This window comes from Streptomyces sp. AC550_RSS872, assembly GCF_019049285.1.
Lineage (GTDB): Bacteria > Actinomycetota > Actinomycetes > Streptomycetales > Streptomycetaceae > Streptomyces.
In genome coordinates, this window is the sequence record NZ_JAGMUL010000208.1 from 168,773 (window position 1) to 226,443 (window position 57,671).

At 74.3% G+C, this 57,671-nt stretch carries 10 protein-coding genes and 1 pseudogene (2 of these 11 running past the window's edge); 9 read left to right on the forward strand and 2 right to left on the reverse strand.

The annotated features are described in order from the left end of the window. Positions 1 to 274 carry the end of an MraY family glycosyltransferase gene (locus KUM44_RS44320; protein WP_217215480.1) on the forward strand. 1,094 nt of this gene lie to the left of the window's left edge, so 274 of the gene's 1,368 nt are visible here — the last part of the coding sequence; its start codon lies beyond the left edge, outside the window; its stop codon occupies positions 272 to 274. Positions 275 to 302: 28 nt separating this feature from the next. Here the strand turns inward: KUM44_RS44320 and KUM44_RS44325 are convergent, their stop codons facing one another. Both KUM44_RS44325 and KUM44_RS44330 read right to left on the reverse strand, forming a co-directional pair. Further along, positions 303 to 1,430, reverse strand: coding sequence for a methylmalonyl-CoA mutase family protein (locus KUM44_RS44325; RefSeq protein ID WP_217215482.1), 1,128 nt, complete (start codon positions 1,428 to 1,430; stop codon positions 303 to 305). 31 nt (positions 1,431 to 1,461) lie between these two features. After that, the gene (locus KUM44_RS44330; protein WP_254390987.1) at positions 1,462 to 2,343 is read right to left on the reverse strand and encodes a metallophosphoesterase; all 882 of its coding nucleotides are present in this window, start codon (positions 2,341 to 2,343) and stop codon (positions 1,462 to 1,464) included. Positions 2,344 to 2,727: 384 nt separating this feature from the next. Here KUM44_RS44330 and KUM44_RS44335 point away from each other — a divergent pair, with 384 nt between their 5' ends. The 8 genes and pseudogenes from KUM44_RS44335 to KUM44_RS44430 all read left to right on the forward strand — a co-directional run. Continuing rightward, positions 2,728 to 3,489, forward strand: a complete 762-nt coding sequence (locus KUM44_RS44335; protein ID WP_217215483.1) for a thioesterase II family protein — start codon at positions 2,728 to 2,730, stop codon at positions 3,487 to 3,489. A 344-nt stretch (positions 3,490 to 3,833) separates the two neighbouring features. Continuing rightward, entirely contained in the window at positions 3,834 to 6,614 is a 2,781-nt protein-coding gene (locus KUM44_RS44340) for a LuxR family transcriptional regulator (RefSeq protein WP_217215485.1), read from the forward strand. Between the two features lie 104 nt (positions 6,615 to 6,718). Beyond that, a complete protein-coding gene (locus KUM44_RS44345; protein ID WP_308402863.1) occupies positions 6,719 to 9,493 on the forward strand; it encodes an AAA family ATPase in 2,775 nt (924 codons plus the stop codon). 352 nt (positions 9,494 to 9,845) lie between these two features. Beyond that, positions 9,846 to 11,042, forward strand: coding sequence for a cytochrome P450 (locus KUM44_RS44350; RefSeq protein ID WP_217215488.1), 1,197 nt, complete (start codon positions 9,846 to 9,848; stop codon positions 11,040 to 11,042). 264 nt (positions 11,043 to 11,306) lie between these two features. Then, positions 11,307 to 29,576: a type I polyketide synthase gene (locus KUM44_RS46605; protein ID WP_302186133.1), complete on the forward strand. Its 18,270-nt coding sequence runs from the start codon at positions 11,307 to 11,309 to the stop codon at positions 29,574 to 29,576. Between the two features lie 19 nt (positions 29,577 to 29,595). After that, positions 29,596 to 43,968: pseudogene (locus KUM44_RS44420) on the forward strand (type I polyketide synthase); the annotation flags it as partial. A 5-nt stretch (positions 43,969 to 43,973) separates the two neighbouring features. Then, positions 43,974 to 55,760 (forward strand): type I polyketide synthase, encoded by an 11,787-nt coding sequence (locus tag KUM44_RS44425; protein ID WP_217215489.1) that lies wholly within the window; start codon positions 43,974 to 43,976, stop codon positions 55,758 to 55,760. Positions 55,761 to 55,904: 144 nt separating this feature from the next. After that, positions 55,905 to 57,671, forward strand: part of the annotated coding region (locus KUM44_RS44430; RefSeq protein WP_217215491.1) for a type I polyketide synthase (this coding region is incomplete at its 3' end). The annotated region continues 1,457 nt past the right edge of the window; 1,767 of its 3,224 annotated nt are in view.

Genomic DNA, 57,671 nt, shown 5'->3' on the forward strand with positions numbered 1-57,671 from the left:
GCTGCTCCCCCGCTTCACGCCCCGCGCCCCGCGCTGGGCCGAGCGCTTCGTACCGCCGCGCTACCGGCGAAGCCCGGCGGCGGCCACGGTCGGTTCCGGGCCCGCTCGTGACCGGCTCCCGATGGCCTCCGGGGAGCCCGTACTCTCCTCGGCCGAAGGGACCGCCGGGATGGTGGTACCCCGCGAGCCGGGCGTCCACCGCAAGCTGAATGGCGCCACCGCACTGTCCGACCGCTCGACGCGGGTGCGGACGCATGAGCGGGAGCGGGCTTAGCCGGTCGGGCGGGGGTCAGTGGAGGGCGTCAGTGGAGGGGGTCCTGGGGGTGTGGGCCCCAGGCTGTGCGGAGGACCGTGGTGACCTCGCCCACGGTGGCTCTGACGGACAGGGCGTCCTTCATGGGGTGGAGAACGTTGTCGTCGCTGTGTGCGGCCTTGCGGAGGCGTAGCAGGGCCTCAGTGACCGATGTCTCGACGCGCCAGGCGCGCAGCTTGGCCAGTTGTTCGGTCTGGCGGGCGCGCAGGGCGGCGGAGGCCAGGTGTGGCCGGGGTGGCGGGCGGTGCTCGAAGCGTCGGCCGAGCTGCGTGTCGCCCAGGCCGTGCTCGACGACCGGGAGTACGCCGCCCATGCCCCGCAGCCGCTCCAGCAGGGCGAGTGCCTCGGTCGAGATGTCCGCCGTGCGAGTACGCCGCCGATCCGGGGGAGCGGGCGTGCCGCCCCGCGGCTGCTGGACGTAGAGGCGGGGTACGGCCGCGTCTGCCGCCAGCGTCCACACCCGGCGTACCGCGCGCAGCTTCGCCCGGTTCTCGGCGCCGGTGGCGCCCTGGGCGAGGCAGAGGGTCAGCCGGGGCACGACCAGGCTCGGGTCCAGGCCGGGCACCGCGGCGGCAGCGCGCAGGTACTCCATGCCACAGGCGACGGCGAAGGCGACCTCCAGCGCCGGATCCGCGCCGGGCCCCGCCAACTGGTGGCCGCACACCGACAGACACTGCCAGCGGGGCAGCTCGGCCGTGCCGTACGCGACGACGTCCGTGGCCAGCCGCAGCAGGTGGCGCAGCGGGAGTCCGCCGAGTCCGCCCGCGAGGAAGCTGCGGAAGGCGTCGTTGCGGACCGCCCCGGCCAGCCGGCGGGGCGTCATCCCCTGCTCCTCCGCGACGAGCTGGTACAGCAGCAGAAGGGGAGCCGCCGCGGCGCCGGCCGCCAGCGTGGGACGTATCCGGTCCAGGGGGAGCCCGCTGAAGAGCACGCGCATGTCGTCAATGGAGTCGACGGAGACCCCGCAGCGGCCGACCAGCCCCCGTGCCTGGGGCGCGTCGGAGTCGAGGCCGGCCCGTGTGGGCAGGTCGAAGACGACCGGCACGATCCTGGTGCCGGCGGCGAACAGCTGCCGGAACGTGGCGTTGGCCTGGGTCGCGGTACCGGAGACGGTCATGCGGCGGGGCCGGACGGGAGTGTCCGCTCGGTCACTGGTCCGCACCGCCTATGCCCGCCGGTACCCGGCCCAGCACATCGACCGGCCAGTGCGGCCTTCGCCGGGGCCATCGTCGCCACTCCCGCGGATAGCCGAGGGACGCCTCGTGGTGGGGCACGCCCTGCCAGTGGATCAGCCGCGGGATGTGCAGATGGCCGTAGACCACCGCGGCCGCCCGGTAGCGCACGGGCCAGTCCGCCGTCGCCGTGGTGCCGCACCACAGGGCGAACTCGGGGTGGCGCAGGGCGCGGGTGGGTTCCCGGACGAGGGGGAAGTGGTTGACGAGGACGGTGGGTGTGTCGTCCTGCTCGACGAGCGCGTCGAGCCGGGCTCGGGTCTCGGTGACCCGCGCCCGGCACCAGGCCTCACGGCTCGGCCAGGGATCCGGGTCGAGCAGGAACTCGTCCGTGCAGATCACCCCGGCCTCGTCGGCGAGGTGCAGCGCGTGGCTCTTGGACCAGGCGGCCGGCGGCAGGAAGCTGTAGTCGTAGAGGAGGAAGAGCGGGACGACGGTCAGCGGGCCGCCCCGGCCGTGCCAGACGGGGTAGGGGTCCTCGGGTGTGACGACGCCCAGGGCGCGGCAGCGTTCCACCAGATACCGGTACTTGGCCTCACCGCGAAGGTCATCGGGGTCACCCGGCGCGGTCCACAGTTCATGGTTGCCGGGGGTCCACACGACCTTGGCGAACCGGTCGCGCAGCAGGGACAGCGCCCATGTGATGTCGGACACCGTCTCGCCCACGTCCCCGGCGACCAGCAGCCAGTCCTCGTCGGAGTCCGGGCGGAGCCGCTCGACGAGGTCCCTGTTCTCCTGGTGGCGGACATGGACGTCGCTGATGGCGAGAAGCCGGCCAGCGTGTCGATTCCGGCTCAACTCTGCCCTCCCCAGGCCCCCGGGCCGCCGGTCCGGGGCGGCATCGTGTCTCACAGCCTGATCCACCGCCCCGAGAGGTGGAACCCCTAATCCGCACCCCGACCGCCGGTGTGTGGAGCGGGCATCCCCCCGGGAGTGGGGAGGCTCACACTGTGCCTACGCCGCTGATCCCGGCGCTTGCCCGGCCACCCGCCGGGCCGGGGCGCGCCACACCCCCTCCTGTCGAAGAAGGCCAGCTCAGGCAGCATTTTCTGGTCGGCGCACTAGGGGGGTGTGCGCGGGATTAGGGGTTGTGGGGCGAGTAAGGGGTCGCCAAGCATGGTGGATGTGACGAAAGGGCCCAGGGGGCAGAGCCCGACGGCCCTCTGTAGCACGAAAGGTTCTATGGTGAGTGCCAACCGCGTGGACGAGACCTTGTGGATTCGCCGGTTCCATCCGGCGGACTCCGCGACCACCAGGCTCGTCTGCCTCCCACACGCTGGTGGATCCGCCCCGTACTTCTTTCCGGTCTCCAAGGCGCTCGCGCCGGAGGTCGACGTGGTGGCCGTGCAGTATCCGGGGCGGCAGGACCGCCGCCAGGAGAAGTGCATCGAGAGCATTCCCGAGCTGGCCGACGCCGTGACGGCCGAACTGCTGCCGTTGACGGACAAGCCGCTGGTGCTGTTCGGCCACAGCATGGGAGCGAGCCTCGCGTTCGAGGTGGGCATGCGGCTGGAGAAGGCGGGAACGGTGCCGCTGGCGCTGTTCGCCTCCGGCCGCCGGGCCCCCTCCCGCTACCGCGAGGAGAACGTCCATCTCCGCAACGACGACGAGATCATCGCCGAGCTGAAGGCGCTGAGCGGGACGCGGTCCGAGGTGCTGGCCGACGAGGAGATCCTGCGCATGGCGCTGCCGGCGATCCGCGGCGACTACAAGGCGGCGGAGACCTACCGCCACACCGACGGGGTGCGGCTCGCGGCGCCGATCCATGTCCACTACGGGGAGGACGACCCCCGGGTCAGCCTTGACGAGGCGCGGGCCTGGGCGGATCACACGACCGGCCACTTCGAGCTCAAGACCTACCCCGGCGGGCACTTCTACCTCAATGAGCAGGCGCCCCGGGTCATCGAGGCGATCGCCCGGGTGACGTCGACCGTCACGTCGTAGCACACGAGGGCCTGACCGGCCCTATGGGGAAATTCCGTACAGGGTCCGACGTTCGGGCCCTGAGCCCCGTTCCTTTTCATGCCGACAATTAATCCAACTTTTACGTGACCCTTATTTAACTTTCCCCTGCCGCGAGTTTGCGGCAGGCTGTCTGATCCGCCCCGACCTGCACGGACTTGGCGTTGGCTGATTCCTTTCCATGCCTGTCCGAAGCCCCTTCGAAGTTGACACGTCCGTTGTACGGATGTTTGGATTGTGTGGGTTTTTGGTGTCTGTGAAGTGGTTTTGCGGAACCACCTGGCCAGGTGCTCCTGACCGATTGATAACGGGGTGTTTCGGCTTTTATGGTCCTCATAGGGAGAGTTCGAGAAAAAGACCGACTCGAAGCTGCCTTTTCATTCGTCCGATCCGCCGGAATGGCGCGAACGGTGGTGGTCGAGGCGGCCGCAGGCTGTGGAAAGACCGAGCTTCTGGAAGGGCTCGTGCAGCATGTGGAGTCGCTCGGCCTGACGGTTTTGCATACCACTGCGATCGCGGAGGAGAGAGGTACCCCTCTCAGTGTGCTCCGCGGTCTCGTCAATAGTTCTTCCTTTCCCGACCAGCTGGTGCGGCGATTTCACACATGGGGTGATGCCGCGGTGCACGGGATTTCCACGGGGGAGGGGGGCGAGATACGGCGCGACGCCGCCTGGTACGAGTTGATGCGCACGTTCTGTGTCGAGGTGCGCGCACTGGCACGGCGGGAGCCCCTCGTGGTGGCGGTCGACGACATCCAGCACGGCGACGCCGACTCCTTGCGTCAGTTGCTCCATCTGGCCCGGCACTGCTGCAACGTGCCGTTACTGCTCGTCCTCACGCAGCCGCTGGTCGGGGGCCCGGTGGACGGGGCCTTCGGCGCGCAGCTGCTGAGGCAGCCCCACCTCGAACGGATCCGGCTGCCGACGCTCGGCCCGGACGACATAGCCGGCTTCCTCGCCGACCTGGGGTACGCGGGAGTCGGCACCGCCATGGCCGAGGAGTGTTTCGCGGTCAGCGGCGGCAACCCCTTGCTGCTGCGGGCGCTGCTGCACGACACCCCGCTGGAGCCGGGTGACTGCGTCGACGGCCAGGGCCGGGCGCTCCGGGTCGGCCAGGCGTACGGCAGGGCTGTCCTGACCTGCCTGGACCGCAGCGGTGAGAAGGTGCGCGACGTCGCCGCCGGACTGGCCGTGCTCGGCGGCGCGTGCACCGAGGAACGGCTCTCCCGGCTGCTGGACATCTCCGCCGCCGAACTCACCGAGAACCTCCAGGCCCTCCAAGGGGTCGGCATCGTGGCCGGCACGTCCTTCCAGCACCCCGCGGCGGAGGAAGCGGTCCTGGACTCGCTGGAGCCCTCGCACCGGCTGGGGCTGCACCAGGGTGCCGCGGAGCTGCTGCACGCCGACGGGGCTCCGGCCGAGCTGGTGGCCGAACACCTCCACAAGGCCGGGCGGACCAAGGCCCCCTGGGCGGCCGGTGTCCTTCAGCAGGCCGCCGAGCAGGCGCTCTCCGAGGACCAGGCGTGCCGTGCCGTGGCCTATCTCGAACTGGCGCACACCGCCTGCGAGGACCCGCTGCGGCGCACCGAGATCAAGATCAGGCTCGGCACGGTGACCCGTCGCTTCAGCGTCACCGACGCCGAACGCCATGTCGGCGACGTCCTCCAGGCGCTGCGGGCGGGCCGGCTCGACCCCGCGGACGCGGGCGGCCTCGGCGAGCTGCTGCTGGCCCACGGGCGGCTGGAGAGCGCGCGCGACCTGCTGGGCCAGCCGGAGCCCGACCCCGACGACGCGACCCGGGCCCGCCGACGCACCGCCGTGGTCCGTGAGGGCTTCATACGCCGCAGGTTCTGGGGAGCCGGGACCCGGGCGGCCCGGCCCGGCCGCCCGCCCGCCGGCCCTGGGGGGAACGCCCTCTTCGCCGGGTTCGGAGGCGAGCACACCGGTCGGCGGTCCCAGCACATCGCGGGGGCGGAAGGGGTCCTGGCGATCACCCAGCTGACCGACACCACCTTCGACCCCGTCGTCGAGGCGATCTGGACCCTGGTCGGCCTCGGCGCGGTGGAGCGTGCCCTGCACTGGTGCGACACGTTCCTGCGGGAGGCGGTGACACGGAACGCACCCGGCTGGGAAGCCGTCTTCGCCGCCGTCCGCGCCGAAGCCGCCCTGCACGCGGGCGACCTGGCCGAGGCCGAGCGCGCCGCCCGCCACTGTCTGGGGCTGCTGCCCGAGCGCCACCGGCCGGCCCTGGAGGCGGCGGTGATCGCACGCCTGGTGACGGTCCAGATCGCGCGGGGGAACCACGAGGAGGCGGCCCGCTCGCTGAGCCGCCCGGTGTCGGAGTCCCTGCCGGACTCCGTCCACTGGCTGTTCTATCTGCGGGCCCGCGGGCTGTACTACCTGGCCACCCGGCAGTACGACTCGGCACTGTGGGACTTCCAGGAGGTCGGCCGCGTCGCGGGGCAGTGGGGCACGGACTGGCCCTCGCTGCTGCCCTGGCGCACGGACAAGGCGGAGGTGCTGCTGCGGCTGGGGGAGCGCGAGCAGGCGCAGCGGCTGGCCGCCGAGCAGCTGGCCATGGCGCAGCACTCCGCACCGCGCATCCGCGGCATCTCCCTGCGCGTCGAGGGCCTGGCCTCGGAGCCCGGTGCCCGGCTCACCCTGCTCAAGCGGGCCGTGGTGGAGCTGAACCGGGCCGCCGACCCGCTGGAGCTCTCCCGCGCCCTGTTCGACCTGTCCGACGCCTACCGGGAGTCCGGGCAGACCCGGCAGGCGGTGTCGGCGCTGCGCCAGGCCCGGCAACTGGCCAAGGGCTGCGGGGTGCCGCCTCCCCGGGACCGGATCGGATCCCCCGACGCCGTCGGGACCGCGGTGGAACGGCCCGTCGCGAACGAACCCGAGCGGCGTGTCCGGTGGGAACGCCTCAGCGAGTCCGAGCGCCGGGTGGCGGCGCTGGCCGCCCGCGGACACACCAACCGGGAGATCTCCGGACGGCTGCACATCACCATGAGCACGGTGGAGCAGCATCTGACACGTGTATACAGAAAACTTAAAATAAATGGGCGTGACGAATTGATGTCGGAAGCGTGGGGCGGCGTCAAAGTCTGACGAACCGATAGGGGGGTGCTGAAATATAGGGGTTGGAGTACTGGGGTCCGCCGCATAAATTCGGAGAAGGTTCTGAACGAAGGCGGGGAGAAAACGTGGAACGGGTGGGCTCCGGCGGTCATTCGATACTTGTCGAGCGCGATGCGGAAATGGCGGCGCTCATGGATGCGCTGGCGCAGATGGGGCAGGGCAAAGGGAGTGTCCTCATCCTCAACGCGGGGCCCGGAGTCGGCAGAACCGCACTGCTCGACGCGTTCCTGCGCAAGGCCGCCGAATCCGGTGCCCGAGTGTGCGCCGCCACGGCCTCGTCCGCCGAGAAGGGCGTCGAGTACGGCATCGTCGGTCAGCTGTTCCCCCCTGACGGCGGCCTGAGCGCCGGACTGCGGCTCGCCCGCGCGATCGGGCGGCGCGACGCCGGCCACGACCCGGACGTGGAGGCGCTCTTCGACACCCTGTGCCGGGAGCTGCGGCAGCAGCCGGTGGTGATCGGCGTCGACGACGCCCAGTTCGCCGACGCGCCCTCACTGCGGTTCCTGCTCCACCTCGTACGGCGGCTGCGGACCGCCCCGGTGATGATCGTGCTCACCGAGCCCACCGGACCGGACTCCCTGCCCCCCTCCTTCCAGGCCGAACTCCTGCGCCAGCCCCAGTGCCGGCGGCTCGGTCTGCTGCCGCTCTCCCGGGCCGGGGTCGCCCACGTCGTCGCACCGCATGTGGACGAGACCGAGGCGACGCGGCTGGCCGCGGACTTCCACGCCGTCAGCGGCGGCAACCCCCTCCTCGTGCAGGCCCTGCTCACCGACCACCGGGACGCGCACCGGCGGGACCAGGAGGCCACGATCGGCCTGCCCGCCACGGGCGCGGCGTTCGCCAAGGCGTCCCTCGCCTGGGCCTACCGCGACGACCCCGTCCTGTTCGACGTCGCCTGCGGATTCGCCGTACTGGGGGAATCGGCCACTCCCGCCCTGGTCGCCTGTCTGGCCGACCGCGGCGCCGACGCCGTCGCCCGGGTCATGACCGCCCTCGACACGGCCGGACTTCTGGACGGCGGAATCCTGCGCAGTGCCGTCGTCGGCCGGGCCCTGCTGGAACACGTCGACGTCGAGAGCCGAGCCGAACTGCGGCGGCGCGCGGCCGGACTGCTGCGCGTCGACGGCGCGCCCGCGACCGCCGTGGCCCGCCAGCTGCTGGCCGCCCCCGTGGCCGAACCGTGGGCCGGGAGCATCCTGCTCGACGCCGCGGACAAGGCCATGCGGGACGGGGAGACGGAGTTCAGCCTCGACTGCCTCCGGCTGGCCGGACAGAACGCCACCACCGAACACGAACATGCCGCCGTCGTCATGGCCCGGGTGCGCATCGGCTGGGAGATCGACCCCCGCCTGGTCAGCCCGTGGCTCGACGAACTCGTCGGAGCCCTCGAACAGGGCAGCCTGCGCAGCGCCGACGCCGCCTGGATCGTCAAGCATCTCGCCTGGCAGGACCGGTTCCCGCAGGCCGCGGAGTGTCTGCGCGCGCTCACCGAGCGGGCACGACCGGACGCGCCCGGGGCGACGGCCGAACTCCTCGCCGTACGGCACTGGCTGCGGCACTCCTGCCCGCCGCTGGACGCGGACGCCCCGGACGTCGGGGCCCCGCGCGCCGCGCAGCCCCGCCAGGTGAGCCCCGCCTCGTACGCCGCCGAAGTGCTCGGCCAGGTCCTCGTCGAGGGGCCCGGCGAGTACACCAGCGGCATGGCGGAGGAGATCCTGCGCGGCTGCCGGTACGGCGAGGCCGCAGTCGAGGACCTGGAGGCGGCGCTCCTCGCCCTGCTCTACGCAGACCGTCCCGACCGGGCGGTGTTCTGGTGCGACACGCTGCTGAACCAGGCCGGTGACCGCTCGACGGGCACGTCGGTGGCGATTCTCTCCGGCGTCCGGGCCGAGATCGCCCTGCGGCAGGGCGCCCTGCACACCGCGGAACAGCATGCGCGCGGCGCCCTGTCGGCCATCTCGCGATCCGGCTGGGGCGTGGCGATCGGCTCCCCGCTGGCCGCGCTGGTGCGGGCCGCCACGGCGTCCGGCATGAGCGGGTCGGCCGGGGCCTGGCTGAACCAGGACGTGCCCGAAGGCATGTTCCAGACCCGGCACGGACTGCTCTACACCCACGCCCGCGGCCACTACCATCTCGCCGTCGACCGTCCGGCCGCCGCCCTGGACGACTTCCTGACCTGCGGAGACCTGGCGAAGCAGTGGAGCATGGACGTCCCCACGTTCCTCCCGTGGCGCACCTCGGCGGCGCAGGCGCACCTCGCCCTCGGCAACCCCGGCCAGGCCCGCACCCTGGTGCGGGAGCAGCTGGCACGGCCCGGGGGATCCACCCCGCGAGCCCGGGGCGTCTCCCTGCGGGTGCTCGCGGCCACCAGCGAACTCGGGCAACGGCCCGCCCTGTTGCGGGAGTCGGTCACCCTGCTGGAGAACGCCTCGGACCCGGTGGAGCTCCTCCGCTCCCTGGCCGACCGCTGCCAGGTTCTCCACGAGGTGGGCGCACCCGCGAAGGCACGGATGACCGCACGCCACGCCAGGAACGTCGCCGACTCCTGCGGCGGGCACCAGTTGTTCCGCAAGCTCTTCAAGGACGAAGGGCCCGAGAACACCGTCGAGCCCGACAGCCTCAGCGGCGAGGACCAGGGCTCGGAGAGCCTCACGGCCGCCGAACGGCGGGTCATCGCGCTGGCCGCCCTCGGCCACTCCAACCGCGAGATCGGCCGCAAGCTGTTCATCACCAAGAGCACCGTCGAGCAACACCTCACCCGCGCCTACCGCAAGCTCGGCGTACGCAACAGGACGGACCTGGGTGACCTGCTCGCCGGGACGAACCTTGCGGCCGGGGCGTCCGCCTGAGGTAGCCGTCCTCGGCGCCGGCAGTGAGGGGCCGGGTAGTGGTTGAGGCTAGGGGTGGGGCGACCGGACAGTCGTGAGGCGGCGCGGCCCCTGTGATCTCCAGGCGTGGCAGGCGGCAGTCGGCCCAGGAACGACCGCGGCCGCCCGCTCGGGGCGCGCTGCCGGCCACCGCAGCGGTCGCCCCGTCCCGGCTGTCGCGCAACCGCCCGGCCGCCGCCGGGGCCGGACACCGGAACGCTCGGGAACCCCCCGCCCGAGCGGCGCCGCGCCCCCCGATCTTCCTTCGATTCCCCGGTCCCTGACGCTCCTTCGCAGGCGACCCGCAGTAGACCGACAAGAGGAGACCCCCACCATGACCTCCACACCCACCGTGACCGTGCCGACCCCCCGTGAGACCGGTTGTCCCTTCGACGTGCCGAAGTCGTACCGGCAGGCAGCCGAGGAGGGCCCGGTCGTGAAGGCCGCGACCCTGACCGGCGGCGAGTGCTGGATGGTCACCCGGCACGCGGAGGTCCACGCGGTGCTGAGCGACCGGCGGTTCAGCGCGGACGCGATGCTGCCCAACTTTCCGCTCATGACCGAGGAACTGCGCAAGATGGTCGGAGAGTCCCGCAAGTCGGCCCCGGAGGTCGACGACCAGGAACACATCCGGCGCCGCCGCATGCTGACCGCGGAGTTCAAGGGAAAGCGGGTCGAGGCGCTGCGCCCGCAGATCCAGAGCATGGTCGACGGCATCCTGGACGGGATGATCGCCGACGGCGGCCCGGTGGACCTGGTGTCCCGGTTCACGTTGCCCGTGCCGGCCGCGGTCATCTGCCTCCTGCTCGGCGTTCCCTTCGAGGACCACGAGTTCTTCAAGGATCGCAGCGGCGTGATGCTGGACTTCCAGGCCGGCCCCGAGGCGATGATGAAGGCCCGCGTCGAGCTCACCGAGTACATGAACAAGCTCACGGCCGAGAAGCAGCGGCACCCGGACGAGGCGCTCATCAGCACCCTGCTGACCAAGGGCGAACTGGCCACCGAGGACGTGGCCGGCACCGCACTGCTGTTGCTGCTCGGCGGACTTGAGACGACGTCCAGCATGCTGGCCCTGTCCACCCTCTCCCTGCTGCAGCACCCCGAGCAACTGGCGCTGCTGCGTGCGGATTCGTCCCTGGTCAAGGGTGCCGTCGAGGAACTGCTGCGCTACCTCACGGTCGTGCAGAACGGCCTCGCACGCGTGGCCCTGGAGGACGTCGAGATCGGCGGACAGCTGATCAAGGCCGGCGAGGGCGTGCTGTGCATGCTCTCCATCGCCAACCGGGACGAGACGGTCTTCCCCGGCGGCCACGAACTCGACCTGCAACGCGGCGCCCGCACCCATCTGAGCTTCGGCTACGGCATCCACCAGTGCGTGGGGCAGACACTGGCCCGCGCCGAACTCCAGATCGCCCTGGAGACGCTGCTGCGCAGGCTGCCGGAGCTGCGGCTGACCGTCCCCATTGAGGAACTGCGCTTCCGCGACGCCCTGGGGTTCTACGGCGTGGAGGAACTGCCGGTCACCTGGTGAACGGGTAAAGCACGCCGCCGAGCGCCGGCGCACCCCGTAAGGGTGCGCCGCCGCTCGGCCGTTCCGGCCGCCCCGCCCGGACCCCCTGGGCAGCGGAAAGACACCGGTCGGCGCATCGACGGAGTCTCACGCCACACCCCGGCTAAGGGGTCGGATAGTGGTTGAGGCTAGGGGCGGGACGAGCCGATATTCGGAAATGAACTGCGGCTGCACGCACGCCGCGCTGAGCGCGCTTCGCGTATTCCTAGTGAGGTAAGGAAACACATGGCGGGTGGATCCGAGTCAGAGGGCGCTGAATTCCGGGCACGGTCCACCTCGCCGATAGCGGTAGTGGGAATGGCGTGCCGGCTCCCCGGCGCGGCCGGACCGGATGAGTTCCGCGGGCTGCTGCGTCAGGGCGCGGAAGCCGTCGGCACCCCGGCGACGGATCGGCCGTACGCACCCCGGCGAGGCGGATTCCTGGAGTCGGTCGACCGGTTCGACGCCGCCTTCTTCGGTATCTCGCCGCGCGAGGCGGCGGTGCTGGACCCGCAGCAGCGGCTGATGCTGGAACTGTGCTGGGAAGCACTCGAAGACGCCGGTATCGTGCCCGCCCGCCTCGCCGGCGGCGACGCCGGCGTCTTCGTCGGGGCTATCGCCGACGACTACGCCGCGCTGTCCCGGGCGGCCGGTGCGCAGGCCACCACCCCGGAGACCGCCACCGGCCTCAACCGGGGCATGATCGCCAACCGGGTCTCCTACACCCTGGGCCTGCACGGGCCGAGCTTCACGGTCGACTCGGGGCAGTCCTCGTCCCTCGTCGCCGTCCACCTCGCCGTCGAGAGCCTGCGCCGGGGCGAGTGCTCCGTGGCTCTCGCCGGCGGGGTGAACCTGATCCTGGCCGAGGACAGCACGCTCGCCGTGGAACGCTTCGGCGCGCTCTCCCCGGACGGACGCTGCTACACCTTCGACGCCCGGGCCAACGGCTACGTCCGTGGCGAGGGCGGCGGTGTCGTCGTACTCAAGCCGCTGGCGGACGCGGTCGCGGACGGCGACGACATCCTGTGCGTGCTCGCGGGCAGCGCCGTCAACAACGACGGCGGCGGCGACGGACTGACCGTGCCCGACCGCGAGGGCCAGCAGGAGGTGCTGACCGCCGCCTACGAGCAGGCCGGGATCTCCCCCGCCGCCGTGGGATACGTGGAACTGCACGGCACCGGAACCCCGGCCGGCGACCCCGTGGAGGCCGCGGCCGTCGGCGCCGTGCTGGGCGCGGGCCGCAGTGGGCAACAGCCCCTGCTGGTCGGTTCGGTGAAGACCAACATCGGCCATCTCGAAGGCGCCGCAGGCATCGCGGGACTGCTCAAGGCCGTGCTGGTCGTACGGCACCGGGAGGTCCCCGCCAGCCTCAACTTCGACACCCCCAGCCCCCGCATCCCCCTGACGGACCTCGGCCTGCGCGTCAACACCGCCCTGCACGCCTGGCCACAAGAGGCCGGCCCGCTGGTCGCGGGCGTCAGCTCCTTCGGCATGGGCGGCACCAACTGCCATGTCGTCCTCACCGAATGGGACGGCGTCGTACCGGAGGCGGCACCCGGCGTCCGGCCCACCGGCACACCGGCCCCTCTCCTCGTCTCGGGCCGGGACGAGGAGGCGCTGCGCGCCCAGGCGCGGAAGCTGAAGGAACACCTCGACACCCACCCCGGCCTGCGGCTCACGGACGTCGCCCACACCCTGGCCACCGCCCGGACCGCGTTCGGCCACCGCGCCGTGATCACCGCCGGCGAGCCCGACGAGGTGGCGGCCGCACTCGACCGGCTCGCCGAGGGCACCCCGAGCCCAGACGTCGTGCGCGGCACCGTCACCGAGGGCTCCCTCGCCTTCATGTTCACCGGGCAGGGCAGCCAGCGGCCCGGTATGACGGCCGAGTTGTACCGGACCTCGCCGGAGTACGCCGCCGCCCTCGACGAGGTGTGCGCGGCCATGGACCCGCACCTGCGACTGCCGCTGCGGGATGTGCTGTTCGCCCCGGAAGGGTCGCCCGAGGCCGCCCTGCTGGACCGCACCGAGTTCACCCAGCCCGCCCTGTTCGCGGTCGAGGTCGCCCTCTTCCGCCTCACCGAGGCCTACGGACCGACCCCGCGCATGCTGCTCGGCCACTCCGTCGGTGAACTGGCCGCCGCACACGTCGCCGGAGTGCTGTCCCTGACCGACGCGTGCACGCTCGTCACGGCCCGCGGCCGGCTGATGCAGGCCCAGCCGTCGGACGGCGCGATGGTGTCGATCCAGGCGAGCGAGGACGAACTCGCGCCCTTCGTCACCGAGTCGGTGACCCTGGCGGCGCTCAACGGCCCCGCCGCCACCGTGATCGCGGGCGACGAGGACGCCGTGCTCGCCGTGGCCGCGCACTGGGCGGCCCAGGGACGCAAGACCAAGCGGCTGCGGGTCAGCCATGCCTTCCACTCCCCGCACATGGACGGCATGCTCGCCGAATTCCGCCGTATCGCCGAGGGCCTGACCTTCGACGCGCCCCGCATCCCCATCGTCTCGAACGAGACGGGCACCCTCCTCACGGACGCCGAGGCCCGCTCGCCCGAGTACTGGGTCCGGCACGCCCGCGCCGCCGTCCGCTTCCTGGACGGGGTGCGCCTCCTTGAGGACCAGGGCGTGACCACCCTCCTCGAACTCGGCCCCGACGGAGTGCTGTCGGCCATGGCACGCGACTGCCTGCGCGGCGCCGAGACCGTGTCCGTGCCCCTGCTGCGCGGCGGCGATCGCACGGAACCGGGCGCGGTGGTCGCCGCGCTGGCCACGCTGTACGCCCGTGGCGTGCCGCTGGACTGGGAGCGACTGGCCACGGGGCCGGACGCGCGGCGGATACCGCTGCCCACCTACGCCTTCCAGCGCCGCCGGCACTGGCTGCCCGAGCCGGCCGGCACCCCCGCGGCCACCCCGCGCCACGGCCATCAGGCGTCGCGTGCACCCCGTGCGGTCGAGCCGGCCCCGCCGGTCCGGGACCGTACGACACTGGAACTGGTCCGGGACGCCACGGCTCTGGTGCTCGGCCACGGGTCCCCTGACGATGTCGCCCCGCACGCGCCCTTCAAGGACCTGGGCTTCAGCTCCCTGATGCTGGCCGACCTCGGCGAACGGCTCACCGAGGCAACCGGCCGCAGGGTGCCCACCACCCTGCTGTTCGACCACCCGACGCCGGACGCCCTGGCCCGCCGGCTCCAGGCCGACGGGACGCCGCACCCGGACGAGGCGCCGATGACCGCCGTGGCCGCGGACGACGACCCGGTCGTGATCGTGGGCATGGGCTGCCGCCTCCCCGGCGGGATACGGACACCGGAGGACCTCTGGCGGTTCGTGTCCGGCGGGGGCGACGCGATCACCGCGCTCCCCGTGGACCGGGGCTGGGAAATCGCCGCCGGCTTCCCCCGCGAGGGCGGATTCCTCCCGGACGTGGCGGAGTTCGACGCCGGGTTCTTCGGGATCTCGCCGCGTGAGGCGCTGGCGATGGACCCGCAGCAGCGGCTGCTCCTGGAGACCTCCTGGGAGGTCCTGGAACGGGCAGGCGTGGACGCCCTCTCCCTGCGGGGCAGCCGCACCGGCGTCTTCATCGGCGCGAGCCCCTCGGAGTACGGCCCCCGACTGCACGAACCCTCGGACGCCGACGGGCATGTTCTCACCGGCACGGCACCCAGCGTGCTGTCGGGCCGTATCGCCTACGCCCTGGGTCTTCAGGGCCCGGCCCTGACGGTGGACACGGCCTGTTCGTCGTCGTTGGTGGCCCTGCATCTGGCCGCGCAGGCGCTGCGGAACGGCGAGTGCGACCTCGCCCTCGTCGGCGGCGTCACCGTCATGGCGACCTCGGGCATGTTCGCCGAGTTCTTCCGCCAGGGCGGCCTGGCGGGGGACGGGCGGTGCAAGGCGTTCGCGGCCGGCGCCGATGGCACCGGCTGGAGTGAGGGCGTCGGCATGCTGGCCGTGGCGCGGCTCTCGGACGCGGTGCGCGACGGGCGGCAGGTGCTGGCCGTGGTGCGGGGCTCGGCGGTGAACTCCGACGGCGCGTCGAACGGCCTGACCGCGCCCAACGGTTCGTCCCAGCGGAGGGTGATCCGGCAGGCGCTGGCCTCGGCCGGACTGTCGGCGGCGGACGTCGACATGGTCGAGGCGCACGGGACGGGCACGGCCCTGGGCGACCCGATCGAGGCGCAGGCACTGCTGGCCACCTACGGCCAGGAGCGGCCCGAGGATGCGCCGCTGTGGCTGGGCTCGCTCAAGTCGAACATCGGTCATACGCAGGCGGCCGCGGGTGTGGCGGGCGTGATCAAGTCGGTACTGGCGATGCGGCACGGGGTGTTGCCGCGGACGTTGCATGTGGATGAGCCGACGCCTGAGGTGGACTGGTCGGCGGGTGCGGTGGAGCTGCTGACGGAGGCGCGGGAGTGGCCGAGTGCGGAGCGTCCGCGGCGGGCGGGTGTGTCCTCGTTCGGGATCAGTGGGACGAACGCGCACGTGATTCTGGAGCAGGCGCCGGAGGTTGATGAGCCTGCGCTTTCCGGTGATGTGGCAGGTCTCGTGCCGTGGGTGGTCTCCGCGCGGTCGGCGGAGGCGTTGGGGGAGCAGGCGCGGCGGCTGGCCGAGCATGTGCGTGCGGCTGGTCCGCGTCCCGTGGACGTGGGGTTCTCGCTGGCCACGGCGCGTGCGGGGCTGGAATACCGGGCGGTGCTGGTCGGGCGTGAACAGGCCGACTTCCTGGGCCAGTTGGAGTCGCTGAGCGCAGGCGGCGCGGTCAGTGAGGGCGGGACGGCGTTCCTGTTCTCGGGTCAGGGTTCTCAGCGTGCCGGTATGGGCCGCGAGTTGTACGAGACGTATCCGGTCTTCGCCGCTGCCTTCGACGAGGTGTGTGCCGGGTTCGACGGGGCGCTGCGCGATGTCGTGTTCGAGGGCGCGGGCCTGGACCGTACGGAGTGGGCTCAGCCCGGTCTGTTCGCGTTGGAGGTGGCGCTGTTCGAGCTGGTGGGTTCGTGGGGTGTGCGGGCGGATGTGCTGCTCGGGCATTCGATCGGCGAGCTGGCGGCGGCGTACGTGGCAGGGGTGTGGTCGCTGGAGGATGCCTGCCGGATCGTGGCGGCGCGGGGCCGGCTGATGCAGGCGTTGCCCGCCGGTGGCGCGATGCTCGCGGTCGAGGCGGCGGAAGAGGAGCTGCCCGAGCTGCCGGATGGTGTGTCGGTGGCGGCGGTGAACGGTCCCCGGTCCATCGTCCTGTCCGGTGATGAGGAACCGGTCGTCCGCCTTGCCGCCGTATTCGCGGAGGAGGGCCGGCGGACCAAGCGGCTGACGGTGAGTCACGCGTTCCACTCGGCGCGGATGGAGCCGATGCTGGCCGAGTTCGCCGGCGTGCTGGCCTCGGTCGAGTTCCGTACGCCCCGGATCCCGGTGATCTCCAACCTCACGGGCCGGATCGCGGGTGAGGAACTGACGACCCCGGAGTACTGGGTCCGGCATGTCCGCGAGGCGGTCCGGTTCGCCGACGGCGTCGGTGCCGCCCACGGCGCCGGCGTACGCCACTACCTCGAACTCGGCCCGAACGGCACCCTGACCTCGCTCGCCCACGACACCCTCGCCGAGCAGGGCCGAGAGCACGGAGTGACCGTCGTCCCCGTGCTCCGGGGGGACCAGCCGGAGGACCGGACCGCCGTCGGCGCTGTCGGCCGGCTGTACGCCGGCGGAGCGGCCGTGGACTGGCACGCCTTCTTCGCCGGGTACGGACCCCGCCGGGTCGAGCTGCCCACCTACGCCTTCCAGCGGCGCCGTTACTGGCTGGAGCCGACGGCGCCGCCGTCCTCGGACCCGTTGCGGTACCGCGTCGAATGGGCGTCCGTGCCGGACGGCTCCCGTCCTGTGCTGCACGGCGAGTGGGCCGTCGTCGTGCCCGCGGCCGATGAGCAGGACGATCTCGTACGAGAGGTGACCGCCGCGCTTGAGGCCCATGGCGCGCGGCCCGTGACGATCGGGGTCGACGCCGCCGCAGCCGACCGCGCCGAGTTCGCGGAGGTGCTGCGAGGCGCGCTCGGTGAGGACACCGGGGGAGTGGTGTCGCTGCTCGCGCTCGACGGCGGGCCGTCCGGGGGCGCCGCGGCCACCGCCGTACTGCTGCGGGCGCTGACCGACATCGGCGGGGCCGCACGGCTGTGGTGTCTGACGCGGGGCGCGGTGTCGGTGAGTCCTGCCGAGCCGTTGCCCGCGCCGGAGCAGGCGCAGGTCTGGGGCATGGGCAGGGTGGCGGCGCTCGAGCACCCGGAGCGGTGGGGCGGTCTCGTCGATCTGCCCGCCGTACTCGACGACATGGCGCGCAACCGTCTGTGTGCCGCGCTGACCGGCGGGGCGGGAGAGGACCAGGTGGCCGTGCGGGCCGCCGGACTGTTCGCCCGGCGGCTGTGCCGGGCCGGGGCGCGCCCGCGCACCGACGACACCGCGGTCCGTCTGCCCGCCGACGGCACCGTGCTGGTGACCGGCGGGACCGGGGCGCTGGCCGCGCACCTCGTGCGGTGGCTGGCCGGGGCCGGGGCCGGGCATGTGCTGCTCACCAGCCGGCGGGGTCCCGACGCCGAGGGGGTCGCGGAACTGACCTCGCGCCTGCGGGAATCGGGCACCGAGGTGTCCGTCGCCGCCTGTGACGTGACCGACCGGGAGGCGCTGGCGGAGCTGATCGCGGGGCTGCCCGCCGACCGGCCGCTGACCGGCGTCGTGCACGCCGCGGGCGTCCTGGACGACGGGGTGCTGGACGCGCTCACGCCCGACCGGTTCGCCGCGGTCGCCGGGCCCAAGGTGACCGGGGCGCGGCACCTGCACGAGCTCACCCGGGACCTGGACGTGTCGGTGTTCGTCCTGTTCTCGTCGTTCGTGGGCTCGGTCGGGCTGGCCGGGCAGGGCAACTACGCCTCCGCCAATGCCTATCTGGACGCCCTGGCCGTCCACCGGGCCCGGCTCGGTCTGGCCGCGACGGCGGTGGCCTGGGGCTCCTGGGCCGGTGCCGGCATGGCCGCCGACACCGAGGTGGCCCGGGAGCGGCTGGCGCGGACCGGACTCGTGCCCCTCGAACCGGCCGCCGCCCTGGCCACCCTCGGGCAGGTGGTCGCCGACGGCGAGGCCGAGACGATCGTGGCCGACGTCGACTGGGAGCGGTTCGCCGCGGGCTTCGGCCCGGGCCGGCCGAGCCCGCTGCTGACCGGTGTCCCCGAGGTGCGCCGGGCCCGGCAGCACGAGCCCCGGCAGGGCACGGCGCCCGCGTCGGACCGGCTGGGCGGGCTGGAGGGTGACGAACTCCGTGCGGCCCTGGGTGAGTTGGTGGCCGCCGAGGTGGCGGGCGTACTGGGCCTGCCGAGTGCGGACCGGGTGCCGCAGGACCGTACCTTCCGCGCGCTCGGCTTCGACTCGCTGATCGGCGTGGAGTTCCGCAACCGGCTCGCCGCGGCCACCGGGAGGCGGCTGCCGCCCGGCCTGATCTTCGACCACCCCACCCCTGGCAGGCTCGTCGAGCACCTGACGGCCCTGGTGGCAGGCACCCGCACCGGCAGCGTCGGGGAGCGGCGCCCGGCGGCCGCGCGCACCGAGGACGATCCGATCGTGATCGTGTCGGCCGCCTGCCGGTTCCCCGGCGGTGTCCGGACCCCGGAGGAGCTGTGGCGGTTCGTCCTCGACGGCGGGGACGCCATCGGCCCCTTCCCCGAGGACCGCGGCTGGGACCTCGACCACCTCTACCACCCGGACCCCGGCAACCCCGGCACCAGTTATGTGCGCGAGGGCGGATTCCTCACGGACGTGGCGGAGTTCGACGCCGGGTTCTTCGGGATCTCGCCGCGTGAGGCGCTGGCGATGGACCCGCAGCAGCGGCTCCTCCTGGAGACCTCCTGGGAAGTCCTGGAGCGGGCGGGCATCGTCCCGGCCTCCCTCGCCGGCAGCCGGACCGGCGTCTTCGTCGGCTCCAACGGCGAGACCTACTCCACGCTGCTGGGCTCCTCGGAGGTCGAGGGGCATGTGCTGACCGGTACGGCGTCCAGCGTGCTCTCCGGCCGCATCGCCTACGCCCTCGGGCTCGAAGGCCCCGCGATGACCGTGGACACCGCCTGCTCCTCCTCGCTGGTGGCCCTGCATCTCGCGGTGCAGGCACTGGGCGCCGGCGAGTGCGACCTGGCGCTCGCGGCCGGTGTGACCGTGATGTCCGGGCCGGAGATCTTCCTGGAGTTCTCCCGGCAGCGCGGCCTCGCCGTGGACGGCCGCTGCAAGGCGTTCGGCCCGGACGCGGACGGCACCGGCTGGGGCGAGGGCGTCGGTACGGTCCTGCTGGAGCGGCTCTCCGACGCCCGCCGCCTCGGGCACGACGTACTCGGCGTGATCCGCGGCACCGCGGTCAACCAGGACGGCGCCTCCAACGGTCTGAGCGCACCCAATGGCCCCTCGCAGCAGCGCGTCATCCGGCAGGCGCTGGCCGAGGCGGGCTGCGAGCCCTCCGACGTGGACGCGGTCGAGGCACACGGCACGGGCACCCGGCTCGGCGACCCGATCGAGGCGGAGGCGCTGCTCGCGACCTACGGCCAGGACCGGCCCGCCGACCGGCCGCTGTGGCTCGGGTCGGTGAAGTCGAACATCGGGCACACCCAGGCCGCGGCCGGCATGGCCGGCGTGCTGAAGATGCTGTTCGCGATGCGGCACGGCCAGCTGCCGCGGACGCTGCACGCCCCCGAGCCGACGCCCGAGGTCGACTGGTCCCAGGGAGCGGTGGAACTGCTCACCGGGACCAGGCCGTGGCCGGACGCCGGTCGGCCGCGCCGGGCCGGGGTGTCCGCCTTCGGCGTCAGCGGCACCAACGCGCATGTGATCCTGGAACAGGCCCCCGAGGCCGACGTGGTGGCGGCCGAGCAGCCCCCCGCCCTGAACACCCCCGCGCTGCCCTGGGTGTTGAGCGCCCGGTCGGCCCCGGCACTGGCCGCCCAGGCCGACCGGATGCTCGTACGGCTGCCCGAGGCGGACCCCGCCGACATCGGCAGGGCCCTCGTGACGACGCGGACGCTGTGGCCCGAGCGTGCCGTCCTGCTCGCCGAGGAGCCCGCCGACCGTGAGGCCGCGCTCACCGCGCTCACCGGCGGGGAGACGGACGCCCGCGTGGTGCGCGGCACCGCCGACACCCGAGGCCGGGTCGTCTTCGTCTTCCCGGGCCAGGGCGCCCAGTGGCCCGGCATGGCCGCCCGGCTGTGGGAATCCTCGCCGGTGTTCGCGCAGTGGATGGACCGCTGCGCCGAGGTGCTGGCCCCCCTGACCGACTGGTCCCTGACCGAGGTGATCCACCAGACGGACGGCGCGCCCGGACTGGACCGGGTGGACGTGCTCCAGCCGGCCTCCTGGGCGGTCAGTGTGTCGCTGGCCGGTCTGTGGCGGGCCTGCGGGGTCGAACCGGCTGCCGTGGTCGGGCACTCGCAGGGCGAGATCGCCGCCGCGTGCGTCGCGGGCGGCCTGTCCCTGGAGGACGGCGCCGCGCTGGTGACCCTGCGCAGCGGGCTGATCGCCGAGGAACTGTCCGGGCAGGGCGGCATGATGTCGGTGGGGCTGTCCCCGGCCGACACGCAGGAGCGCATCCGGCGCTGGGACGGCAGGATCTCCGTCGCGGCGAACAACAGCCGCCACTCCACCGTCGTCGCCGGTGAACCGGAGGCGCTCGCCGAACTGCTCGCCGAGTGCGAGGCGGCGGGCCTGCGCGCCCGTCGTATCCCGGTCGACTACGCCTCCCACTCCGCCCAGGTGGAGCGGATCGAGGCGAGGCTGACCGAGCTGGCCGCCGGGGTCGCGCCGCGCTCGGGCCGGATCCCGTTCCACTCCACGACGACCGGCGCCCGGCTCGACACCGCGGGCCTGGACGCCGCGTACTGGTACCGCAACCTCCGCCGGCCCGTGCTGTTCGGGCCGGTCACCGAGGAACTCCTCGCCCAGGGCCACGACGTGTTCCTGGAGATGAGCCCGCACCCTGTCCTCGTCCCCGCCGTGCAGGACGCCGTCGACGAGACCGGCACCGTCGCCGCGGCCGTGGGCAGCCTGCGCCGGGACGACGGCGGCCCCGAGCGGTTCCTGCTCTCGCTGGCCGAGGCGTTCGTACGGGGCGCGCCCGTGGACTGGCGGGCGGTGCTCGGCAGCACCGGCACCCGCCCGGTCGAGCTGCCGACCTACCCCTTCCAGCGCAGCCGCTTCTGGCCCGAGCCGGCCCAGGCGCCCGCCGGGACGGCTCCCGGCGGCGACGAGGACGCGCCGCTGTGGCAGGCCGTGGACCGCGGCGACCTGGACGCCGTCGCGGCCGAACTCGCCCTCCCGGACGGCCGGTCGCTCACCGAGCTCGTGCCCGCCCTGTCGGGCTGGCGCCGCAGGCAGCGGGACTCCGCGCTGGTCGACCACTGGCGCTACCGCGTCACCTGGACTCCGGTGACCCCGGCCGTCCCGGCCGCCCTGCCCGGCGACTGGCTGCTGGTGACCGACGACCCCGAGGGGCCCGTCGCCCGGTGGGCGCTCACGGCGCTCGGCGAGGACACCGCCACGGTCGTGACCCCGGCCGACGTCCGGACCCGGCCGCGTACCCCCGAGGACCACGCCTGGACCGGCGTGGTGTCCCTGCTCGGACTCGCCGACAGCCCGCATCCGCGGCACCCCGGCGTACCGGTCGGCGTCGCGGACACCCTCACTCTGCTGACCGTGCTGCGGGAGACCGGCATCGACGCGCCCCTGTGGTGCCTCACCCAGGGCGCCGTGGGCACCGGCCGCTCCGACCAGGTCTCCGCCCCGGACCAGGCCCAGCTCTGGGGACTGGCCCGGGTGTTGGGCCTGGAGTGCCCCGAGCGCCTCGGCGGCCTGGTCGACCTGCCCGCCGAACCCGACGACCGCGCCGCCGGCCTCCTGCGGGCCGCGCTCACCACGACCCCGGACGAGCAGGAGTACGCGCTGCGCCCCGCCGGCCTCCGGGTGCGCCGACTCGTCCGCGCTCCCCTGGACCGGTCGGCTGTACGGCGCCCCTGGCGCCCCCGGCCCGACGGCACGGTCGTCGTCACCGGCGGCACCGGCGCGCTCGGAGCCCGGGTCGCCCGCTGGCTCGCCCACGCCGGCGCCGGACATCTGCTGCTGACCAGCAGGCGCGGCCCGGCCGCCGACGGCGCCCCCGAACTGGTCGCGGAACTCGGCGCCCTGGGCACCGAGGTGACCATCGCCGCCTGCGACGTGGCCGACCGCGACCAGCTCGCCGCCGCCCTCGCCGAGGTGCCCGACCGGTTCCCGGTCACGGCCGTGGTGCACACCGCGGGCATCAGCCGCAACGCCCCGCTGGCCGAGACCACGCCGGCCGAGCTGGCGGAGCAGTGCGCGGCCAAGGCCCTCGGCGCCCGCAACCTCGACGAACTGCTCGCCGGACACGACCTCGACGCCTTCGTGCTGTTCTCCTCCGGCGCGGCCGTCTGGGGCAGCGCGGGCCAGGGCGCCTACGCCGCGGCCAACGCCTACGCCGACGCGCTCGCCGCCGACCGGCGCCGCCGAGGCCTCGCCGCCACGTCGGTGGCGTGGGGCAGCTGGGCCGGAGGCGGCATGGTCGACGACGACCTGGCGCGAGAGCTCGCCCGTGGCGGGGTGCGCTCGATGGACCCGGACCTGGCGATCGGCGCGCTCCAGCAGGCCCTCGACCACGACGAGGCCGCCCTGACGGTCACCGACATGGACTGGGAACGCTTCGCCGCGGCCTACACCGCGGCCCGCCCGCGCCCGCTGCTCGACGACATCCCCGAGGCAGCCCGCACCGACACGGCGGAACCGGACACCGAGCTGCCCGACCTGGCCGCACGGCTGTCCCGGCTGTCCGCCGCCGACCGCGACCGCGAACTGCTGGACCTGGTCAGGGCCGCGGCGGCAGCCGCGCTCGGCCACACCGGCGCCGAGGCCATCACACCGTCGAAGCCCTTCAAGGACCTGGGATTCGACTCGCTGACCGCCGTCGAACTGCGCAACCGGCTCACCGCCGCGACCGGCCTGCGCCTGCCCGCCACCCTCGTCTTCGACCACCCCACACCCGCCGCGGCCGCCGTACGCCTGCGCACCCTGCTGTTCGGGGAGGACACCCCGGCCGAGCCCGCCACCGCGGCGCCCGCGCCCGGCACCGACGACCCGGTCGTCGTGGTCGCCATGGCCTGCCGCTACCCCGGCGGGGCGACCACCCCCGAGAAGTTCTGGGACCTGATCGCCGCGGGCAAGGACGGCATCGGGGACTTCCCCACCGACCGCGGCTGGGACATCGCCCCCGACGCGGCGTTCTCCCAGACCGGCGGATTCCTCCCGGACGCGGCGGAGTTCGACGCCGCGTTCTTCGGGATCTCCCCGCGTGAGGCGCTGGCGATGGACCCGCAGCAGCGGCTGCTCCTGGAGACCTCCTGGGAGGCGCTGGAGCGTGCGGGCACGGATGCCCTGACCCTGCGCGGCAGCCGCACCGGCGTCTTCGTCGGCGCCGGCTCGCACGACTACGGCACCCTCCTGGCCTCCCTCGACGGAGGCCAGGACTACGCCCTCACCGGAGCCGTCGGCAGCGTGCTGTCGGGCCGTATCGCCTACGCCCTGGGCCTGGAGGGCCCGGCGCTGACGGTGGACACGGCCTGTTCGTCGTCCCTGGTGGCCCTGCATCTGGCCGCCCAGGCCCTGCGGGGCGGCGAGTGCGACCTCGCCCTCGCGGGCGGCGTCGCGGTGATGGCCACCCCCGACGCCTTCGACGCCTTCGCCCGCCAGGGCGGTCTGGCACCGGACGGGCGGTGCAAGGCGTTCGCGGCCGGCGCCGACGGCACCGGCTGGGGCGAGGGCGTCGGCATGCTCGTGCTGACCCGGCTCTCCGAGGCACGGCGGCGGGGCCATCGGGTGCTGGCGGTCGTGCGGGGGTCGGCGGTGAACTCCGACGGCGCCTCCAACGGGTTGAGCGCGCCGAACGGCCCGTCGCAGCAGCGCGTGATCCGTCAGGCCGTCGCCAACGCCGGCCTGACACTCGCGGACATCGACATGGTGGAGGCACACGGAACGGGCACGGTGCTCGGCGACCCGATCGAGGCCCAGGCACTGCTCGCCACCTACGGCCAGGAGCGTGCGGGGGACCGGCCGCTGTGGCTGGGCTCGGTGAAGTCGAACATCGGCCATACGCAGGCCGCCGCGGGTGCGGCAGGCGTGATCAAGTCGGTACTGGCCCTCGGGCACGGGGTGCTGCCGCCGACGCTGCACGTGGATGAGCCGACGACTGAAGTCGACTGGTCGGCGGGTGCGGTGGAGCTGCTGACCGAGGCGCGGGAATGGCCCGGAGCGGGTCGCCCGCGGCGCGTGGGCGTGTCGGCGTTCGGGATCAGCGGGACCAACGCGCATGTGATTCTGGAGCAGGCTCCGGAGGCTGTGGAGGAGCCTGAACCGGGTGAGGCCGGTTCGGGGCTGGTGCCGTGGGTGGTGTCGGCGCGGTCGGCGGAGGCATTGGGGGAGCAGGCGCGGCGGTTGGCCGAGCACCTCCGGGAGCGGGATCCGCGTCCGGTGGATGTGGGCTTCTCGCTGGCTGCCTCTCGTGCGGGGCTGGAGCACCGGGCGGTGCTCGTCGGGCGCGAGCAGGCCGACTTCCTGGGGCAGTTGGAGTCGCTGAGCGCAAGCGGTGCGGTCAGCGAGGGCGGGACGGCGTTCCTGTTCTCCGGCCAGGGTTCTCAACGCCTCGGCATGGGGCGGGAGTTGTACGAGACCTACCCGGTGTTCGCCGCTGCCTTCGACAAGGTGTGCGCGCAGCTGGATGTGCTGCTGGAGCGCCCGGTGAAGGAGGTGGTCTTCTCCGGCGGCGAGGCTTTGGACCGCACGGTGTTCACGCAGGCGGGCCTGTTCGCGTTGGAGGTGGCGCTGTTCGAGCTGGTGAGTTCGTGGGGTGTGCGGGCGGATGTGCTGCTCGGGCATTCGATCGGTGAGCTGGCGGCTGCGTATGTGGCCGGGGTGTGGTCACTGGAGGACGCGTGCCGGATCGTGGCGGCGCGTGGCCGGCTGATGCAGGCACTGCCGTCCGGCGGGGCGATGGTCGCCGTACAGATCGCCGAGGACGAGCTGCCGGAGCTGCCGGAGCTGCCGGACGGTGTGTCGGTGGCGGCGGTGAACGGTCCGCGGTCGCTGGTGCTCTCCGGTGATGAGGAGCCGGTCGTCCGCCTTGCCGCCGTATTCGCGAAGGAGGGCAGGCGGACCAAGCGGCTGACGGTCAGTCACGCGTTCCACTCGGCGCGGATGGAACCGATGCTGGCCGAATTCGCCGACGTGCTGGCCTCCGTCGAGTTCCGTGCGCCGCGCATCGCCGTGGTGTCCAACCTGAGCGGTGGGATCGCGGGAGAGGAGCTGACCACCCCGGAGTACTGGGTGCGGCACGTGCGCGAGGCGGTCCGGTTCGCCGACGGTGTCACGGCCGTACTGGGCCGGGGCGTGGACAAGCTCCTGGAACTGGGCCCCGGTGGCACCTTGACCGCGATGGCGCAGGACACCCTCGACCACCTGGGCGCCGGCGCCGTCTGCGTCCCCGTCCTGCGAGCCGAACACCCCGAGCAGGACTCGCTGCTGAAGGCACTGGGCAGCGTATGGGCGCAGGGTGCCACCGTCGACTGGGCGGCGCTGTTCGCCGGTACCGGCGCACGTCGCGTCGACCTGCCGACGTACGCATTCCAGCGGCGGCGTTTCTGGCCCCGGCGGGTCGCGGGTGCCGGGGACCTGGCGGCGGCCGGGCTGGCCGAGGCCGGTCACCCGCTGCTCACGGCATGGGTGCCCGCGCCCGAGGGCGACGAGGTGCTGTGCACCGGCCGGGTGTCCCTGGCGACCCATCCCTGGCTGGGCGACCACATGGTGCTCGGCACCGTGCTCGTACCGGGCACCGCGTTCGTCGACCTCGCCTGCTGGGCGGGCGACCGCGTCGGCTACGGCACCCTGCGCGAACTGACCCTGGCCACGCCGCTGGCGCTGGCCGAGAACGCCGCGGTGCGGCTGCGGCTGACGCTCGGCGCACCCGACGACACCGGGTGCCGTCCGATCGCCGTGTACGCGCAGCCGGACGACCCTGACGGCGTGGCCGCGCGCTGGACCCGGCACGCGGAGGGACTGCTGGCCCCGACCGAGGACTCCGGCGCAGCGACGGCGCCCATGGACTTCGGCACCTGGCCGGTCGAGGGAGCCGAACCGGTCGCCATGGAAGGCTTCTACGAGGGACTGGTCGACGCCGGCTTCGCCTACGGGCCGCTCTTCCAGGGGCTGCGGGCGGCATGGCGGCGCGGCGACGAGATCTTCGCCGAGGTGAGCCTGCCCGCCGAGCAGACCGGCGGATTCGGCATCCACCCGGGCCTGCTGGATGCCGCGCTGCACGCGATGGGGCCCGCCGCACGGGCCACCGACGAGCCCGGCTCGGCCCGGCTGCCGTTCTCCTGGGGAGAGGTGCGGGTGCACGCGGTCGGCGCGGATCTGCTGCGGGTCCGGCTGGTACGGGCCGAGGACGGCACCGTCACCCTGGACGCCGCCGACGCGGCCGGGCGGCCGGTGGTCTCCATCGGCTCCCTGGTCCTGCGCCCGCTCTCCCCGGAGCGGTTGCGCGAGGGTACGCCGGTCCTCGACGACGCGCTGTTCACCACCCGCTGGGTGCCGCTGGACGGCACCGGCGACATGGCACCGGATGCCGCCGACTGCGTTGTGGTCGGCGAACCGGTGCCGGGCGCCTGGCGGCATCACCCGGACCTGGAGGCGTACGCCGCCGCGCTGGCCGACGGCAAGGAGACGCCGGGCGGCACGGTGCTCGCCCGCTGCCCGCGGGACCCTGCCGCCGACCCCGCGGCAGCGGCCCACGCCAGTGCCGAGTGGGCCCTCGACCTGCTCCAGCGGTGGCTGGCCGACGACCGGCTCGCCGACAGCCACCTGGTGATCGGCACCCGATACGCGGCGGCCACCGGCGCCGGGGAGCACGTCGACCTCGCCCACTCCACGGTGGCCGGTCTGGTCCGCTCGGCGCAGACCGAGAACCCCGACCGGATCACCCTGGTCGACTTCGACGACACGGCACCGGACCCCGCGCACCTCGCCGGAGCCCTGCACCACGCCGAGCCCGAAGTGGCCGTACGCCAGGGCGTGTCGTACGCCCGGCGGCTCACCCGCCCCGACACCGGGCATGCCCTGGCCGTACCCACCGGCTCCGGCCCCTGGCGGCTGGACAGCACCGGCGCGGGCACGCTGGACAACCTCGCCCTGCTGCCCTGCCCCGCGGCCGCGGAACCACTGGCCGACGGCGCGGTGCGGATCGCCGTACGCGCCGCCGGAATGAACTTCCGGGACGTCCTGATCGCCCTGGCCATGTACCCCGGCGACGCGGACCTCGGCACCGAGTGCGCCGGAGTCGTCCTGGAGACCGGGCCCGGCGTCACCGACCTGGCCCCCGGGGACCGGGTGATGGGCATGGTCGCGGGCGCGTTCGGGCCGGTCGCGGTGGCCGACCGGCGGGTGCTGGCGCGGATACCCGACGGCTGGACGTACGAGACGGCCGCGGCCACCCCGGTCGCCTTCCTGACCGCCTACTACGGGCTGGTCGACCTGGCCGGGCTGGGCGCGGGCGAGTCGGTGCTGGTGCACGCCGCGGCTGGCGGCGTCGGCATGGCCGCCGTCCAACTGGCCCGGCACCTGGGCGCCGAGGTGTTCGGCACCGCCTCCGAACCCAAGTGGGACACCCTCCTCGCCGGCGGCCTCGACCGCGACCACATCGCCTCCTCGCGGACCCTGGACTTCGCGGACTCCGTCCGGGCGGCGACCGGCGGCGCCGGCGTGGACGTCGTACTGAACTCGCTCGCGGGCGAGTTCGTGGACGCCTCGCTGAGTGCGATGCCGCGCGGCGGCCGGTTCGTCGAGATGGGCAAGACCGACCCGCGGGACCCCGAGCGCATCGCCGCGGACCATCCCGGCGTGCGCTACCGGGCCTTCGACCTGGGCGACGCGGGGCTGGACCGCATCGCCGAGATCCTCGCTCTGCTCGTCCCGCTCTTCGAGTCGGGTGAGCTGGCCCCGCTGCCCGTCACCACCTGGGACATCAGGGACGCCACGGCAGCGTTCCGCGCGCTGAGCCAGGCGACGATCACCGGCAAGGCGGTGCTGACCCTGCCCGCCGTCTCCTTCGAGCCCGGCGAGACGGTACTCATCACCGGCGGCACCGGCACCCTGGGCACCCTGCTGGCCCAGCACCTCGTCACCGAGCACGGCCTGCGCCACGTCACCCTCACGGGGCGGCGCGGCACCGGCACCCCCGAGGTCGACCAACTGCGCGCCGAGGTCGGCCGGCTGGGCGCGACGATCCGGGTCGAGGCCTGTGACGCCGGGGACGAGGACGCCGTACGACGGCTGCTGGACTCCCTCGCCGCCGAGCACCGCCTCGCCGGCGTCGTGCACGCCGCGGGCGTCACCGACGACGGAGTCGTCCCGGCACTGGACCGGGGCCGGCTCACGGCCGTACTGCACCCGAAGGTGCGCGGCGCGTGGAACCTGCACCGGCTCACCGAGCACCTCGCGCCCCGGATGTTCGTCCTGTTCTCCTCCGCCTCGGCCACGCTCGGCGCGGCGGGACAGGGCAACTACGCCGCGGCCAACGCCTTCCTGGACGCCCTCGCCGAGCACCGGCACGCCCGGGGACTGCCTGCGACCAGCCTCGCCTGGGGGCTGTGGGGCGAGGCCAGCGGCATGACCGGCCGGCTCCAGGAACGCGACCGGCTGCGGATGAGCCGGTCCGGGGTGGCCCCGCTCAGCACGGCCACCGGCCTCGCCCTGTTCGACACCGGCCGGCTCACCGGGCTCCCGGCCCTCACCCCGGCCCGGCTCGACCTCGCCGCACTCCGCACCCGGTACGCCGACCAGCCGGTCCCGGCCGTACTGCGCGAACTCGTCAGGGTCCGGCGGACGGCGGCCACCGGCACACCGGGCGTGGCGTCCGGCTCCGGGGAGCGGGCCGCGCTCGCGGACCGGCTGGCCGGGCTGTCCCCGGCCGAGAGCCACCGGCTCGTCCTGGACCTGGTGCGCGAGCACACCGCGGCCGTACTGGGCCACGGCTCGGCCGACGACATCGAACCCGACCAGGCGTTCAAGGCGCTGGGCTTCGACTCGCTCACCGCGGTCGAACTCCGCAACCACCTGCGGACGGCCACCGCCCTGGCGGTCCCCGCGACCCTGGTCTTCGACCACCCCACCCCGGCGGCGCTCACCGAGCACCTGCTGGAACTCGCCGCCCCGCCGGAGCACGACCCGGTGCTCCAGGTCATCGGCGAACTCGAACGGCTGGAGGCCGGTGTCGAGGCGATCGGGTCCGACACCGAAGCACAGGGCGAAGTCGTCGCACGACTGCGCCGGATCCTGCGGCGGGTCGAGGCCGGTTCGCCCCGGGAAGGCGCCGAGGAGTCCTCCCTCGAAACGGCCTCCGCGGCGGAAGTGCTCGCGTTCATCGACAGCGAATTCGGCGATCTTGCCTAGTACACAGACGGAGTTGAGCGCAGTGGCGGATGACGACAAGCTCGTCGACTACCTCAAGCGGGTCACCGCGGACCTGAAGCGGACCCGGGAGCGGTTGCGGGAACTGGAGGCGGGTGCCGCCGAGCCGATCGCCGTGGTCGCCATGGGCTGCCGGTTCCCCGGGGGCATCGACTCCCCGGAGGACCTGTGGGAGTGCGTGCGCACCGGCACCGACACGATCTCCGGATTCCCCACCGACCGGGGCTGGCGCACCGACCATCTGCGCGGGGACTTCCGGCGGGCCGGCGGCTTCCTCGGCGACGCGGCCGCCTTCGACGCCGGACTGTTCGGGATCTCGCCCCGCGAGGCGCTGGCGATGGACCCGCAGCAGCGGCTGCTCCTGGAGACGTCCTGGGAGACCCTGGAACGGGCCGGCCTCGACCCCACGGCGGTCCGCGGCGCCGACGGCGGCGTGTTCATCGGCATGGCCGACCAGAAGTACGGCCCCCGCGACGCCGAACTCCTCGACGAGGTCAAGGGCCTGGTGCTGACCGGCACCACCAGCAGCGTCGCCTCCGGCCGGATCGCCTACTCGCTCGGCCTGCATGGGCCCGCGATCACCATCGACACCGCGTGCTCCTCCTCCCTGGTCGCCCTGCACCTCGCGGTGCGGGCGCTGCGCTCCGGCGAGTGCTCCTTCGCGCTCGTCGGCGGCGCCGCGGTGATGGCGGAGTCCCAGCTGTTCGCCGAGATGGCCGAGCAGGGCGGCATGGCCGGCGACGGCCGCTGCAAGGCCTTCGCCGCGGCGGCGGACGGCACCGGCTGGGGCGAGGGCGTCGGCGTACTCCTCCTGCAACCCCTGTCCACGGCCCGCGAACAGGGCCTGCCCGTCCTCGCCACGATCCGGGGCACCGCCGTCAACCAGGACGGCGCCTCCAACGGTCTGACCGCCCCCAACGGCCCCGCCCAGCGCCGGGTCATCCGCAAGGCGCTCGCCGACGCCCAGCTCAGCGTCGGCCAGGTCGACGCCGTCGAGGCCCACGGCACCGGCACCCGGCTCGGCGACCCCATCGAGGCGCAGGCGCTGCTGGCCACCTACGGACAGGACCGGGCCGGCGCGGAGCCGCTGTGGCTCGGCTCGGTCAAGTCCAACATCGGCCACACCCAGGCCGCCGCCGGCGTGGCCGGAGTGATCAAGATGGTGCTGGCGATGCGGCACGGACTGCTGCCGCGCACCCTGCACGTGGACGAGCCGACGCCCCAGGTCGACTGGTCGGCCGGCGCCGTACGGCTGCTGACCCAGGAGCACGACTGGCCGAGCACCGGCCGGCCGCGCCGCTCGGCCGTCTCCTCCTTCGGGATCAGCGGCACCAACGCCCATGTCGTCCTCGAACACACCCCGGCCGCCGACACCGCGGACCCCGCCCCCGAACCGGCGGCGGACCCCGCCCCGGCCGCCCCCGTCCCGTGGCTGGTGTCGGCCGCGAGCGAGCAGGCGCTGCGCGGCCAGGCCCGGCGACTGCACCGGTACGCCGACGACGCGGCCGCCGAGGCGCGTCCGCTGGACATTGCCTGGTCCCTCGCCGCGGGCCGGGCCCGGCTGACCCACCGGGCGGTCGTGCTCGGCGCGGACCGGGAGGAACTGCTCGCCGGTCTCGCGGCGATCGGGGCGGGGGAGGCGCATCCCCGTGTCGTACGGGGGCGGGTCGCGCCGACCGGTCCTGTCGCCTTTCTGTTCACGGGGCAGGGGTCGCAGCGGGCCGGTATCGGACGCGAACTGTACGAGACCTTCCCGGTGTTCGCCCGCGCCTTCGACGAAGTGCGCGAGCGGCTCGACCCGCAGCTCGCGCACCCGCTGGACGACATCCTCGACGGGCGCGTCGTGGACGGCCTGCCACTGATCGAGCAGACCGGGTACGCGCTCGCCGCGGTGTTCGCGCTGGAAGTGGCGCTGTTCCGGCTCGTCGAACACGCAGGCGTCACCCCCGACTACGTCCTCGGGCACTCCACCGGCGAACTCGCCGCCGCGCACTGTGCCGGAGTGCTCTCCCTGGACGACGCCTGCACCCTCGTCGCCGCCCGCGGCCGGCTCGTGCAGACCATGCGCACCGACGGCGCGATGGTCGCCGTCGAGACCTCCGAGGCCGAGCTGGCCGAACTCATGGCCCTGGCCGAGGTCGGCGAGCGGGCGACCATCGCCGTGGTCAACGGACCCCGGGCCGTGGTCGTCTCCGGCGACGCCGACGCCGTCGAACGGGTCCGCGAACTGTGCGAGGAACGCGGGCGCAAGACCCGCAAGCTTCCCATCAGCCACGCCGCTCACTCCGTCCACATGGAGCCGATGATCCAGGGGCTGCGCGAGGTCGCCGAGGGCCTCCAGCACCACCGGCCCCGCATCCCGATCGTGTCCAACCTGACCGGAGCCCCCGTCGACCCCGAGACGACGGACTGGCCGCAGTACTGGGTCCGGCAGCTCCGTGAGACCGTGCGCTTCCACGACGGCATCCGCTGGCTGGCCGCCCAGTCGGTCACCGCCTGCCTCGAACTGGGGCCCGGCGGGGCGCTCATCGCGATGGCCCGCGACGGCCTCGGCGACTCGGGCCGGGACGTGGCACTGGTGCCCACGCTGCAGCACGAAAGGCCCGAAGCGGCCACCTTCCTGACCGCGCTGGCCGAACTGCATGTGCACGGCGCCCACGTCGACTGGGCGGCGATGCTGTCCGCCCGCGGCGGTCAGCGCACCGAACTGCCCACCTACGCCTTCCAGCGCGAGCGCTACTGGCTCTCTCCCGCCCGCGTGGCGGCGGGCGGCGCCGGACCCGCCGACGAGACCGGACAGGTCCGCCTCCACGTCGGCTGGCACACCGCCACCGGCTTCGACACCGACGCCCGCCCGACCGGTCCCTGGCTGGTCGTCGCCCCCGACGGCCCCGACAACGGCGACGGCCCCGCGGTCGCCGAAGCCCTGGGGGAGCGGACCGTCCTGCTGACCGCCCCGCCCGCCGAGGACCCGACCGCCCTCGCCGAACGCATCCGGATGGTGCTGCCCGCCGACCGGCCCCTGGCGGGCGTCCTCGCGCTGCCCGCCGGATCCGGCGACCCGCTGGAAACCGCCCTGACCCTGCGCAAGGCCCTCAGCGGCGCCGGCGTGCGCGCCCCGCTGTGGTACGCGACCCGGGCAGCGGTCTCCGTCGGCGACGAGCCCGCCCCCGGCAGCGCCCAGTCCGCCCTCTGGGGTCTCGGCCGGCTCCGGCACTCCGCGGGCGTACTGGACCTGCCCGCCGACCTCGACGCCCGCTCCCTGCGGCTGCTCGCGGCCGTGCTCGCCGCACCCGGCGACAGCGACGAACTCGCCGTACGGCCCACCGGGGTGTACGCCCGGAAACTGCTGCCCGCACCGCGCCCCCGGCGCCGCCCCGACCGGCGCGCCGCGGGCACCGTCCTGATCACCGGCGACATCGACGGCGTCACCCCGGAACTGCTGCGGCACCTCCGCGCCGACGGCGCACGTGAGCTCGTCCTGGCACACCGCCCCGGCGCGCGCCTGCCCGACTCCGCCGTACTGGACGCCGCGGGCGGCGCGTACACCCTCACCGAGTGGGACCCGGACTCCGCGCCGGAGCCGGTCGACCCCGCGTCGGTGACCGCCGTCGTCCACCTCAGCGGGATCGACGCGGCCGGCCCGTCCACCGTGGACGCTCTCGACCCGGCCGACCTCGCCCGCGCCGTCCAGGACCGGCTGCGCACCGCCACCCGGCTCGAGGAACTGTTCCTGGACGCCGACCTGGACGCCTTCGTCCTGCTGTCCACCGTCGCCGGAACCTGGGGCGGCACCGAGGACGTCGTGCACACCCTCGCGCACGCGGCCCTGGAGTCCCTCGCCACCCGGCGCAGGCTCGCCGGCCGCACCGGCACCTGCATCGGCTGGGGCCCCTGGGCGAGCGCCACGGACCCCGGGACCCAGCCGGTCCCCGGCCTGCTCCCGCTGCCCGCCCCGCTCGCACTGGCCGCGCTCACCGACGCCCTCGACGCCGACGAGGCCGTCCACGCCGTCGCGGACATCGACTGGGCCCTGTTCCACCCGGTCCTCACCGGCCGCGGCCCCCGCCCGCTCGTCGCCGACCTGCCCGCTGTCCGGGCCCTGCCCGCGCCGGAGCCGGCCGAGGCGGTCCTCGCCCCGTCCGCCGACCGGGAACACCAGCTGCTGGACATGGTCCGGGCCCAGGCCGCCGCCGTGCTCGGCCACGCCTCCGGCGACGCCATCGATCCCGTACGCCCGTTCCGCGACCTCGGTTTCGAATCCCTCGCGGCCGTACGCTTCCGGGACCGCGTCGCCGCCGAGACCGGACTGCGGCTGCCCTCCACCCTCGTCTTCGACCACCCGACCGCGACCGCCGTCGCCGAGCACCTGCTGGCCGAACTCTCCGGGACCCAGGGGACCGAGGACGAGACCGCGCCGACGGCCCACCACGACGACCCGATCGCCATCGTCGGCATGGCCTGCCGCTACCCCGGCGGCGTCCGCGGCCCCGAGGACCTGTGGGACCTCGTCCACTCGGGGCGGGACGGCGTCGGCGACTTCCCCGCCGACCGCGGCTGGGACCTGTCCGCCCTGCGCCGGTCCGAGCCCGGCCTCGCCATGAAGGGCGGATTCCTGCCCGACGCCGCCGACTTCGACGCGGCCTTCTTCGGCATCTCGCCCCGCGAGGCGACCGCCATGGACCCCCAGCAGCGGCTGCTGCTCGAAGTGTCCTGGGAAGCCCTGGAAGGCGCCGGACTCGCTCCGGCCGCCCTGCGCGGCAGCCGCACCGGTGTCTTCGCCGGCGCCGCGGGTTCCGACTACGGCGTGGCCCTGGCCGGCGCGCCGGAGGCCGACGGATACCTGACGACCGGCACCGCCGCCAGCGTCATCTCCGGCCGGATCGCCTACACCCTCGGCCTGCACGGGCCCGCGGTCACCGTGGACACGGCGTGCTCCTCCTCGCTGGTGGCCCTGCACATGGCGGTGGGCGCACTGCACCGCGGCGAGTGCGACCTGGCGCTCGCCACCGGGGTCTCGGTCATCTCGACGCCGGGCGCGTTCATCGACTTCGGCCGGCAGAGCGGACTGGCCGGGGACGGCCGCTGCAAGGCCTTCGCCGCGACCGCCGACGGCACCAACTGGGCCGAGGGCGTGGGTGTCCTGGTGGTGGAGCGGCTCTCCGACGCGCAGCGCAACGGGCACCGTGTCCTGGCGACGATCCGGGGCAGCGCCATCAACTCCGACGGCGCCTCCAACGGGCTCTCCGCGCCCAACGGCGGAGCACAGCAGCGGGTGATCCGGCAGGCGCTGGCCACCGCCGGACTGTCCGCCGCGGACGTCGACGCCGTGGAGGCACACGGCACCGGCACCACGCTCGGCGACCCGATCGAGGCGCAGGCGCTGCTGGCCACCTACGGCCGGAACCGGCCCGAGGAGCAGCCGCTGTGGCTGGGCTCCCTGAAGTCGAACATCGGGCACAGCGGCGCGGCGGCCGGCGTGGGCGGTGTGATCAAGATGGTGCAGGCCCTGCGGCACGGTGTCCTGCCCCAGACACTCCACGTCGACGAGCCGACGCCCGAGGTGGACTGGACGGCGGGCGCGGTGGAGCTCCTCACCGAGAACCGCACCTGGCCCGAGACCGGCCGGCCCCGCCGCGCGGGCGTCTCCGCCTTCGGCGTCAGCGGCACCAACGCGCACATCGTGCTGGAACAGGGGCCACAGGCCGCGCCGGCCGCGCAGGAGCGCGCCGAGGCCGACCCGGGCGCCGTCGCACCGGCCGGCCGTGCCGCCCTGCCGTGGCTCCTGTCCGCCCGTACGCCCGAGGCGCTGCGCGCCCAGGCCGGGCGGCTCATCACGCATGTGGCCGAACGGGACCTGTCCGCCGCCCGGGTGGGGCACGCCCTGCTGACCTCCCGTTCCGACTTCGAGCACCGGGCCGTCGTGCTGGGCGCGGACCGCGGCGAGCTCGTCGAGGCGCTGCACGCGGTCGCGGCGGGGCGGCCCGCCGACGGCACGGTCACCGGCGTGGCCCGCCAGACCGGCCGGGGCCCCGTCCTCGTCTTCCCCGGGCAGGGCGGCCAGTGGCCCGGCATGGCCGCCGAACTCCTGGAGACCTCACCGGAGTTCGCGGCGCGCTGGGCCGAGTGCGACCGCGCCCTGGAGCCGTACACAGGTTTCTCCGTGACCGAACTCGTGCGCTCGGGCGCACCGCTGGAGCGAGTCGACGTCGTCCAGCCGGTGCTGTTCGCGGTCATGGTGTCGCTGGCGGAACTGTGGCGCTCCCACGGAGTGGAGCCCGCCGCGGTGGCCGGTCACTCCCAGGGCGAGATCGCCGCGGCCTGCGTGGCCGGGGCGCTGTCCCTGGACGACGCGGCCCGCGTGGTCGCGCTGCGCGCCAAGGCACTCCTCGCGCTCGTCGGCGAGGGCGGCATGGTCTCCGTCGGGATCCCGCGCGCCGAGGCCGAACAGTGGCTGCCCCGATGGCAGGGCCGCATCTCCGTGGCGGCGGTCAACGGCCCCTCCGCGGTGGTGTTCTCCGGCGAACCCGCCGCACTGGACGAGCTGATGGCGCACGCCCGTGCCCAGGACGTCCGGGTCCGGCGGATCGACGTGGACTACGCCTCGCACTCGGCGCAGGTGGAGCGGATCGAGGACGAGATCATGGCCGCGCTCGGCCCGGTCCGTCCAGGTCCCGCACGCATCCCCTTCTTCTCCACCGTGACCGCCGACTGGCAGGACACCACCGGCCTCGATGCCGCCTACTGGTACCGCAACCTGCGCGAGCCGGTGCTGCTCGAACCGTCCGTCGCCGGGCTGGTCGAGCAGGGATACGAGGTGTTCGTCGAGGTCAGCCCGCATCCGGTGCTCGGAGCCGCGCTCACCGAGACCGCCGAACGGGCCGGCGCGGACCCGGTGGTGACCGGCACCCTGCGCCGCGACGACGGCGGGCTGCGGCGCCTGCGCACGGCGCTCGCCGAACTCTGGGCGCACGGTGTGCCCGTCGACTTCACGCCCGCCTTCGCCGGGCACCAGGGCCCGCCGGCCGAGTTGCCCGCCTACCCCTTCCAGCGCGCCCGCTACTGGCCCGCGCCGCGGCCGGCCGCGGCGCACGACCCCCAGGACGAGCGCTTCTGGCAGGCCGTCGACCAGCAGGACCTGCCCGCCCTCGCGGGCACGCTCGGCCTGTCCGACGAACAACCGCTGCGCGCCGTGGTCCCGGCCCTGTCCGCCTGGCGGCGCGGCCGCAGGGAACAGGCGGTCGTCGACTCCTGGCGCTACCGCGTCGGATGGCACCGGCTGCCCGAGCCGGAGCCCCGCACCCTGTCCGGCACCTGGCTGCTGGTGGTACCGGCCGGCACGGCGGACGCCCCCGGGGCCACCGCCGCCACCGCGGCCCTGCGCGAACTCGCCGATGAACTGGTGGTGCTGTCCGTCGACTCCGCGGCGGACCACACCGCCCTGGCCACGGCGGTCCGCAGCGCACTCGGCGGCACGGATCCGGCCGGTGTGGTCTCCCTGACCGCCACCGACGGCTCGCCCCACCCGGACCACCCCGTCGTGCCCGCCGGGACGGCGCTCAGCCTCGCCCTGCTCAGGGCGCTCGCCGACGCGTCGGTCACCGCACCGCTGTGGTGCCTGACCCACGGCGCCGTCGCCACCGACGACGACGCCGGACCCGTCCACCCCGAGCAGGCGGCCGTATGGGCCCTCGGCCGGGTCGCCGCGCTCGAGTTCCCGCGCACCTGGGGCGGCCTCGTCGACCTGCCCGACACCCTCGACGACCGCGCGGCCGGCCGGCTCGCCGCGGTGCTCGCGGGCCTGGACGGTGAGGACCAGGTGGCGCTGCGCCCGTCGGGCGCGTTCGGCCGCCGACTGGTCCGCGCCACCCCGCGCCCCGTCGCGGGCGCGGCCTGGCGGCCCCGCGGCACCGTGCTGGTGACCGGCGGCACCGGGGCCCTCGGCCGACGCGTCGCCCGCTGGCTGGCCCGCGAGGGCGCCGAGCACATCGTGCTCACCAGCCGACGAGGCGCGCATGCCCCCGGCGCCGGCGAACTGGCCGCCGAACTGGGCGCGCTCGGTGCCCGGGTGAGTCTGCTCTCCTGCGACCTCGCCGACCCGGACCAGGTGACCGCGATGGTCGCCGACGCCGAGCGTGCGGGGGACCGGATCGGCGCCGTCGTGCACACGGCCGGCGGCGGCGGACTCGGCCCGCTCGCCGAGGCGGGCCCCGACGACCTCGCCGAGGCGATGGCCGCGAAGGTGACCGGCATCGCGAACCTGGAAGCGGCCCTGGACCCCGCACAACTCGACGCCGTCGTCTACTTCTCCTCCATCAGCGCCTCCTGGGGCGCCGGCGACCACGGCGTCTACGCCGCCGCCAACGGGGTGCTCGACGCCCGCGCCGAGGCCCGCAGCGCGGCCGGGGTACACACCGTGTCCGTCGCCTGGGCGCCCTGGGCGGGCGGCGGCATGGCGGACGACCCGGTCTTCGACACCCTCTCCCGCAAGGGCCTGCCGCTCATCGACCCCGACCTCGCCGTCTCCGCGCTCGCCGCGGTGCTGGCCGAGGGCGAGTCGTCGCTGCTCCTGGTCGACGTCGACTGGGCACGGTTCACCCCGCAGTTCACCTTCGAACGGCCCAGCCGGCTGCTGTCCGAGCTGCCCGAGGCACGGCCGGAACCGGACGCCGATCCCGCCCCGGACGCCGCCTCGCCGCTCGCCCGGCAGCTGGCGGGGCTGACCGGCCCGAAACGCGCGGCGGCGCTGCGCGAGCTGGTGCGCGAGCAGGCCGCTGCGGTACTCGGCCACGACGACGCGCAGGCCGTCGACCCGGCCCGTCCGCTCAAGGAACTCGGCTTCGACTCGCTCACCGCGGTCGAGCTGCGCAACCGGCTGAGCACCGCCACCGGCCTCAAACTGCCCGCCACCGTCGTCTTCGACCACCCCACCATCGCCGAACTGGCCGGCGTGCTGGCCCGCGGCCTTGACACCGACACCGGGGACCGGCCGGCCGCGACAGCCACCGTCGTACGGGTCGACCAGGACGATCCGATCGCGATCGTCGCGATGGCCTGCCACTACCCCGGCGACGTCGGCTCCCCCGAGGACCTGTGGCGTGCCGTCCGCGACGAGGCGGACCTGATCACGCCGTTCCCCGCCGACCGGGGCTGGCCCACCGGCCGGCTGGTGGACGCCGACCCCGACCGGCCGGGCACCAGCTATGTGGACCACGGCGGATTCCTGCGCCGTGCGGGCCACTTCGACCCCGGCTTCTTCGGCATCTCCCCCCGCGAGGCCCAGGCCATGGACCCCCAGCACCGGCTGCTCCTGGAATCGACCTGGGAGGCCCTGGAGCGCGCGGGCATCGCCCCGAAGTCGCTGCACGGCAGCCGCACCGGGGTGTACGTCGGCATGACCGACCAGGCGTACGGCACCCGGCTGCGCGGCTCCACGGACGGCATGGAGGGCTATCTGGTCAGCGCCTCCTCCAACGTCGCCTCCGGCCGGATCTCGTACTCCCTCGGATTCCAGGGCCCCGCGCTCACCGTGGACACGGCCTGCTCGTCCTCACTGGTGGCACTGCACCTGGCGGCGCAGGCGCTGCGCAACGGCGAGTGCGACCTGGCCGTCGCGGGCGGCGCCACCGTCATGCCGGATCCGACCTCCTTCGTGGCTTTCAGCCGGCAACGGGGACTGGCGGCCGACGGCCGCTGCAAGCCGTTCGCCGCCGCCGCGGACGGGTTCTCCCTCGGCGAGGGCGCCGGTGTCCTGCTGGTGGAGCGGCTGTCCGACGCGCGCCGCAACGGCCACCCGGTGCTGGCGCTGGTCCGCGGCTCCGCCGTCAACCAGGACGGCGCCTCCAACGGGCTCACCGCGCCCAACGGCCCCGCCCAGGAGCGCGTCATCCGGCAGGCACTGGTCAACGCCGGGCTGTCCACGGCCGACGTCGACGTCGTCGAGGCCCACGGCACCGGCACCACGCTCGGCGACCCGATCGAAGCCCAGGCCCTGCTGGCCACCTACGGCCAGGGACGCCCCGAAGGGCGCCCGCTGTGGCTCGGCTCCGTCAAGTCGAACATCGGGCACAGCCAGGCGGCCGCCGGTGCCGCCGGCATCATCAAGATGGTGCAGGCCATGCGGCACGGCCTGATGCCGCGCACCCTGCACGTGGACGCCCCCAGTCCGCACGTCGACTGGACCTCCGGGGCGGTGGAACTCCTCGCCGAGGCCCGGCCCTGGACGCGGGACGGCGAACCGCGCCGCGCGGCGGTCTCCGGCTTCGGCATCAGCGGCACCAACGCGCACATCATCCTGGAGGAGGCGCCGGCCGGGGCCCCCGAGGAGGCACCGGCCGAGCCGGACCCGACGCGTGCCGGGACCGGCGTACCGGTACCCCTGGTCCTCTCCGCCCGCACCCTGGAGGCCCTGCCCGACCAGGCGGCCCGCCTCGCCGCCCTCCTCGACGGCGGCACCGCGGACGTCGCCGACCTCGCCTACTCGGTCGCCACCACCCGCAGCGTCCTGGACCGCGCGGCGGTCGTCGTCGCCGCGGACGCGGACGAACTGCGGCAGAGCCTGGCCGGCCTGGACGCCTCGGGCGCCGTCGCCGAGGAACGCGCCGACGGGGGCCTCGCGTTCCTGTTCACCGGGCAGGGCGCCCAACGGGCCGGGATGGGACGGGAGCTGTACGCCGCGTTCCCGGCCTTCGCCGCCGCCTTCGACGAGCTGTGCGACGAGCTCGACCGGCATCTGCCGCGCCCCCTGCGCGAGGTCGTCTTCGCCGAACCCGGCACGCCCGAGGCCGAACTCATCGACCGGACCCTCTACACCCAGACCGCGCTGTTCGCCGTGGAAGTGGCCCTGTTCCGGCTGCTGGAGCACTGGGGCGTACGGCCCGACGCGGTGCTCGGGCACTCGATCGGCGAGCTCGCCGCCGCGCACGTGGCCGGCGTGTGGTCGGTCGGTGACGCGGCCCGGGTGGTGGCCGCCCGCGCCCGGCTGATGCAGGAACTCCCCGAGGGCGGCGCGATGCTGTCCGTCGCCGCGGCCGAGGAGGAAGTGGCCGCGCTGCTCGGCGACGCGTTCGCCGAGGTCGCCGTGGCCGCGGTCAACGGCCCGGCCGCCACGGTGCTCTCGGGCGCGGAGGAGGCCGTCCTGGCCGCGGGCGCCCGGCTCGCCGACGCGGGCCTGCGCACCAAGCGGCTCACCGTGAGCCACGCCTTCCACTCGCCCCTGATGGAACCGATGCTCGACGCCTACGAGCGTGAACTGGCCGCTGTCTCCTTCGCCGAGCCGGAACTGCCCGTCATCTCCAACGTCACCGGCGAGAGCGCCGCCCCCGGGCAGCTGTGCGACCCGGCGTACTGGACGGCGCAGGTACGGCAGCCGGTGCGGTTCGCGGACGGCGTGCGCGCCCTGCTCGACGAGGGCGTGACGACGTTCCTGGAACTGGGCCCCGACGGCGTACTCACCGCCATGGCCGGGGAGTCGGCCGCCGACCGCGCCACCGGCATCGCCACCCAGCGCCGGGACCGCGACCAGGTACGCACCCTGCTCACCGCACTCGGCAGGCTGCACGCCCGGACCGAACGCGTCGACTGGTCCGCGTACTTCCGCGGCACCGGGGCACGCCGGGTCCGCCTGCCCACGTACGCCTTCCAGCACCGGCACTACTGGCTCGACGCGCCCACCGGCGGCGCCGAGGCCCTGGCCGGCGCGGGGCTCGCGGCGGCCGGGCACCCGCTGCTCACCGCCTCCACACCCCTCCCGGAGACGGGCGGCGCGCTGTTCACCGGCAGCCTGCCCGCCACCCACGAGGACCGGCCGCTGTCCGGCGGCGACATCCTGGACCTGGTGCTGTGGGTGGGCGACGGCCTCGACTGCGACCGGATCACCGCACTCGACCTCGACACGGCGGCGCACGGCGCCCCGCAGGCCCCGCTGCACCTGGTCGTGACGGCCCCCGACGACAACGGTGAGCGGGACTTCGCCCTCCACCTGGGCGCCCCGGGCGTGGCCGCCGGGGACTCCTGGACCCGCGTCGCCGCCGGCACGCTCGGCCGGGCCCCCGCCCGGCCCGCCCCCGCCACGGCACCAGGCTCCGCCGACTGGCCGCCCGCCGACGCCGAACCCGTCGGCGCCGACCCGGTGTGGCGCCGGCAGGACGAGGTGTTCGCCGAACTGGCGCTGACCGGGAGCGAATCGGCCCAGGCCGACCAGCACGGCCTGCACCCCGGACTGCTGGCCGCCGTGAGCGACCTGATCGTCGAACTCGCCGGGGAGCCCGTCCGCTTCGCCGGAGTGACCCGGTACGCCACCGGCGCCACCGCCCTGCGCGCCCGGCTGACCCGCACGGGCCCCGAAACCGTCAGCGTGCTGCTGTCGGACCCGCGGGACGAGCCGGTGCTGTCGGTGGACGAGGTGCGGGTACGGCCCGTGACCCCGGCCGAACGCCCGGCCGCCGAAGCCGCCCCGGACGCGCTGCACCGCCTGGTCTGGACCCCGGTGACGGCCGCCCTGACCGACCCCTCCGCGACCTGGGCCGTACTGGGCGGCGCCGAGGACGCCCTGGCCAGGGCGCTGAAGGAGTGCGGTGCCGACGTACGGACCCACCCGGACCTCGCCTCCCTCGACGCCCCGTGCGACCTCGTCGTCGTGCCCGTGGACACCGAACCGGGCGACCCGATCGACTCCGTACGGCACACCACGGTGCGCACCCTGGAGCGGGTCGGGGAACTGCTCGCGGACCCGCGGCTGACCGACACCCGGTTCGTCCTCGTCACCCGGGCGGCCGTGGCCACCGGCGACGACACCGCCGTCGACCCGGCCCAGGCCGCGGCCCGCGGGCTGCTGATGTCGGCCCAGGCCGAGCACCCGGGCCGGTTCGTCCTCGCGGACCTCGGCGCCCGGGACACGGACGCCGGCCTGCTCGTCGCCGCCGTGGGCACCGCACTCGCCCAGGACGAGCCTCAACTCGCCGTACGCGGCGACGAGTTGCTCGTGCCCCGGCTGACGAAGGTCACCGAACGGCCGGGGCCCGGCCCGCAGGCCGCCCCCGGCGACGGCACGGTGCTGGTCACCGGAGCCGGCGGAGGCATCGGCACCGAGATCGTGCGGCACCTGGTGCGCGCCCATGGCGTACGCCGTCTGCTGCTGCTCAGCAGGAAGGGACCCGACGACCCGCGCGCGGCCGGACTGGTCCGGGAACTGGCCGAGTCGGGCGCCGAAGCGGCCCTCGTGGCCTGTGACACCGCGGACCGGGCGGCACTCGCCGAAGCCCTGGCCGACGTACCGGACGAGCACCCGGTGACCGACGTCGTGCACATCGCCGGAGTCGTCGACGACGGCGTGCTCACCACGCTCACCCCCGACCGGATCGACACCGTCCTGCGGCCCAAGGTCCACGCCGCACAGCATCTGCACGAGCTGACCGCCGGCCTGAACCTGTCCCGCTTCGTGCTGTTCTCCTCCGGAGTCGGCACCTTCGGCGGCGCCGGACAGGCCAACTACGCGGCGGCCAACGCCTTCCTGGACGCGCTCGCGCACCACAGGCGGGCCGCCGGGCTCCCGGCGACCTCGCTCGCCTGGGGACTGTGGGAGACCACGGCCGGGATGTCCGCCGAACTGTCCGAGGTCGACAAGCGGCGACTGGCCCAGTCCGGCGTCGTCGCCCTCACCCCGCGGCGGGGTCTCGCACTGTTCGACGCCGCCTGGGACTCCGACGCGGCGACCCTGGTGCCGATGGGCCTGGACCTGGCCGTCCTGCGGAAGAAGGCCGCCGAGCACACCCTGCCCGCCGCGTTCCGCGGACTGGTGCGCGCCCCGCTGCGGCGGGCTGCCGCGGCCGCCCAGGGGGCGACGGGGGAGTCCTTCGCGCAGCAACTGGCCGGGCAGTCCGAGAGCGGGCGCCGCAAGCTGCTCCTGGAGCTGATCCAGCGGCATGTGGCATCCGTGCTCAACTACGCGGCCGACACCGCCATCGACCCCAAACTCCCCTTCCGGGAACTGGGCTTCGACTCGCTCACCGCGGTCGAGCTGCGCAACGCGCTGATCGCCGCGACCGGCGTCCAGCTGTCCGCCGCGCTGGTCTTCGACCACCCCACGGCGACGGCGCTCGCCGAATACCTGGAGGGCCGGGTGCTCCAGTCGGTCGCGGGGGCACCGCTGCCGGTGCTCACCCAGCTCGACCAGCTGGAGGCCGCGCTCGCCACAGCCCCGGCCAAGAGCGCCGACCGCGAACAGATCGCGGCCCGGCTGCGCGTCCTGGCCGCCGCCTGGGGCGGCGATGCCAGCGACGACGACCCGGACGGCACCGACATCACCACCAAGCTCGACTCCGCCACGGATGAAGAACTCTTCGACTTCATCAACGCGGAACTCGGAGAGGACTGATCCCGATGGCCAACGAGCAGCAGCTGCGCGACTACCTCAAGCGGGTCAGCGCGGACCTGCACCGCACCCGCCGCCGGGTGACCGAACTGGAGGCACGCGGCACCGAACCGATCGCGATCGTCGGCATGGCCTGCCGCTACCCCGGCGGGGTCACCTCGCCGGAGGAACTGTGGCGACTGGTGGCGGAGGGCACCGACGCCATCGGCCCGTTCCCCACCGACCGCGGCTGGGACCTGGACGGGCTCTACCACCCCGACCCCGACCACCCGGGCACCTGCTACGCCCGCGAAGGCGGATTCGTCGACGACATCGCCTCGTTCGACGCGGCCTTCTTCGGCATCTCCCCGCGCGAGGCGCAGGCCATGGACCCGCAGCAGCGGCTGCTCCTGGAGACCTCCTGGGAGGCCCTGGAACAGGCGGGCCTGGACATCCACGCGCTGCGCGGCAGCCGCACCGGAGTGTTCGCCGGACTCAACCAACTGGACTACGGCACCCTGCTCGCCGCCTCCCCGGACGGGCTGGACGGCTACGGCGCCACCGGCACCTCCAACAGCGTCCTGTCCGGCCGTGTCTCCTACGCGCTGGGCCTGGAGGGCCCCGCGGTCACCGTCGACACCGCCTGCTCGTCCTCGCTGGTGGCGCTGCACCTCGCCGCGCAGGCGCTGCGGGCCGGCGAGTGCGACCTGGCCCTGGCCGGTGGCGCGACCACCCTGTCCACCTCCGCGGTCCACGTGGCGCTGTCCGAGCAGCGGGCGCTGGCACCCGACGGCCGTTCCAAGGCGTTCTCGGCGGCGGCCGACGGCGCCGGCTGGAGCGAGGGCGTCGGTGTCCTCGCCGTCGAGCGGCTCTCCGACGCCCGCCGGCACGGCCACCGCGTGCTCGCGGTGCTGCGCGGCAGCGCCGTCAACCAGGACGGCGCCTCCAACGGCCTGACCGCGCCCAACGGGCCCTCCCAGCAGCGCGTCATCCGGCAGGCGCTCGCCAACGCCGGTGTGTCGCCCGCCGAGGTGGACCTGGTCGAGGCGCACGGCACCGGCACCGCGCTGGGCGACCCGATCGAGGCGGACGCGCTGCTGTCCACCTACGGCCGGGCCCGGACCGCGGACCGGCCGCTGTGGCTGGGCTCGCTGAAGTCGAACATCGGGCACAGCGGCGCCGCGGCCGGCGTCGGCGGGGTGATCAAGGCGGTGCAGGCGCTGCGGCACGGCGTCCTGCCCAAGACCCTGCACGCCGAGGAACGCACCACGAACGTCGACTGGTCGGCGGGCGCCGTCGAACTCCTCACCGAGGCCCGCCCGTGGCCCGCCTCGGACATCCCGCGCCGGGCCGGCGTGTCCTCCTTCGGCATCAGCGGCACCAACGCGCACGTCATCATCGAGGAGGCGCCCGCTGCGGAACCGGCACCGGACGAGGCCCCCGAGACGGCGGCCGCGCCACCACTGCTGCCATGGGTGCTGTCCGCCCGCGGCGAGGCGGCCCTGCGCGGCCAGGCCCGAGCCCTGCGCGAGCACCTGCTGACCCGGCCCGAGGCCCGCGACGCCGACGTGGCGCTCTCCCTGGCCACCACCCGCACCGCTCTGGAACACCGGGCCGCGGTGCTCGCCGCGGACCGGGACGGCTTCCTCGACGCCCTGGACGCGCTCGCCGCCGACCGTCCCGCCGAAGAAGTGCTGCGCGGCACGCCCGCCGACGGCAAGGTCGTCTTCGTCTTCCCCGGCCAGGGCTCGCAGTGGACCGGCATGGCCCGCGAACTCCTCGACACCTCCCCGGTGTTCGCAGCCAAGGCCGCCGAATGTGCCGAGGCGATCGAGGAGTTCGTGGACTGGAAGGTCCTCGACGTGCTCCGCGACGAGCCCGGCGCCGCCTCGATGGACCGCATCGAGGTCATCCAGCCCGTCCTGTTCACCGTCATGGTGTCGCTGGCGGCCCTGTGGCGCTCCTACGGTGTGGAGCCCGACGCCGTCGTCGGCAGCTCGCAGGGCGAGATCGCCGCCGCCCACGTCGCCGGCGGCCTGAGCCTCCAGGACGCGGCCCGCGTGATCTGCCTGCGCAGCCAGCTCCTCGCGGACACCCTGGTCGGCAAGGGCGCCGTGGCCTCCGTGGCCCTGCCCGCCGACGAGGTGCGCGAGCGCCTGACCCGCTGGGCGGACCGCCTGTCCGTCGCCGGTGTCAACGGCCCCCGTATCGTCGCCGTCGCGGGCGACTCGGACGCCCTGGACGAGTTCGTCGCCGAGTGCACCCGCGACAAGATCCGCGCCAGGATCGTGGCCGCCACCGTGCCGACCCACTGCCCCCTCGTCGACCCGCTGCGCGAGCACCTGCTGGAGCTGCTGGCCCCGGTACGGCCGCGCGCGGGCACGGTACCGATGTACTCCACGGTCACCGGCGGCCTGGTGGACACCGCCACCATGGACGCCGCGTACTGGTACGACAACACCCGGGCCCCGGTCCTCTTCGAACCGGTCGTCCGCGCCCTGCTCGCCGAGGGCCACGCGGCCTTCGTCGAATCCAGCGCCCACCCCGTGCTGGCCATGGCGGTCGAGCAGACCGTCGACGCCACCGGGGCACCCGGCGTCGTCGTGGAGTCCCTGCGCCGCGACGAGGGCGGGCTCGGCCGGATGCTGACCTCGCTGGCCAAGGCCCACCTCGGCGGCGTCCCCGTCGACTGGCCCGCGGTGTTCGCCGGCACCGGCGCCCGCACCGTCGACCTGCCCACCTACGCCTTCCAGCGCGGCCGGTACTGGACCGAGTCAGGCGCCCGCACCGGCGATGTCGGCTCCGTCGGACAGAGTGCCGTCGACCACCCGCTGCTCGGCGCCCTCGTCCGCATGGCCGACGGCGACGGCGCGATCCTCACCGGCCGGCTGTCCCTGAACTCCCAGGGCTGGCTGGCGGCGCACGGCGTGGCCGGCAAGGTGATCTTCCCCGGCACCGGCTTCGTGGAACTGGCCGTCCTCGCCGGCGACCAGGTCGGCTGCGGCCACATCGAGGACCTCACCCTGCACACCCCGCTCGTCGTGCCCCGTACCGGCGCGGTCGTCGTCCAGGCCTACGTCGAGGCCGCCGACGAGACCGGCGCACGAGCCGTCAGCGTCTACTCCCGCCCCGACGACGCCACCGCCGACACGGTCTGGACCCGGCACGCCTCCGGCGTCCTGGCCGCCGGCCCGGCGGACTCCGCCGGCTCCGCCGAAGGGTTCGCCGGAGTCTGGCCGCCCGAGGGGGCCGAGGCCGTCGACATCTCCGGCCTCTACGACGGCATGGCCGCGGCCGGCTACCAGTACGGCCCCGAGTTCCGCGGTCTGAGCCGGGTGTGGCACCTGGACGGCGACATCTACGCCGAGGTGGCGCTCCCCGCCGACCAGCACTCCACGGCCCAGCGGTTCGGCCTGCACCCCGCGCTCTTCGACGCCGCCCTGCACGCCATGTTCACCTGGGACGGCGATGACGGCGGCGGCGTCGGCATGCCGTTCTCCTGGACCGGGGTGCGGCTGCACGCCACCGGCTGCGCACGGCTGCGGGTACGGCTCACCCGCCGCGGCGAGAGCGACTTCGCGCTGACACTGGCGGACGAGGCGGGGGAGCCGGTGGCCACCGTCGACTCCCTCGTCGTCCGCCGGATGACCGAGTCCGCGCTCACCGCCGTACGCGCCGACACGCTCTTCCGGCTCGACTGGCGCACCGCCCGGACCGACGACGCGACGCCCGCACCGCGCCGCGTCCTGCTCGGCGCCGACCCGCTGGGCCTGGCCGCCGCCCTGCCCGGCACAGGGCAGGTGGCGGACGTGGCGGAACTCGCCGCCCTGGTCTCCGGGGACACCGCCGGCACCGTCGCGCTGCTGTCCGTCGCCGGGACGGCCGAGCACGTGGACCAGCCGGTCGTCGACACCCTGGCCGTCGTACAGGCCTGGATCGCCGACGAACGGCTCGACGACACCCGCCTGGTCGTGATCACCCGCGGCGCGGTGGCCACCACCGACGGCGAGGACGTCACCGACCTCGCCGCGGCCGGGACATGGGGCCTGCTGCGTTCGGCGCAGAACGAGCACCCCGGCCGCTTCGGCCTCGTCGACCTCGACACCACCGACGAGTCCCTGGCGGCGCTCGGCACCGCGCTCGCCTCGGACCACGAACAACTGGCCCTGCGCGAAGGGGCGTTGCGCAGCCCCCACCTGACCCGCTGGGACCCCGGCACGACCATCGTCCCGCCGGCCGGCGAGCGGGCCTGGCGGCTGGAGAACACCCGGCCCGGCACCATCGAGGGCCTCACGGCCGTGCCCTGCCCGGAGCTCCTGGCACCCCTCACACCCCGGCAGATACGGATCGACGTCCGCGCCGCAGGCATCAACTTCAAGGACGTCGTCGTCGCCCTCGACCTGGTGCCCGGACTGACCGGCCTGGGCGGCGAGGTCGCGGGCGTGATCACCGAGGTCGGCGCCGAGGTCACCCACCACCGCGTCGGCGACCGGGTGTTCGGCCTGTCCACGGAGGTCTTCGGCCCGGTGACCGTCGCCGACGAACGCACCGTCCACCGCATACCCGACGGCTGGACCTTCGAGGAGGCCGCGTCCGCCGCCGTCACCTACCTGACGGCGTACTACGGCCTCGTCGACCTCGGCGGGCTGCGCCCCGGACAGAACGTGCTCATCCACGCCGGAGCCGGCGGTGTCGGCAGCGCCGCCCTGCAACTCGCCCGCCACCTCGGCGCCGAGGTGTACGCCACGGCGAGCCCCGGCAAATGGGACACCCTGCGCGCCCACGGCCTGGACAGCGCGCACATCGCCAACTCGCGGACCCTCGACTTCGAGCAGTGGTTCCTGGAGTCCACCGACGGCCACGGCATGGACGTCGTACTGGACTGCCTGGCCGGCGAGTTCGTCGACGCGGGCCTGCGGCTGCTGCCCCGCGGCGGGCGCTTCCTGGAGATGGGCAAGACCGACAAGCGCGACCCCGAACAGGTCGCCGCCGCCCACCCCGGCGTCGCCTACCAGGCCTACGACCTGCCCGAAGCCGGACTCGACCGCATCCACGAGATGCTGGTCACCCTCACCGGACTCTTCGAGGCCGGGGTCCTGCGGCCCCCGCACCTCAACACCTTCGACATCCGCGAGGCCCGAGCCGCGTTCCGCGCCCTCAGCCAGGCCGCACTCGTCGGCAAGGCCGTCCTCACCCTCCCCGGCGAGCCGTTCCCCACCCACGGCACCGTCCTCATCACCGGCGGCACCGGCATGCTCGGCGCACTCCTCGCCCGCCACCTGGTCACCGAGTACGGAGTGACCGGTCTGCTGCTCACCAGCCGGCGCGGCCCCGACGCCCCCGGCGCCGCCGAACTCCAGGCGGAACTGACCGAGGCCGGCGCCCACGTCACCGTCGCGGCCTGCGACATCACCGACCGGGACCAGCTCGCCGCCCTGCTCGCGGACCTTCCCGCCGACCGCCCGCTCACCGCCGTACTGCACACCGCGGCGGCCCTGGACGACGGCCTCATCGAGTCCCTGACCCCCGAGCGCACCCGGGCCGTCCTCGAACCCAAGGTCCTGGGCGCCCTCCATCTGCACGAGCTCACCCGCGACCTCGGCCTCGGCGCCTTCGTGCTGTTCTCGTCCATGGCGGGCACCATGGGCGCACCCGGCCAGGGCAACTACGCCGCCGCGAACGCGACGCTCGACGCCCTCGCCGCCCACCGACGCGCCCAGGGCCTGCCCGGACTCTCCCTCGCCTGGGGTTTCTGGGACCAGCGCAGCGAGATGTCCGGCCACCTCGACGACCGCGACATGCAGCGCATGAGCCGCGGCGGCGTCGTGCCGATGACCAGCGAGGAGGGCCTCGCCGCGTTCGACCTGGCGTGCCGCACCGACCGCGCCCAGCTCGTGCCCGCAAAACTCAACCCCGCCGCGCTCGCCGGAACATCCGGCCGCATCCCGCCCATCATGCGGGCGCTGGTGCCCACACCCGCCCGGCGGGCCGGACACCGGTCGGCCGGCACCGAGGGCGCCTCCCTGCGGGAGCGGCTGATCCCGCTCACCGGCACCGAACGCATGCGGATCCTGCTCCAGCTGGTCCGCTCCCACGCCGCCACCGTCCTCGGCCACGCCGACCCGGACGCCGTCGGCTCGACCGCCCCCTTCCGCGAACTCGGCTTCGACTCGCTGACCGCAGTGGAGTTCCGCAACCGGCTCACCGGCGCCGTCGGCTTCCGGCTGCCCGTCACCGTGGTCTTCGACCACCCGACCCCCGGCGAACTGGCCGACTTCCTCGCCGCCGAACTTCTCGACGGCCTCGACGAACCCGCGGCGGCCCCGGCCGCCTCCCGCAAGACCACCGCCCCGGCCGCCCGCACCGACGACGAACCCCTCGTCATCGTCGGCATGGCCTGCCGCTACCCGGGCGGCATCAGCTCCCCCGAACAGCTGTGGGACTTCGTCCTCGACGAACGCGACGCCATCTCCGGCTTCCCCGCCGACCGCGGCTGGAACGACGCGCCGCCCGCCGACGGCTCCGTGCCGCAGCAGGGCGGATTCATCGACCGGGTCGCGGAGTTCGACGCCGCGTTCTTCGGGATCTCCCCCCGCGAGGCCCTCACCATGGACCCGCAGCAGCGACTCCTCCTGGAGACGTCCTGGGAGGCCCTCGAACGCGCCGGCATCGCCCCCGCCACCCTGCGCGGCAGCCGCACCGGCGTCTTCGTCGGCGCCGCCGCCTCCGGATACACCAGCCTCTTCCGGCGCGGCTCGCAGGCCCTCGCCGGATACGGCGTGACCGGCGCCTCCACCAGCGTCGCCTCGGGCCGGGTGTCCTACGTACTGGGCCTGGAGGGCCCCGCCGTCACCGTCGACACCGCGTGCTCGTCCTCGCTGGTCGCCCTGCACACCGCGGCACGGTCGCTGCGCGACGGCGACTGCGACCTCGCCCTGGCCGGCGGCGTCGCCGTGATGACCAGCCCGTTCCTCTTCGACGACTTCGCCAAGCAGGGCGGCCTCTCGCCCGACGGCCGCTGCAAGGCCTTCGCCGCCGGCGCCGACGGCACCGGCTGGGCCGAGGGCACCGGCATGGTCCTGCTCGAACGGCTCTCCGACGCCCGCCGCAACGGGCACCCGGTCCTCGCGGTGCTCCGCGGCAGCGCCGTCAACCAGGACGGCGCCTCCAACGGGCTCACCGCGCCCAACGGCCCCTCCCAGCAGCGCGTCATCCGCGAGGCCCTCGAACGCGCCGGGCTCACCGCCGCGGACATCGACGCCGTCGAGGCCCACGGCACCGGCACCACACTCGGCGACCCGATCGAGGCCCAGGCCATCCTCGCCACCTACGGGCGGGACCGGAACGCCGACGAACCCCTGCTGCTCGGCTCGCTGAAGTCCAACATCGGACACAGCCAGGCCGCCGCCGGCATCGGCGGTGTCATCAAGACCGTGCAGGCCCTGCGGCACGGCATCCTGCCCCGCACCCTGCACATCGACGAGCCGACCCCGCACGTCGACTGGTCCGCGGGCGCCGTCGACCTGCTCACCGAGACCCGCCCCTGGCCCGACACGGGCCGCCCCCGCCGGGCCGGGGTGTCCTCCTTCGGCGTCAGCGGCACCAACGCCCACATCATCCTCGAACAGGCCACCGAGCCCACCCCCGCGCCCGCCGACCAGGCACCCCTGCCCGTCACCCCGTGGCTGCTGTCCGGACACGACGAACAGGCCCTGCGCGCCCAGGCCCAGGCACTCCTGACCCGGCTGCGGCAGCCGCACGAGGGCCAGGAGGACTCGGTCACCGACATCGGTCACGCCCTGGCGACCGGGCGCGCCGCCCTGGAACACCGGGTCGCCCTGCCCGTCACCGACCGGGACGAAGCGCTCGCCCGGCTCGCCGAGTTCGCGGCCGGCCACGCCCCCGAAGGTCTGCTGAGCGGCACGGCGGGCGAGGGCGGCCTCGCGTTCCTGTTCACCGGCCAGGGCTCCCAGCGGCCGGGCATGGGAAGCGAACTGCACGCGGCGTTCCCCACGTTCGCCCGCGCCTTCGACGAGGCCTGCTCCCACCTCGACCCGCTGCTCGGACGGCCCCTGCGCGACACGGTGTTCACCGCCGACGCCGCCGAACTCGACCGGACCGCGATCACCCAGCCGGCGCTGTTCGCCCTCGAAACAGCCCTGTTCCGGCTGCTCGAGTCCTGGGGTGTGACACCCGACTACGTCCTCGGCCACTCCGTCGGCGAGATCGCCGCCGCCCATGTCGCGGGCGCCCTGGACCTCGCCGACGCCGCCCGTCTCGTGGTCGCACGGGGCCGCCTGATGCAGGCCCTGCCACCCGGCGGAGCCATGCTCGCCGTCCAGGTCGGGGAGGCGCAGGCCACGGCGGCGCTCACCGAGGCACTCGGCGAGCACGCCGGCACCGTGGACCTCGCGGCCGTCAACGGCCCCCGCTCGGTGGTGTTCTCCGGCACCGCCGAGTCCGTCGACACACTCGCCGCGCACTTCGCCGCACAGGAGACGCGGACCCGTCGGCTCGGCGTGAGCCACGCCTTCCACTCGCCGCTCATGGAACCGATGCTGGAGGAGTTCGCCGAGCTGGTGGCCGGAGTGACCTTCGCCGCACCCCGTATCCCCGTCGTCTCCAACCTCACCGGAGCCGTCCTCGGCGCCGACGAGATCGCCGACCCCCGGTACTGGGTGCGGCACGCCCGGCACACCGTCCGCTTCGCCGACGGCGTCACCGCCCTCACCGACGCGGGCGTCACCGGATTCCTGGAACTCGGACCCGACGCCACGCTCACCACGATGGCCGAGGACTGCCTCGACACCGCACCGGCCGGCGTATGCACCTCGCTGCTGCGCCGCGACGGCTCCGAACCGGCCACCCTGCTGACCGCCCTGGCCCGCGCCCATGTGCACGGAGCCGACGTCGACTGGGCCGCCGTCTTCGACGGTACCGGCGCCCGCTGGACGGACCTGCCGACCTACGCCTTCCAGCGGGCCGCCTACTGGCCCGCCGAGTCCGCCACCGACCGCGTCGACCTGTCCTCGGCCGGCCTCGACGACACCGGGCACCCCCTGCTGGGCGCGATGGTCAGCGCGGCCTCCGGCGGCGACGTCCTGTTCACCGGCGAACTCTCCCTGGCCGCCCAGCCCTGGCTGGCCGACCACCGCATCCTGGACGCCGTCCTGTTCCCCGGCACCGGCTTCCTCGAGCTCGCCCTCTGGGCGGGCGGCCGCCTGGACGCCGGCCAGCTGGAGGAACTCGTCGTCCACAGTCCGCTGATCCTGCCCGAGCGCGGCGGCGTCACCGTCCAGGTCGTCGTCGGCGAGGCCACGGACGAGGACCGCAGGCCCGTCGCCGTCTACTCCCGCCCCGCCGGCACCACAGAATGGACCCGGCACGCCGAAGGCCTGCTCGTCGCAGGCCCCGCACCCCAACCGGCCGGACCGCCGGCCGCCTGGCCGCCCCAGGGCGCCGAACCCGTCGCCCTCGACGAGTTCTATGCCGACCTGACCGCGACCGGCACCGCCTACGGGCCGGTGTTCCAGGGCCTGACCGCGGCCTGGCGGCTGGACGGGGAGGTCTACGCGGAGGTCGCGCTGCCCGCACAGGCCGCCGACGACGCCCGCGCCTTCGGCGTCCACCCCGCCCTGCTGGACGCGGCCCTGCACACCCTCGCCTTCCTGCCCTCCGCCGACCGCGGCAGCGGCCCGTTCCTGCCGTTCGCCTGGCAGAACGTCGCCGCTCACACCCCCGGCACCACCTCCTGCCGTATCCGCCTCACGGCCGGAACCGGCACCGACGAGGTCGTCGCCACCCTCTGGGACGGCAACGGACAGCCACTGGTGTCCGTCGGCGGACTGAGCCTGCGCACCGTCTCCCGCGCCCAACTCGGCACATCGGCGGCCACGACGTCCCTGTTCCGCATGGACTGGACGCCCGCGGCACAGCCTGAGGCCGCCGGCGCCCCCACGGTCCGCTGGGCCGTGGTGGGCCCCGACGCCCCCCAGGCGCCCGGTGTCGACCACTACCCGGACCTCGCCGCCCTGCGCCGGAACCTCGCCGACGGCGGCCCCGTGCCCGACCAGGTCCTCCTGCCCTGCGCGCCGTCCCCCACCGGCATCGACGCGGCCACGGCACACACCGCCGTGCACACGGCCCTCGACACCCTGCGCACCTGGGTGGAGGACGACCACTTCGCCAAGAGCCGCCTCGTGCTGTGCACCCGCGGCGCCGTCGAGGCCCGACCGGGAGAAGGAGTCCAGGACCTGGCGCACAGCGTGGTGTGGGGCATGGCGCGCAGCGCGCAGCTGGAACACCCCGACCGGCTGATCCTCGTCGACCTCGACGCCGACACCGGCATCGACGACCTCACCCGGTCCCAGATCCTGGCCCGCACCGAGACCGCCGACGCCGCCCAGTTCGCGATCCGCGGCGACCTGACCCTCGTGCCGGCCCTCGCCCGCCACACCGCCCAGACCCCGGCCGCGGACCGCCCGTGGCCGACCGAGGGCACCACCCTCGTCACCGGCGCCGGCGGAATGATCGGCGGACTCCTCGCCCGGCACCTCGTCCGCGAGCACGGCGTACGCCACCTCCTGCTCCTCGGCCGACGGGGCGGGGAGGCCCCCGGCATGGCCGAACTCCGCCGGGAACTCACCGAGTCGGGCGCCGACGTCCAGGTCGCCGCCTGTGACACGGCCGACCGGGACGCCCTGGCCGCCGTACTCGACCAGATCCCCGCGACGGCACCCCTGACCGCCGTCGTCCACGCCGCGGGCGTCGTCGACGACGGGCTCCTCGGCTCGCTCACCGCCGAACAGGTCGACCGGGTGCTGCGGCCGAAGATCGACGCCGTGGTGAACCTGCACGAGCTCACCGCATCCCTCGACGTGCGCGCCTTCGCCGTCTGCTCCTCCCTCGCCGGAGCCCTCGGCGGGGGCGGCCAGTCCGCCTACGCCGCGGCCAACGCCTACCTGGACGCCCTGTGTCTGCGACGGCGGGCCGACGGCCTGCCCGCGCTCTCGCTCGCCTGGGGACCCTGGGAGAGCAGCGCCGGCATGACCGCCCAACTGGCCGCCGCCGACCTGCGGCGCATCGCCCGCTCGGGCATGCTGCCGCTCACCCCCGACGACGGTCTTGCCCTCTTCGACGCGGCACACGCCACCGGCGAACCGGCCCTGCTGCCCTTCCGCTTCGAACCCGCAGGCCTGTCCGCCGTCGACCGGTCCGCGCTGCCCGCCGCGATGCGCACCCTGGTGCCCCCGCCCCTACGCCGCACCGATCGGCCCGGCACCGGCCTCTCCGGGCTCCGCGACCGGCTGCGCCCTCTGTCCCACGACGACCGGATCGGCGCGCTGGAGAACCTCGTCCGCACCGAGGTCGCCTCGGTGCTCGCGCTGCCGTCGCCGGACGCGGTACCGGTCACCAAGGCGTTCAAGAGCCTCGGCTTCGACTCCCTGATGGCCGTCGACCTCCGCAACCGGCTCAGCGCCGCCACCGGCGTACGGCTCTCCGCGACCCTGGTGTTCGACCACCCCAACACCCGGGCCCTGGCCGCCCGCCTGCTGACCGGCATGGAACTGGACGCCGCCACCACCGCCGACCCCGCCCTCCTCGCCCTGCGCGAACTAGAGAACGCGGTCCGCTCGGCGGCGGCCGGCGCCGACGACCGCAGGGTCCTGGCGACCCGGCTACGGGTGCTGCTGGCCGCGGTGGAGGAGGCGCCGGACCACACCGGCGAGGAGGACACGGACGGCCCGGCCGACCTCGACGCGGTGAGCGCCGAGGAACTCGTCTCCCTCCTCGGCGACGAGTTCGGTCTCTCCTGAACACCGGCCCCTACCCGCGCCACCGGGCCAGAACTTAGGGGTGTTCGCGGCGCTGAACTGGGGCGGGGACCCCCGTCCCCGCCCCATAGCCTGCAAACAGGCCTGTCCTTGCGCATTGACGAATCACGTGAGTGGGAGTTGAGCATGAGCAGTTCCATGTCGGAGGTCGTCGACGCGCTGAGGACCTCGCTGCTGGAGAACGAGCGGCTGCGCAAGCAGAACCAGCTGCTCAGCGCGGCCTCCTCGGAGCCCCTCGCCATCGTCGGCATCGGCTGCCGCTACCCCGGCGGCGTCCGCGACACCGAGGGCCTGTGGCAGCTCATCTCCGAAGGCCGCGACGCCATGTCGGGCTTCCCCGCCGACCGCGGCTGGGAGAGCTGGGACGTCCCCGCCGCCCGCACCGGCGCCTTCCTCCACGACGCCGGTAATTTCGACCCCGCCTTCTTCCGCATCTCGCCGCGCGAGGCCATGGCGATGGACCCGCAGCAGCGCCTGCTCCTCGAGACGTCCTGGGAAGCCCTGGAACGCGCCGGCATCGCCCCGTCCACGCTCAAGGGCAGCCGTACGGGCGTCTTCGTCGGCGGCGCCCCGCAGGAGTACGGCGCTCTGGTGATGAACTCGGCCGAGGGCGCCGGAGGTTACGCCCTCACCGGCGCCCCCGGCAGCGTCCTGTCCGGCCGTATCTCCTACGTACTGGGCCTGGAGGGCCCCGCGGTCACCGTGGACACGGCCTGCTCCTCCTCGCTCGTCGCCCTGCACCTCGCGATCAAGTCCCTGCGCACCGGCGAATGCGACCTGGCCCTGGCCGGCGGCGTGCTCGTGCTCATCACCCCCTCGATCTTCGCCGAGTTCTCAGCGACCGGGGGATCGGCAGGCGACGGCCGCTGCAAGGCCTTCGCGGCCTCCGCCGACGGCACCGGCTGGGGCGAGGGCGCCGGAGTCCTCGCCCTCCAGCGCCTGTCCGACGCCCGCCGGGACGGCAACCCCGTCCTCGCCGTGATCCGCGGCTCCGCGGTCAACCAGGACGGTGCGTCGAACGGCCTGAGCGCGCCGAACGGTCCGTCGCAGCAGCGGGTGATCCGGCAGGCGGTCGCCAACGCCGGACTGACCCTCGCCGACATCGACATGATCGAGGCGCACGGCACCGGCACCACGCTCGGCGACCCCATCGAAGCCGAGGCGCTGCTGGCCACCTACGGCCAGGAGCGACACGACGGCCGTCCCCTCTGGCTCGGCACCCTGAAGTCGAACATCGGCCACACCCAGGCCGCGGCCGGCATCTCCGGAGTGATCAAGGCCGTACTGTCGCTCCAGCACGGCGTGCTGCCGAAGACGCTGCACGTGGACGAGCCGACGCCCGAGGTGGACTGGTCGACGGGCGCGGTGGAACTGCTGACCGAGGCCCGTGAGTGGCCCGAGACGGGTCAGCCGCGACGCGCGGGTGTGTCGTCGTTCGGCATCAGCGGCACCAACGCCCACGTCATCCTGGAACAGGCCCCCGAGCCGGAGCCCGCGGAACCGGCCCAAGCGGGCCGTCCCGCGCTGGAGGGCCCGGTGCCGTGGCTGGTGTCGGCGCGCGGCGAGGCCGCGCTGCGCGAACAGGCGGCACGACTGGCCGAACACATGACGCGCGCCCCTGAGTTGAGCCCGGTGGATGTGGGCTTCTCGTTGGCGGGGACGCGGTCGGCGTTCGAGCAGCGGGCGGTCGTGCTCGGTGGTGACCGGGACGAACTGGTCGCCGGGTTGCGGTCGTTGGCCGAGGGTGCGCCGGGTGCGGGCGTGGTGACCGGACGGGCCGCCGATGGCGGTGTGGTGTTCGTGTTCCCCGGTCAGGGGTCGCAGTGGGTCGGCATGGCTGCCGAACTGCTGGACTCGTCCGACGTGTTCCGCGCGCGGATGGAGGAGTGCGCC

What these genes read in the sequence shown, in the direction of transcription:
- KUM44_RS44325 (WP_217215482.1), bottom strand. Translation starts at nt 1,430, where the DNA reads ATGACCGTCTCCGGTACCGCGACCCAGGCCAACGCCACGTTCCGGCAG.
- KUM44_RS44425 (WP_217215489.1), top strand. Translation starts at nt 43,974, where the DNA reads ATGGCCAACGAGCAGCAGCTGCGCGACTACCTCAAGCGGGTCAGCGCG.
- KUM44_RS44350 (WP_217215488.1), top strand. Translation starts at nt 9,846, where the DNA reads ATGACCTCCACACCCACCGTGACCGTGCCGACCCCCCGTGAGACCGGT.
- KUM44_RS44340 (WP_217215485.1), top strand. Translation starts at nt 3,834, where the DNA reads ATGGTCCTCATAGGGAGAGTTCGAGAAAAAGACCGACTCGAAGCTGCC.
- KUM44_RS44335 (WP_217215483.1), top strand. Translation starts at nt 2,728, where the DNA reads ATGGTGAGTGCCAACCGCGTGGACGAGACCTTGTGGATTCGCCGGTTC.
- KUM44_RS46605 (WP_302186133.1), top strand. Translation starts at nt 11,307, where the DNA reads ATGGCGGGTGGATCCGAGTCAGAGGGCGCTGAATTCCGGGCACGGTCC.